The organism is Pseudomonas sp. TE24901 (assembly GCF_054058375.1).
Genome location: NZ_JBSSAF010000015.1, coordinates 1 through 55,564, shown reverse-complemented (window position 1 = coordinate 55,564; position 55,564 = coordinate 1). Strand labels below are relative to the sequence as shown.

The window sequence follows — 55,564 nt, the reverse complement described above, 5'->3', positions numbered from 1 at the left end:
CTGGCGGCCGGTACGAAACTGCCGATGTGTGCCAGCAACACGATCAACGCGGTCTGGCGCATGTAGGTGGATTTACCGCCCATGTTCGGACCGGTGATCACCAGCATGCGGGTATCGTCGTCCAGCGACAGGTCGTTGGCGACGAACGGTGTGGTCAACACCTGTTCCACCACCGGGTGGCGCCCCTGCACGATGCGCATGCACGGCTCGCTCACGAAGCGCGGGCAGTTCAGGTCAAGGTTCAGTGCACGTTCAGCCAGGTTGCTCAGTACATCCAGTTCGGCCAGGGCGGCGGCGGTGTCCTGCAGCGGGGCCAACTGGCTGATCAGGTCTTCCAGCAGGTTCTCATACAGCATCTTTTCCCGAGCCAGGGCACGACTCTTGGCCGAGAGTGCCTTGTCTTCGAACTCTTTCAGCTCCGGGGTGATAAAGCGCTCGGCACCTTTAAGCGTTTGGCGACGTTGATAGTCGATCGGCGCCGACTCGGCCTGTTTGCTTGGCAATTCGATGAAGTAGCCGTGCACGCGGTTGTAGCCGACTTTCAGGTTGGCCAGGCCGGTGCGGGCTTTTTCACGGGCTTCCAGGTCGATCAGGAACTGCCCGGCGTTTTCGCTCAGGGCTTGCAGTTCGTCCAGCTCACTGTCGTAACCGGTCTTGAGTACACCGCCGTCACGGATGATCGCCGGCGGGTTGTCGATGATGGCTTTTTCCAGCAGCGCCGCCAGTTCCGGGTAGGTGCTGGCGATCACGGCGAGTTGTTGCAGGTGCGGCGTGTCCAGTTCGGTCATCGCGGCCTGCAATTGCGGCAGGGCACCGAGGGCATCGCGCAGGCGTGCCAAGTCGCGAGGGCGAGCGTTACGCAGGCCGATTCGCGCCAGGATGCGCTCGATGTCGCCGATTTCCTTCAACTGCGGCTGCAGTTTCTCGAAGCGGTATCCGTCCAGCAGGCAGGTAATAGAAGACTGACGTGCCTGTAGCACGCTCAAATCCCGCAGTGGGCGGTTCAGCCAACGGGTCAGCAAGCGGCTGCCCATGGCGGTCTGGCAACGGTCGACCACCGATTGCAGGGTGTTATCACGACCGCCGGCCAGGTTGGTGTCCAGTTCCAGGTTGCGACGGCTCGCGCCATCCAGCACCACGGTGTCGTCGAGGCGCTCATGGCGCAGGCTGCGCAAATGCGGCAGGGCGGTGCGCTGGGTTTCCTTGGCATAGCTGAGCAGGCAACCGGCAGCGCCGATGGCCAGTGTGAGGGTTTCACAACCGAAGCCTTTAAGGTCTTGCACGGAGAATTGCTGACACAGACTTTTCAGCGCCGAATCACGCTCGAAATCCCACGGCGCACGACGCTTGGTCCCACGGCGTTTTTCTGCCGGCAAGTCCTTCGGCCAATCATCCGGGATCAACAGCTCTACCGGGTTGATGCGCTCCAGCTCCGCCAGCAAGTTCTCCCAGCCCTTGATCTCCAGCACACTGAAATTGCCACTGGTGATATCCAGCACCGACAGGCCGAACAGACGCTCATCGCCCAGTACAGCAGCGATCAGGTTGTCGCGACGCTCATCCAGCAGCGCCTCATCACTCACCGTCCCCGGCGTAATAATGCGCACCACCTGACGTTCCACCGGCCCCTTGCTCGTCGCCGGGTCACCGATCTGCTCACAAATCACCACCGACTCGCCCAGCTTCACCAGCTTGACCAGGTAACCTTCCAGCGAGTGGTAAGGAATGCCACACATCGGAATTGACTGCCCCGCCGACTGCCCGCGCGCGGTCAGGGTGATGTCCAGCAACTTGGCGGCCTTCTTCGCGTCTTCATAGAAGATCTCGTAGAAGTCGCCCATGCGATAGAACATCAACTGATCAGGGTGCTGGTTCTTGAGGCGCCAGTACTGCTGCATCATCGGGGTGTGGGAGGACAGATCTGAAGTGGCTTTACTCATTGGGTCGTAGGCAAATTCGTTGAAATGAGTGGGGCAAAGGTGGGGCATTCGGCCCTGCGATTTTGCGATGGCGGCAAGGTTAACACGCGAGGTCGTGGCTACGCAGTTCACAAACGGATAGGTATCCCGGCAGGGTAAATGCATGAAATATGCAATTTTGCATTTGCCAACCCCTAAATCCCCCGTCATCATCCCCGTTATGCAAAAACGCAACGTTTCAACCGTATTAAGAGAACTGCTGGACCGCGACCGGATCTCCCCCACGGAGCTTCACCGGCGTACCGGCGTGCCTCAATCCACGCTGTCACGGATCCTCAGCGGCAAGATCGTTGATCCGTCGGACAAGCATATTTCCCGCATCGCCGAGTACTTCCGCGTGAGCACCGATCAACTGCGCGGGCGCGTGGCGGTGGGCGTTTCGCGGGAGGAGGGGCGTGACCCGATGCATTCCGAACTCAAGGACATAAGCCTGTGGGACGACGACACACCCGTTAATGATGACGAGGTGTCGATCCCCTTTTTGCGCGAGGTTGAATTGGCTGCTGGATCAGGAAGATTCGTCATCGAGGAAAGCGAAAAAGCCAGCCTGCGGTTCGGCAAACGCAGCCTTCGCCACAACGGTGTGCAGTTCGACCAGGCCAAGTGCGTGACGGTCCGTGGCAACAGCATGTTGCCGGTGCTGCGTGACGGCGCCACCGTCGGGGTGAATGCCGGCAAGAGCGGCATCGGCGACATCGTCGATGGCGACTTGTATGCCATCAATCACAATGGCCAGTTGCGGGTGAAACAGCTCTACCGCCTGCCTTCCGGGATTCGCCTGCGCAGTTTTAATCGCGATGAGCACCCGGACGAGGACTACAGCTTCCAGGATATCCAGGATGAGCAGATCAGCATCCTCGGCCATGTATTCTGGTGGGGCATGTACGCCCGATAACTTCCTGCTGAAAGACAAAGCCCGCCCACGAGCGGGCTTTTTTTCGTCTGCAAAAAACCACCAACCCCGCTGCCTACAAGGCTGAAAATGCATTCATGCATTTCATTAGAAAAAATAAATGCATTTGTGCATTGACTGTATATGCATACATGCATATTCTTCATCTCAAGCCAGCCAACAAGGCCTGGTGGAGGCGGCAAGGATGCTGCCAAGGAAGACAAGGAAGGCACGCAACACCGGCAAGGACGCCATCGAAGCGATGGCAGGGATGCCAGGTAACACCGGCAAGGATGCCGACGCTCTTTAGTTTCACCAGCGCTTCAAGAACAGGCAGCGATGAACCGGCCTCATAACGGTTCAGAGGGTTGGCAACTGACCCGGGTGTGCAGCGTAAAGCACCAGAAGCAGTTATCCGGCAGACAGGGATCGTGGTCGGAAAAACATCGAGGAAAGGTCCGTACCGCGCCAGTAGCGCCGAAAGACCGAGGACATCATTACTGAAAAGCCCGGGCGACCGGGCTTTTTGGAATGCCTACCACTGCATGGAATTACCCAGAAACCGGCCCATTGCCGGCATTGCTCAGCCAGGAGGCGTGACATGACAAACGAGCAGCAAGCGTTAGCGGAAATGCCGATCTGGCTGGTGATCGCACTGGCCCTGATCGGCGGTGTATCTGGCGAAATGTGGCGCGCCGACAAGGAGGGCGCCCGTGGCTGGTCGCTGGTACGGCGCCTGGCCTTGCGATCCGGAGCGTGCATGGTCTGCGGGGTTTCAGCCTTGATGCTGTGCTACGCCGCCGGCATGTCGATCTGGACGGCGGGCGCCATTGGGTGCCTCACCGCCATGGCCGGCGCGGATGTCGCCATCGGCCTTTATGAACGCTGGGCGGCCAAGCGTATCGGGGTCAACGAGGCCCCGACGTCTCGCCCGGATCAGCAGTAACCCGCTGCAAGGACGCGACCCAATGACACTTATTGAAAAACCTTCCCAGCTTCCCGAGGCCATCGTGGAGGCGGTGAAGAGTGCTCTCCCACAGCTGCGCGTAGGCAACCACTTGGATGTTCAAGGCCCTGGCGTCTTGATCAGCCTCGAACGCAACGGCCCCGGCCTGCGCTCCCTGGCAGGGCGCAAGGCCCATGCGCTCACGGTTTTACTCAAGGTCAGCGTAACCACCGGCTCAGCCCCTTTCGACGCCTGCGACCTGGCCAGCCAACTGATGGACCTGGCCCTGGATAACCGCTGGGGTCTACCGCCAGACCAATGCGACTTGCCCACAAACATTGTTGCGGCGCCGTCGACTTCATCCAATTCAGAAACGGATTACGACACCTGGACCGTGTCCTTCACCCAAACCCTTTACCTCGGCCCGTCGCTGCTCGAAGACCCCACCGGCACACCGCTGTTTGCCCGCACATGGGAAGTCTCGAACATCGATGATCCAGACCAATATCGCCCCCTGCAGGAGTAGTCCATGTTCGATGCATTGCTACGCATGCAACTGGGGCCGATCGTCGAGCGCCTGGCCGAAATGGAAGCCCAGCTCGAAGACCTCTACCGTCGCGCCGAGAGCTTCTGCCGCATTGGTGTGTGCCAGGAAGTGGACGCTGCCAGTAATACCTGCAAGGTCAGCCACGGTGAGTTGCTCACCCCGGCCATTCGGTTCTTCAACCCCAGCGCGGGGGCGCAGACCGAAACCCGTATTCCGTCAGTCGGTGAACAATGCCTGTTGCTCAACTATGGTGGCGGGGAAGGGGGCTCGCAGTCCGTGGCCTTGTTCGGCCTCAACAGTAGTCTCTTTCCACCCGTCTCCAGTGTGGCCTCGCTGACACGCCGTCGCCATCAGGACGGCACTCAAAGCGATTACGACGATGCCAGCCACACCTTTAATTGGGTCAATGGCCCCACCACGTTCGGCGGCTCCCGCGAACAGGTCGAGGTCAAGGTCGGTGCCGCCAGCCTGACGATGACGGCCCAGAGCATCACCCTGCAACTCGGCGCCAGCGGTGTGTTGCTGGATGCGGCCGGCGTGCATTTGAGCGGCCCGGTAGTGGATCACCAGGGCCGCGTGATCAGCAGCGCATAAGGATTTGCCATGATCGGAATCGATAGGAACACCGGAGCAGCCGTCGATGACTGGCTGCAATTTGTGCAGCGTGCCACCCGAGCGCTGACCACCCCCGTGGGCACGCGTCAGAAGCGGCCTTTGTACGGCTCGCTCATCCCCCAACTGCTCGGCCAGAACCTGGGCGACGACTTGCTGATTCTCGCCCAGAGCCATGCCGCCCAGGCGTTCTATAACGCCCAGAACGGCATCGCCGATTTTCAACCTCAGGTCATCGTCGCCACTCGCCAGGGCGCCGGTTTGTTGCTGCGTTTTGCCGGCACCTGGAAAAACCGCCAACAGTCTTTCGAGGTCGTGACATGAGCATGCTGATCCCTGGCCAGAACCAACTGGCAGAACCGGCGATCATCGCTGTCGATGAGTTCGAACCTTTATTGGCCGAGTTCAAAGCCTTCGTCGTCGATTACGTCGCCACCCGTGCGCCGCAAAGCGCGGCCAAACTCAAGGTCAGTCTCGACAACGAAAGCGAACTGCTGACCCTGGCCCTGGAAGCGTTTTGCGTGCGCCTGCAAACCCACGAGCGCAAATACAACGCCCGCATCAAACAGATGCTGGCGTGGTGGGCTACTGGCAGCAACCTGGATGCCCGTCTGGCCGACATGGGCCTGGAGCGGCAGGTACTCGACCCCGGCGACCCGGCCGCCTTCCCGCCGGTGCCGCCGATTCTTGAAAGCGACGACGACGCCCGCCTGCGGTATTACCTGGCGCCCCATGCGCCGGCAGCGGGCTCGCGCATGCAGTATCGCCGTGAAGTCTTCACCCTCGGCGAACGGCCGTCGGTCAAGGTGCAAAGCGCCACGCCGGGTGTGGTCACCGTCAGCTATACCTTCGAACCGGATGGTTACGCGGCTCAGGTCAAGGACGGCAATGGCAGGCGCACCGCCCCCGGTGAGGTGATGGTCACTGTGCTTTCACGGGAGGGCGATGGCAGCGCTTCTGCCGATTTGCTTGACGGTGTACGGCGACATTTCGCACGGCCCGATGTGCGACCGGAGACCGATCGGGTCACCGTTCAGGGCGCGCAGATTCAACGTTACAAGATTCGCGTGGTGGCCATGATCAACGCCGGCCCCGATTCGGGATTGACCCAAGTCGCTGCGCAAAAACTGCTGCAAACCTACGCCGACTCTTGCCACCGCCTGGAGGGCCGTGTCGATCCAAGCTGGATCGACTACGCCATCCACAGCGCCGGTGCCGCCCAACTGCAGATTCTCGAACCTCTGGAACCGATCATCAGCAGCGCGTTCCAGGCCCCCTATTGCACGGGCGTCGAAGTGGAGGTGCGCACGCTATGAGTGAGCCTAAAGCGAGCCTGTTGCCTGCCAACAGCTCACCGCTGGAAAAGGCGCTGGACCTGGGCTTTGGCCAGTTGCTGGAGCGGGTGACTCCACCGTTCCCGCAATTGATGGACCCGGATCGCACACCGGCGGCGTTCCTGCCCTACCTGGCGGCAGACCGCGCGGTGAAAGAATGGAGTTCCACGGCCCCCGAGATCGAGAAACGCCTGACCGTCAAACTCGCCTGGCCCACCGCTCGCCAGGCTGGCACGCGACAGGCTTTGGAAAACGCGGCCAAAGGTCTGCAACTCACCCCAGAGGTGCGTGCCTGGTACGAACAAACACCGCCTGGCGTGCCCTACAGCTTTTCCGTACGGGCCTACACCGAATTGCCCTACAGCGAAATCATCGACGCCCGACTCGACCGCCGCCTGGCTGACGCCAAGAGCGAGCGCGACATTTTGTCGATCTCTGTAGGCCTGAGTGCTTCGGGCCGTCACTTCATCGGCGCCGCCACGTTGTGCGGCGAACTGACCACGATCTACCCCAACGTGCTGGCAGGAGTCGAGGCCACGGGCCGCGCTTTTATGGCGGCCGGGCTGTACACCGTCGAAACCACCACCCTTTATCCACAGGAGCACTAAATGGCTGACTATTACACCCTGCTCACGAATGCGGGGATCGCCTACGAAACCGACTGCAAGGCGGCGGGCGTGCCGATCAAACTGGCGCAGATCTCCGTCGGCGACGGCAACGGCGCCGTCTACAACCCGGATGCCAACGCAAAAGCGCTGAAACGCGAAGTCTGGCGCGGGCCGTTGAATGCACTGTTTCAAGACGAAAAAAACGCCAACTGGCTGATGGCTGAAGTCACCATTCCTTCGGATGTTGGCGGCTGGTATGTGCGCGAGGCTGGGCTGTGGACCGACACCGGTATTTTGTATGCCATCGTGAAATACCCGGAGTCGTACAAGCCGGTGTTGGCGACGTCGGGCTCGGGGAAAGAGTTTTACATTCGCTCGATTTTCGAAACGAGCAATGCCTCGATCGTGACGTTGTTGATCGATGACACAGTGGTGAAGGCGACTCGGGCTTGGGTGATGGATTACCTGAAGCAGGGGACGTATTCCAAGGCTGAGATTGAGACGCTGATTGCTCAATCTTCGGCGCTGCCCGTGGGTTCGATGGTGGCGTTTCCGGTAGATAAGGTGCCGGTTGGGTTCCTGGAAATTGACGGCAGTGTGAAGAGCGCTGCGGCGTACCCGGATTTGGCGAAGTTCCTGGGGACTGCGTTCAATAAGGGGGATGAGGGGGTTGGGAATTTTCGGCTGCCTGAGTCGCGTGGGGAGTTTTTGCGTGGGTGGGATCATGGGCGGGGTGTTGACCCAGGGCGAATGATCGGTACTTATCAACTTGATCAGTTTCAGGGCCATACATTTTCTGGTGCGGCTGCTGCAGGTGGAAGTACGCCCGCATTTGATACATGGGGAAATGTCGGGACTCCCGTTTCACTGAAATATCCACCCGTTACTGATGGTGTCAATGGTGCTCCAAGGGTGGGTGCCGAGACTCGTGGCCGAAATATGGCTGTGATGTGGTGCATCAAGGCTTGGAACGCTCCGATCAATCAGGGAAATATTGACGTCGCTGCACTTGTTAGTGAACTCGATGCTTTGAAATCCGCCGTTCCCGTAGGTTCGATTGTTCCATTCCCCAAAGCTGCCGTACCGCCTGGCTACCTGGAGCTTGACGGCAGCGTAAAGAGCATTGCGACCTACCCGGATCTGGCTGCATACCTGGGCACCACGTTCAACACCGGGAACGAACCTGCCGGGTACTTCCGCTTGCCTGAGTCGCGTGGAGAGTTCCTCCGAGGCTGGGATCATGGCCGAGGCGTGGATACCGGACGGGAGCTTGGAAGCGCACAGAAGGGCAGCCTTCAGACTGTGGATTCAACCATCACCACCGTCACGGTCACCGGGCTGTACAACGCAACGGTAACGCCGGAATCGAACGCTCGTGCTGCATACGGGTTGGATATCGGTAACGCAGGGGATTATCCCGGTGCCGCATATGGTGGCATTAGTGGCAGCGGCGGCACGATGGCTGCCGAAGGTAACAATTTTGGGGTTACACGGCCTCGAAACCTGGCTGTCATGTGGTGCATCAAGGCCTGGAACGCCCCTGTCAATCAAGGAGCCATCGACGTCGCGGTACTCGCCTCCCAGGCAACCGAGGTCAACCAAGGAACCGCAAGGGTTGCGACCCAGCCTCAAACTGAGGCTGGCGTTGACGACGCGACAATCGTGACCCCGAAGAAAATGCGCTTTGGCTTTGCAATGAACTTCACTGCAGCCAGCGGATACGTCCTGTTTCCAACGTGGCTCGGTGGCCTGCTCCTCCAATACGGACGCGCGTCTCTGGCGGCAGATCAGTTCACCACCCTGACCTGGCCTCTTGCCTGGCCTGATGCGTGCTATGCCATCTCTGGCGCGGTGCATTCTTCACTTGCCCGTGTCGACGACGGCATCTCCGCGCAGTACCGAAACCTCACCAAAACCACGGTGATCCTTGATCGTCAAGACATCGGTACGGCAGTTGCTAATAACCGGGATATGTTCGTGATCGGAATCGGAAAATAACCATGAGCATTTTTTATTGCGCAGAAACGGGTGGTTTTTATCTGCCCGGCATGCAGCCATCTGACATTGCCTGCCAGGAGATCACCAAGGCCCGCCACGCTGAACTTCGCGCCGAAAACGCGGCCGGGAAGATCATTGCTGCTGATGATCAAGGCTTCCCGGTCACGGTCGATCCGCCCGGACTCACCTCTGAGCAATTGGCGACCAAGGAGCGCTCATGGCGGGACCGCCAACTGGCGACCGCGACCGGACTACGAGATCGGCATCGCGATCAGTTGGAATTGGCCTCTCCAACCACGTTGGTTCCAGAGCAATTCACTGAGTTGTTGAATTACCTGCAGCAGTTACGTGACTGGCCACAGTCTGCGAATTTTCCTACGGTTGAAAACCGTCCGAAGCCACCGAGCTGGCTGGTCGAACGAACCGAGTAGATACCGACTTATTACCCAAAACCGCAGCGAGCGGTTTTTTTTCGCCTGGAGATCCTACCCATGCCCACCCGCCAAACCTACACCGTCCTCACCCCATTCCCCATCGGCGCCGGCCATTGGTCCACCGTCGGCCAGGAACTGGAGCTGCTGGACGTCGAAGCATACGCCCTGCGCACCGCTGGCCGTCTGGAATTGACCAGCGTCCTCAACGCCACCCCGGCCAAAAAGGCCACCACCCAGAAGGCTGACTAATCATGGCTGAGGTTTTGAACTTCGAGCACAACGGCATCACTGTGAATGCCACCGAATCCCCCGAGGCCATGGGTGGCCTGGGCGATAACGTGATCGGCCTGGTCGGCACCGCGCCGAAGGCCCATGCGTCGATCCCGAAGAATGCGCCGTTCCGCATCAACAGCTTCACCACTCAGGCGCTGCTGGACCCGACCGGCACTGAAGCCGGCACGTTGTTCCAGGCGGTCTACCAGATCCTCAAAGTGGTCAAGGTGCCGGTCTACGTGGTGATCGTCGAAGAGGGCACGACCCCGGCGGACACGATCAACAACGTGATCGGCGGCGACGAGCCGGTCACCGGTCGCAAGCTCGGCCTGGCGGCATTGGCCAGCGTGCCGGAAGACCTGACCATCATCGGTGCCCCGGGCTTCACCGGCACCAAGGCTGTCGCCGGTGAGTTTGCCGCCTTCGGCAAACGCATCAAGGCCCGCGTGGTGCTGGACGGCAAAGACGCCAGCGTCGCCGACCAGGTGACCTACAGCGGTGAACTGGGCGGTGCCGACCTCGGCTTCGACCGTTGCCTGCTGGTGCACAACATGCCGTCGGTGTACTCCAAGGCGGCGAAAAAGAACGTGTTCCTGTCGCCGTCGTCCCTGGCCATCGCCGCACTGGCCAAGGTCAAGCAGTGGGAAAGCCCGGGCAACCAGGTGACGTTCGCCGAGGACGTTTCCCGCGTCGTCGAGTACAACATCCTCGACACTTCCACCGAAGGCGACCTGCTCAACCGCTACGGCGTGAGCTACTACGCCCGCACCATCCTCGGCGGTTTTTCACTGCTGGGTAACCGCTCCATCACCGGCAAGTTCATCAGCTACGTCGGCCTGGAAGACGCTATCAGCCGCAAGCTGGTCAAGGCCGGCCAGAAAGCCATGGCCAAGAACCTCACCAAGTCCTTCATGGACCAGGAGGTCAAGCGCATCAACGACTGGCTGCAAACCCTGGTGGCGGACGAAACCATCCCGGGCGGCAGTGTGTACCTGCACCCGGAACTCAACAGTGTCGAGAAGTACAAGAACGGCACTTGGTACATCGTCATCGACTACGGCCGCTACGCGCCGAACGAACACATGATTTATCAACTCAATGCCCGCGATGAAATCATCGAGCAGTTCCTGGAGGACGTTCTCTAATGTTTACCAACCGTGTAAGACAGGCCATTGCGGCCACCCTGCAAGGCCTGCCGTTGTCCGCGACGGTGGATTCCTTCACGCCGCCCAAGGTCGAGTTCGAGATGGAGGCCATGACCGGTGGCCGCTTCATCGCCGAAGAAATGGCCAAGAGCGGCAAGCCCTTGACCGCCACGTTGGCGCTGCAAGGCGTTGGTCCGGAAATCATGCTGGCCCTGGGCGTGCGCCTCGGTGACGACATCCTGTTGAACGTGCGGGAAGCCGGCCAGGACCAGGACGGCAAGACCTACTTCACCTACCACACCGTCGGCGGCAAGCTCAAATCGTTGACCGAGACACCGTTGACGATGAACGCCAAACCCACCACTACGTTGGAGCTGTCCTGCCGCACCTACAACCGTCTGGAAAACGGTATCCCGGTGATCGACATCGACGTGCGCACCCAAAAGTTCGTACTCAACGGCGTTGACATTCTCGGTGACGCCCGCCGCGCCGTGCTCATGCCTTAAAGACCCCGCGATCTGAGGTGGGTACGGTCAATGTGGGAGCTGGCTTGCCTGCGATACAGGCGACTCGGTTTACCCGCTACACCGCGGTGATGCCTTCGCGGCAAGCCCGGCTCCCACATGGACCGCGCTCATCTTTTTATCTGCGTTTTCTTCAACCGTTGCTGACCAAGGAATTGCCCCATGGCCTGGATGCCACCGCTGCACCGCTTGCTCTCGCCGATCACCGCCGACACCGGTGCGATGATCGAGCAGGTCCAGCTCAAACCGCTGTACTACGCCGCGCAAAAAGACGCGCTGGCCCGGGCCGGTGATGACGAGGACGACCAGTTCTTCGAACTGGCGAAACTCGCCACCGGCCTGTCGGAAAAAGAACTCGACCAGCTCAAACGCCCGGATTACGTGAGCATCGCCCACTACGTACACGAGATGTCGACCCGCCCTGCGGCGTTCTTCCTCGGCGAACCGGAAGAGTCCTCCTCCCACGAACAGGTCAAGCTGCTGCTGCCCCTCGACGCAGCCGGCCGTACCCTCACCGAACTGCCTCTGGAAATGCCCGCCCTGCGTGCTACCAAGGTGATGAAAAAACTCACCACCAACAAAGAGCGCGCCGAGTTCATCACTGCTCACTGCACCGGCCTGATGATCCCCGATCTCGCCCACCTGACCGTACCCGACTGGACGCAATTGCAGGAGCGCATCGACGATTTTTTAAATCAACCGGCGGCCTTCTTTCGCAACGCGACATCGACGTAATCCTCGATGTGGTGCCGCTGGTTTACTCGGTAACCGAAGCGGAGATCCTGGAATGGGATGCCGCAAAAGCATTGCGCCGCTACGACATCGCGATGACTCGCCTTGGCGTTAAACAGGAGTAGAGCGGTATGCAAATCAATTATTCGCTCGCCTACGCCATGGCCAAGGATGGCCAGGGTGTTTATGGCGACACAAGCGGTACAAAGCGTGCCGAAATCGTCAATCCGGGAGCTTTGCTGTCTGGCAGTCTCGGGGATGCGGCACTGTTATCTTCGATGAGTCTGGGGTTGAACCAGGCGGGCTCGCAGCTCAATCAGCTTTCTGTGTCCCTGGGAGGATTGCGCAACAGTGTGGACGCACTGAAAACCGCGATCTCGCGGCTTAACGGCGTGGGCATTAACGCGGTCAAAATCCTTGAGCCAATGGAGCAGAAGAGCGCCACCGAGTTTGAGTCGAGCACGTCGCAAGGCCTGCGCCTGGCCCGTGAAGCCCTGGCCGTTCGTGACATGCAGCGCCTTGACCCGGTCGCTGCCTTTCAACAATCAAATGCCAGCCTCACGTTTGACGCGACAGCCACCTCTGAAACATCCATCACAGCGTTGCGCAAGGCATCCAGAGACAGTGAGCAACGCCTGTCCAAGACGCTCGAACCCGCGCCTTTGCTTTTGGAAGAAACGTGGCTGAAAACCAAGACCGGTGTGCAGGACACCGCCAATAGCTGGGCCGGTGATTCACCCCTGGCTGCGCAAGCGGTCAAGACAACTGAGGCGGTGATATCGCCGATGGTTTCGGGCCTTCTTTCGGGCTTGGGAGAGACGATTAAAACCCGGGTAGCCGGCAACCTTGTCGACGTGACGCTTGGCAAGCTGCCCGGAGTGGGCAAGCTGTTCAGGGACGGTGGATACACCAAAGACAAAGACAAGGACAAGGACAAAGCGTGCTGCTGTCCGGCGGCGGCTTCTGTAAGCGGTTTTGGTGTGTTTGACACGGTGACAGCACAGTTGCCGGAGAGCGTTGGAGAGGCGGTTCGGGAAAGAGACAAGGCACGCACACGAGGACAGCCGAAGAAACGGCGGCAGAAATTGCCAGAGCCCGGCCAGCCGGTTTCACGTGAGTCCACGGCCAATGTCCGTCGCAAGCCCGTGGAACCCCAGGCACAACAGGCTGGCCCCCCGCTCAATGCCATGGGCCAGCCGCTCGTACCTCTGGACACTCAGCGGTTAGCTCAGTCCACCTCCACACTTCCTGGCCATTCGTTTGGCGCGTCTGCAACCCCTCCAGCCGCTCGGCTGGGTGGGCGTCGCGCAACCAAAGGGCTGGCGGAGGGGTTGTCGGGTGTCCTCGCAAAGCTTGAGTCAGCAGGTGCCCGTCGTCTTGGCCCAATGAGGTATGTCGACACCGCCCTGAGTGTGGCTGACGGCGTTCGCAACGGCGATGCCAAAGCCATCGGCGCCGGCCTTAGCACCGCAGGCGGGGCCTGGGCAGGTGCCTCTGCCGGTGCTGCGCTGGGCACACTGGTTTTCCCGGGTGTCGGCACGGCTGTGGGTGGCGCCATCGGTGGTTTGCTGGGCAGCGAAGTGGGCACCTGGTTCGGTGACAAACTGTTTGGCTCCGGTGATCGCCTGCCTGCGCCCGGCGCAGTCGGCAAGGACCTCAATGCAGCCCGAACGGACAACGTCCAGGTCAGCATCGCCCCCAGTATCCAGATCACCGGGGTCAACCCTGCTGACGCCCAGCAGGTCGTCAATCAGGTCATCCAGGCCCTGCAATTCCAATGTGTGCCGATGGTCACCGACGCGTTGGGAATCCGGCGCAACACCGCGATGACTGACCCTCCAGGAGGTGATTGATGCGACAGCAAATGGTACTCGGCGACTTTATTTTTGGGTTGTCCCGCGGGTTTGCCTACAGCGGGTTGGTGCGCAACAGCGATGGCGGCTGGAGTGACCTGACGATTATCGCGAGCAAATCCCAGTCACGGCAGAACGGTCAGAAACTGGAAAAGCTCACGTTCACGGGCACGGCGATGTACGCCCTGGGTATGCAGCGGCTGGATGAATTGCGTGCGCTGCAAAACGCCCGTGCACCCTTGCCGCTGGTGGATGGCATCGGCCGAAATTGGGGCCTGTGGCGTATCAATTCGGTGGTGGAAACCCAGAGCAATGTGATCGATGACGGCACCGCCTTGGTCATGAGTTGGTCCTTGGAACTGGAGGAATTCGTCAATGCGTAGAGTACGAAGTATTGCCGGTGATTCGGTCAACCTGTTGCTCTATCGCGAGCTGGGGCGCTGCGATGACGTGGCCGAAGAAACCCTCTGGCGGGTCAACCCCGACCTGGCGGAATACGGCCCGGTGCTACCGGCCGGCGTTGGGGTGATCGTGCCCGAAATGGCCGCGCGGCCTGCAGCGCTGCGTCCCGTGTCGGCCTGGGATTAAGGAGGCAGCATGGCACAGGGATTCACTCCGATCGTGGAGTTTTACGGCGCCAATGCGGCGTTGCTCAATCAGCGCCTGATGCACTGGAGCCATACCGACACCACGGGCATAAAGACCGACCGCCTGGAGCTGACCCTCAATATCGAGGGGCTTGAAGGGCTGCCCAGCCTGAACGGAAAGATCGGCTTGCGTGTGGGTTATAAAGAGTCCGGCCTGGTGGAAAAGGGCCAGTTTGTGGTCACTCAGCGAACCCCGGTGCTGTTTCCCATGCGCCTGATGATCGTCGCCACGGCGGCGCCCTTCAGCGCGGCGGATACGACGGGCTACCGCCAACGCCGATCGGCCAGTTACGGGCCGACTACGCTGGGTGCGCTGTTTCGCCAACTGGTCAGTCGCCACGGTTATTCCCCGCGTGTGGCACCGACGCTGGACGGTATTGCGATTGCGCATATCGACCAGTCCAACGAAAGCGACATGGCGTTCATCACCCGTCTCGCCGAGCGCTACAGCGCAGTGACCAAACCGATCAACGAACTGTATGTGCTGGCTGAAGCCGGGCGGGTCAACTCGCTTTCGGGGCAACTGCTGCCGGACGTGACCTTGTCCGTGACCCAGGACAACCGCCCTGGTGATCAATCGTTCATCACCGCCAAATTCGACGAAAAATCCCGCGCGAAATACGAGGGTTGCCGCGTGACGTGGTGGGATGCTGCTGCGTGCAAACAGCGCGTGGTTCAGGTCGGTAACACTCCCTTCAAGACCCTGCGTCAACGCTGCCAGAACGAAGATGAAGCGCGTGCTGTGGCCGAAGGCGAGTTGCGGCGGGTAGGGCGTGAAGACTTGACGTTGCAGATTGACTGCCCCGGCAATCCGTTACTGGCTGCCGAGGGGTTGCTTCTGCTGGATGAAACCTGGCCCTCCTACATGCAAGGGCGATGGTCGATCAAACAGGTGGTTCATACCGGTGACCCGGCGACGGGGTATCGCAGCTCGATCACAGCGTGTGGGTTGTCGGAGTAGAGGTTTTCAAAGGTAGACCTATGGTGATTTCGCTTCCTCAACTGCTTCAAGTGATGCCTGGGGCCCGCCCGCGAGCGGGCATTTTTTTAACGGCTTTAAATGACGCTATGAATCGGTATGACATCAACCGCGCAAAACGCATCGCTGCCTTCCTCGCCCAAATCGGCCACGAATCCGGCGAGTTGCGCTATGTGCGCGAGCTGGGCAGTGATCAATACCTGAGCAAGTACGACACCGGCACCTTGGCCATACGCCTGGGCAATACCCCGCAAGCGGATGGCGATGGCCAGAAGTACCGGGGCAGGGGGCTGATACAGATTACCGGCCGTCGTAACTACCTGGCGTGCAGCCAGGCTCTGTTCGGTGATGATCGCCTGCTGCTTCAGCCCGAGCTGCTGGAGCAACCGCAATGGGCTGCTGAGTCTGCGGCCTGGTTCTGGCAAAGCAATGGCCTGAATGAACTGGCCGACAAGGACCAGTTCACCACGATCACGCGGCGGATCAATGGCGGGCTCAATGGCTTGGAGGATCGCCTGCAACGGTGGACGCGGGCGAAGGCGGTGCTATGCGTTTCCTAGTCGGTTGTCGCGTGGTCGGCGTTTGCCTGCTAATGGCCGTTGTGTGGCAAGTCCAGGCCTGGCGTTATGGCTTGCAGCTTGAACAGCAAGCGGCTGCGCAGGTGCAGGCGCTTAATCAGCAATCTGCGTCTGCCCTGCATCAGCAACAGGTACAGCAGGAACAACGGCTGGCGCTGGAGCAACAGCTCAGTGCCAGCGACCAACAACATGCCCAGGAACTGAACAATGCCCAACGTCATCAGGCGGCTCTGCGTGACCGCCTGGCCACTGCTGATGTGCGGTTGTCAGTCCTTCTCGACACCGCCGATACCTCCCGTGGTTGCGCAGTGCCAGCCGCCACCCCCACCGGCGGCGTGGTTCATGCAGCCCCGCGAGCCCAACTTGACCCGGCGCATGCTCAACGAATTATCGCCATCACCGACGACGGCGACAGTGCGCTGATCGCCCTGCGTGCGTGTCAGGCATATGTGCAGGCCGTCGCGCATTAGCGTCTTGATGCACTCTGTAACTTGCATGGCCAATGGGCTCCTGTAGGGTAGGCGAACCCCCGCCCATTCCTGGAGACGACCGTGAAGGAAATCACTCAATTGGCCGCTGAACTGGGTCGCCGCTTGCAGGTGCTCAATGCCCATGTCACCACTGCCGAGTCCTGTACCGGTGGCGGTATTGCCGAAGCCATCACGCGGATTCCAGGGAGTTCGGCGTGGTTCGAGGCGGGCTATGTCACTTATTCCAATCGTCAGAAGACCCGGCAGTTGAATGTGCCGGAAGCGTTGTTTCCAAAAGTGGGCGCCGTCAGCCAGGAAGTGGTGGAAGCGATGGTCCGTGGCGCCCAGGAAAAAAGCCTGGCGCGTTTTGCCGTGGCAGTCAGTGGTGTGGCGGGGCCGGACGGCGGTTCGCCGGACAAGCCAGTGGGCACCGTATGGCTGGCTTTTGGCGTGGGTGATGAGGTGACGGCTGAGCTTGAGCACTTCACCGGCAACCGCGACGAGGTCCGCCGACAAACGGTAAAGGCCGCCCTAGAGGGCTTGTTGCGACGAGCTGCAGCAGAAATCGAAAATCAGGGGTAGGCGATCCCGGATCTTTGTGGAACAATACTGTCTACTTATACAGGTGTTGGCCGACCAGGCCTTATTGATTACGTGAGGACTTTAATGGACGACAACAAGAAGAAAGCCTTGGCTGCGGCCCTGGGTCAGATCGAACGTCAATTCGGCAAGGGTGCCGTAATGCGTATGGGCGATCACGACCGCCAGGCGATCCCGGCCATTTCCACTGGCTCTCTGGGTCTGGACATCGCGCTCGGCATTGGCGGCCTGCCAAAAGGCCGTATCGTTGAAATCTACGGTCCTGAATCTTCCGGTAAAACGACCCTGACCCTGTCGGTGATTGCCCAGGCGCAGAAAATGGGCGCCACCTGTGCGTTCGTCGACGCCGAGCACGCCCTGGACCCAGAGTACGCCGGCAAGCTGGGCGTCAACGTTGACGACCTGCTGGTTTCCCAGCCGGACACCGGCGAGCAAGCCCTGGAAATCACCGACATGCTGGTGCGCTCCAACGCCATCGACGTGATCGTGGTCGACTCCGTGGCGGCCCTGGTACCCAAGGCTGAAATCGAAGGCGAAATGGGTGACATGCACGTGGGCCTGCAAGCCCGTCTGATGTCCCAGGCGCTGCGTAAAATCACCGGTAACATCAAGAACGCCAACTGCCTGGTGATCTTCATCAACCAGATCCGTATGAAGATCGGCGTAATGTTCGGCAGCCCGGAAACCACCACCGGTGGTAACGCGTTGAAGTTCTACGCTTCGGTCCGTCTGGATATCCGCCGTACTGGCGCGGTGAAGGAAGGTGACGAGGTTGTCGGTAGCGAAACCCGCGTTAAAGTCGTGAAGAACAAAGTGGCACCGCCTTTCCGTCAAGCCGAGTTCCAGATTCTCTACGGCAAGGGTATCTACCTGAACGGCGAAATGATCGACCTGGGCGTGCTGCACGGTTTCGTCGAGAAGTCCGGTGCCTGGTATGCCTACAACGGCAGCAAGATCGGTCAGGGCAAGGCCAACTCGGCCAAGTTCCTGGCGGACAACCCGGACATCGCAGCCACGCTTGAGAAGCAGATCCGCGACAAGCTGCTGACCGCAGCACCAGACGTGAAAGCGGCCGCCAACCGTGAGCCGGTTGACGAGATGGAAGAAGTCGACACTGACATCTGAAGCAAACGATGACTGTTGTACTGGATACACTCGTCGCCGTTCGGCGCACTGCAATGGACCTGCTCGCTCGCCGCGAGCATGGTCGAGTCGAGCTGACGCGTAAGTTGCGTCAGCGCGGCGCAGAGCCTGAGATGATCGAAAGTGCCCTCGACCGTTTGACGGAGGAGGGGCTGCTGTCGGAAGCCCGTTATCTCGAAAGTTTCGTTTCCTACCGAGCGCGCTCTGGCTACGGCCCTGCGCGAATTCGTGAAGAACTGAGCCAACGTGGCCTGCAGCGTGCCGATATCGACCTTGCCCTGCGTGAGTGCGGTATCAGCTGGCAGGCGCAGTTGGAAGACACCTGGCGTCGCAAGTTTTCCGGCCATCTGCCGATCGATGCCAAGGAACGCGCCAAACAGGGGCGTTTCCTGAGCTATCGCGGCTTCTCGATGGAAATGATCAGCCGCCTGTTGAGTGGCCGAGATCTGGACGACTGAGCGAACCAAAAAACAAAGGCCCACTATGAAAATAGTGGGCCTTTTTTTTCGTCTATCAAAAAGTCACGCCGGCTCCGGCGCCACCCGCTGCTGCGCCTTCCCCTGAGCCTGTGCCCAGTTCTCCGGCAAATTGATGTAATCCACCAACTCCCGCAGCCGCCCCTGGTCCCGCCCATTGAAGTTGAACACCAACCGAGTCAAATGGCTGAACCGCGCTTCATCATGCTCCTCGCCCGTGTACGCAAGCTGCTGGAACTCCCCACTCAACCGCAAGCTGGCAAACTCGCTTTGCAGATGAGCCAACGCCCGATCACTGAGCGGGTGATTCATGCGCACCACAAACTCACGTTTCAACCAACGAGTGGAGTGGAAGTTGGCATAAAACCGGTTGATCTCTTCCACGGCTTCTTGTGCGCTGTAAACCAACCGCACCAGCTTGAGGTCGGTAGGCAATATGTAGCGATTGGCTTCCAATTGGCCACGGATAAAGTCCAGAGCGCCTTGCCAGAAACCCCCACCCGGTGCGTCCAGCAAAACCACCGGCACCAGCGGGCTCTTGCCGGTCTGGATCAGCGTCAAAACCTCCAGCGCTTCGTCCAGGGTGCCAAAACCACCTGGGCACAGCACCAGCGCGTCGGCTTCCTTGACGAAAAACAGTTTGCGCGTGAAGAAGAAGTGGAACGACAACAGGTTGTCGGTGCCATCGATGGTTGGGTTGGCGTGTTGCTCGAACGGCAGGGTGATGTTGAACCCCAGGCTGTGTTCCAGGCCCGCACCTTCATGCGCGGCGGCCATGATGCCGCCGCCGCCGCCTGTGATCACCATCAGGTCCGATTGCGCCAGCAGGGCGCCGACTTCCCGGGCCAAGGCATACAACGGGCTTTCAACGGGCGTGCGTGCCGAGCCGAACACCGTGACCTTGCGGCGGTCCTTGAATTGTTCCAGGACGCGGAAGGCGTTATCCAGCTCGCGGATGGCTTGCAAGGTGATCTTGGCGTTCCAGCGGCTGCGGTCATCCTTGGCCATGCGTAGCACGGTGAGAATCATGTCGCGGTACAGGGGGGTATTCTGGCTGTTGGGAGCGATCAGTTGGAGTTGTGCTTCGACCTGTTGCGTGAGGTCGGCCCCGTTTTCTTCAAGTTGCCGGAGCAGGCGGTCATTCGGTTCATAAGGCATTCAACTTCTCCTTCTTGCAGGGCCCGGGTGGCCGACGAGCCATTCGCCGGAGGCGACGACACTGCATGTGTCATTGCTTGCCGCAGGGGGCAACCTTCTTTTGCCCTGAAAATGTTACAGAACAGCATGAAAAGCGCTGTGGATGAACGGTTGGGATGACTTGATCATGGGCCGGAAAACCCTTGGCTGGCAACCACTTATTGGCCGCCTGATAGGGAGTCTAGCTGCTGGAGAGGACTTGAAGCGGGGGGAGTGCGCACCACCGGACGGCAGTGCGCGCAGCTCACGTGGTTACTTTTTCTTCTTCGCCGCAGCCGGTGCCGGGCAGTCAGCCTCGATGAACTTGACCGACGCCACGGGGCGGTTGGTCTTGTTCTCGGTGATGTCGTAGCGCATCACTGCGCCCTTGGCCATCAACTCGCGGTAGCCCTTGTTCAGGCACACGCTCTGGCCCAGCTGGAAATACACAGCCTTGGGGTTGGCGCGCATCTGCTCGGCCCGATCAGGCTGCACACTGAGGTGATCGATCAGTTGCATGCCTTCGACGGTGTAGGCCACTTCCAGGGTCTTTTCATCGATTTCCCGGGGCAGGTCCTTGTTGCTTTCAGCCGCGACGCTTTGCAGCTTGCGGTTCATTTGGGCCTCCAGCAACGAGGCCGCCTGGGCGCCCATGGGCACGACCAGCGCCAGGGCGACGGATGGAACGACAAGGCGCAGCATGGAACGCAGCATGAAACTCTCCTGATTCGGTTACTGGTGCATAGACCAGCCACTGCGCTGTGCGTTCAGTGGCGCGCAATTATAGGTGACCGCTTGCCACTACAGCCAGGCGTATCGCTGGTAAACTGCGGCCACTTGAGCCCTCCACGAGTTTTCACCGTGTCGATTTACCCGTCCCAACGGCGCATCCGATGAGCCACGCCGTCTCCCGCCTGCGCACCCAGCGCCTGGCCCGTGCCGTTCGGCCGTTCCTCAATCGTGGTTCCCGCGCCGAACGCTGCCCCGGCTGTCGGGTGATCCCCGAGTATTGCCTGTGTGCCTGGCGCCCCAAGGTTCAGGCCCGGTCCGCCATGTGCCTGCTGATGCACGACGTGGAACCGATGAAACCGAGCAACACCGGCTGGCTGATCGCCGATGTGATCGACGACACCACCGCGTTCGCCTGGTCCCGCACCGAAGTCGACCCTGAGCTGCTGACCTTGCTCGCAGATCCACAGTGGCAACCTTACATCGTGTTCCCCGGCGAATTTGTTACGCCCGAACGGGTGGTCAGCGAGGTCAAGGTGGAGGCGGGCAAACGCCCGCTGTTCATCCTGCTGGACGGCACCTGGAGCGAAGCGCGCAAGATGTTTCGCAAGAGCCCGTACCTGGAGCACCTGCCGGTCCTGAGCCTGGCGTCGGAACAGCTGTCTCGCTACAAGCTGCGTCGATCAAAGCGAGATGATCATTTCTGTACCGCCGAAGTGGCGGCGCTGTGCCTGGAACTGGCCGATGATCAAACCGCCAGTGAAGTGCTGGATGCCTACCTCGATGTGTTCAGCACCCACTACCTGGCCGCCAAGTTCCAACTGCCGCTGGATCCTGCGGACATCGTCCATACTCGTCTTGCACCCTATATCCACGCGGTATAACCAGACGACGTTTGCATGATGGCACTGCAAACCGGCAACCCGCTAAAATGCCCACGGGCGTAGTGCTTGACCCCCCAGGCTACGCTGGGCATGCTGGGCGCCGATTGGGGCTTAACCGTGAATTTTCAGCGTCGTTGCAGGTGTTTTTGACGCTGAGTATGCCCTGTGGCGATGGCTGCCTGGCCATCGCCTTGTGTACTGGCGAACCCTGAACCCATCAGGGCTCCCATAAAAAACAGGATCATTTAATCAATGGCCACATACGACATCCTGATAGCCGATGACCACCCGCTGTTTCGCAGTGCACTGCATCAGGCAGTGACCTTGGGGCTCGGCCCGGACGTGCGCCTGGTCGAAGTGGCCAGTATTGCCGAGCTGGAAGCCCGCCTCACCGAAAAATCCGACTGGGACCTGGTGCTGCTCGACCTGAACATGCCCGGGGCCTACGGTTTTTCCGGGCTGGTGCTGTTGCGGGGGCAGTACCCGCAGATTCCCGTGGTGATGGTCTCGGCCCAGGAAGAGGCCGACGTGGTGGTGCGCTCCAAGGAGTTTGGTGCCAGTGGTTTCATTCCAAAGTCCAGCGCCATGGAAGATATCCAGAACGCCGTGCGCACGGTGCTCGATGGCGACGTGTCCTGGCCGCCCCAGGCGTTTGAAGAAATCAATGTGTCCGATGAAGCCAAGGCTGCGCGGGACGGGCTTGCCAGCCTTACGCCGCAGCAGTTTCGTGTATTGACCATGGTGTGCGAAGGCCTGCTGAACAAGCAGATTGCCTATGAGCTGAACGTGTCGGAAGCGACCATCAAGGCCCACGTGACCGCGATCTTCCGCAAGCTCGGCGTACGCACGCGCACCCAGGCGGCGCTGCTCTTGCAACAACTTGAGTCAATTTCGCAGCATTAAGATGTCACCGGTTCACGCTTTTTTGACTTTATGTGAACTAGTTTCCCCACTCCTTTGGTTCAGTTGCCTACATCTATGTCGCCTTTCAAGGGTCAAACCGGTATCAAACGTATCTTCAACGCAGGGGGCTACTCCCTGGACGGCCTGCGTGCGGCTTTCACCGGCGAGGCGGCATTTCGTCAGTTGGTGTTGCTGAACGTCATCCTGATCCCGCTGAGCTTTTTCCTGCACGTCAGTCGCGTCGAGCGCGCCTTGTTGATTGCGGTGTGCCTGCTGGCCCTGATCGTCGAGCTGCTCAACTCGGCGGTGGAAGCGGCGATCGACCGCATCTCCCTGGACCGTCACCCTTTGTCCAAGAACGCCAAGGACATGGGCAGCGCCGCACAATTCGTGGCCCTGACCATGATCACCCTGGTGTGGGCCGTTATCCTGATCTAAGCCTCAGGCAATGCTCGGCAGCACGATCTCGTCGCTGCGCTGAACCCCGGCGGTAAAGGCGCGGCACAGTTCCAGGAACTCGCGCATCGCCGAGGTCTGGTACTTCTGTTTATGCCAGATGAAGTAGAACTGCCGGGCCAGGTCCAGGTCCGGGGTTTCCACTGGCACCAGGCTGCCACGGCGGAATGCATCGCGCAGCGCCAGCCGGGAGATGCAGCCAATGCCCAAGCCTGATTCCACTGCCCGTTTGATCGCCTCGGTGTGTTCCAGCTCCAGGCGGATATTCAGCGCGCTGCGGTGATGACGCATGGCTTGGTCAAACGTCAGGCGCGTGCCCGAGCCCTGTTCTCGCAGGATCCAGGCTTCATGGGTCAACTCCTCCATGGTCGCCACGCCACGCTTGGCCAGGTGATGCTGCGGTGCGCAGAACACTACCAGCTCGTCCTCCACCCAGGTTTGCACCTCGATATCCGGGTGGCTGCAGTCACCTTCGATTAGACCCAGGTCAATTTCGTAGTGCGCCACCTGGTGCACGATATGCGCAGTGTTCTGCACATGCAGCTTCACCTGGCTCTCGGGGTGCTGCTGCATGAAACTGCCGATCAGCAGGGTCGCCAGGTAATTGCCGATGGTCAGCGTGGCGCCCACCGCCAGGGAACCGAAGCCTGACTTGCCGTTGAGCAGGTCCTCGATCTCCTTGGCCTGGTCCAGCAGCGCCACCGCCTGGGGTAGCAGTTGATGGCCGAGGGCGTTGAGGCTCAGGCGCTTGCCCGCGCGGTCGAATAATTGGCAGCTGGATTGACGCTCCAGTTCGGTGATCGACGTGCTGGCGGCGGATTGAGATAAGGCCAGAAGGCCAGCAGCGCGGGAGACGCTTTCCTGCTGGGCGACGGCGACGAAAACTTGCAGTTGACGGAGAGTAAATCGCATATCGATATAACCGATAACCCTTATCTTAATAATCCAGTTAACAGATATTGTCGCCGCCATTAGAATGCTGTGCAATTGCGCATCCCATCTTTGGCGCAGACCCATTTCCAGGAGTCCCCCGTACATGAGCAACATGAACCACGAGCGTGTCCTCAGTGTTCATCACTGGAACGACACTCTGTTCAGCTTCAAGTGCACCCGCGATCCGGGCCTGCGCTTCGAGAACGGTCAGTTCGTGATGATCGGCCTGCAACAGCCCAACGGCCGCCCGCTCATGCGTGCTTACTCCATTGCCAGCCCGAACTGGGAAGAGCATCTGGAGTTCTTCAGCATCAAGGTCCCGGATGGCCCGCTGACTTCCCAATTGCAGCACTTGAAGGAAGGCGACGAGATCATCATCAGCAAAAAACCGACAGGCACCCTGGTGCTTGACGATTTGAAGCCGGGCAAACACCTGTACCTGCTCAGCACCGGTACTGGCCTGGCGCCGTTCATGAGCGTGATCCAGGACCCGGAAACCTACGAGCGCTTTGAAAAAGTGATCCTGTGCCACGGCGTGCGTTACGTCAACGAAGTTGCCTACCGCGAGTTCATCACCGAGCACCTGCCGCAGAATGAATTCTTCGGCGAGGCCCTGCGTGACAAGTTGATCTACTACCCTACCGTGACCCGCGAGCCGTTCGAAAACGAAGGCCGCCTGACCGACCTGATGCGCAGCGGCAAGCTGTTCAGCGACATCGGCCTGCCGCCGATCAACCCTGAAGACGACCGCGCCATGCTGTGCGGCAGCCCGAGCATGCTGGACGAAACCAGCGAAGTGCTGAACAGCTTCGGCCTGAAGGTTTCGCCGCGCATGCGTGAGCCAGGTGACTACCTGATCGAGCGCGCATTCGTCGAAAAGTAATTACCGACCAACTGTAGGAGCCGGCTTGCCGGCGATGCCCTCCAAGACGTCGCGATTATCCAGAATAAACGCTTCATCGTTGACGACCATCGCCGGCAAGCCGGCTCCTACAGTAAAAAAAGCCCGCGTTGCCTGTGAAGGCAACGCGGGCTTTTTCGTTTCTGCGGTTTACTGGGCGGGAAGCACTTCCAACACACAAATCACCCCCGTTTCGGGATAGTGCCAACGCACATCCACATCCCAGAACTGCGCACCGTATTCCCGCTCCGGCCCCGGCGTCTGATACGCCGGCCGTGGGTCCTGTGCCAGGCATTGATCAATCAACGCCACCAAGGGTTCGCCAAGGCGCTCGGCGTGGCTTTGTGCCTGTTGCAGGGCGGTCTTCAGCCACTGCACCGGAATCAGCTGCGGCGCGGCACTGGCGATGCCGTTGGTGGCGATGTCGACCATGTCGGCATACGGCACGTACGGCTTGATATCCAGCACCGGCGTGCCATCGAGCAGGTCAATCCCGGAAATCCACAGCTTGCCGGGTTCCACCTTGTCCAGCTTCACCACCGACTGGCCGATGCCGTTGGGTCGGTGGGTGGCGCGGGTGGCGAACACGCCCATGGATGCATTGCCGCCCAGACGGGGCGGGCGCACTTTCAGGCGGGGCTTGTCTTCCAGGGTCTGGTGGAACAGGAACAACAGCCACACATGGCTGACCTGCTCCAGGCCCTGCACTGCCTCGCCGCCGTCGAACGGCGCCACCAACTCGAGTACGCCACGGGCGGCGGGCGCCAGTTGCGGTTGGCGCGGGATGGCGAACTTCTCCTTGAAGCAGGAGCGCACAAAGCCGACGGGGGAGACGTTGTAGCTCATGGCTCAGGTGCGAACCCGCAAGGTCAGACCCTTGAGGAAATTGCGCAGCAACTGGTCGCCGCACGGGCGGTAGTTGGTGTGGCCGAACTTGCGGAACAGTGCGCTCAGCTCGGGCTTGGACACCGGGAACTCGGCGGCCTTGAGGATGGCGTGCATGTCGTCTTCCTTCAGTTCGAAGGCCACGCGCAGTTTCTTGAGGATGATGTTGTTGGTCACCGGCGTCTCGATCGGCTGCGGCGGGCGGCTTTCGTCCTTGCCGCGCTTGAAGATCACCAGGCCGTCGAGGAAGTGCGCCATGACTTCATCCGGGCAGAACACGAAGCCTTCTTCCTCGTCTTTCTTGAGGTAGGTCAGCAGGTCGTCCTTGGTCACGTCCATGCCGCCGAGCTTGATGATCTCGACCATCTTGTTGTCGCTGATGTCGAGCATGTAGCGCACGCTGCGTAGTACGTCGTTGTGAATCATGGTGGGCAATCCTGGTATTCAACTGAGGACACCGCCCAAATCCGGCAGTGTCGAGAAAAAGGGTGACGGCTTAGAACTTCTCTTTGCCGGACAGGTAACGCCATTGGCCGACCGGCACCTTGCCGATGGACACGCCGCCAATACGGATACGGCGGATGGCGATGACCTTGAGGCCAACCGCTTCGCAGAACAGGGCGATCACGCCGGGCTGCGGGTTTTTCATCGCAAAGCGCAGGCGGTTTTCGTTCTGCCAGCTGGCTTTGACGGGCGGCAGCTCTTTGCCTTTGTAGGTCAGGCCGTGGTTCAGGCGATTGAGGCCGTGGGCAACCATGTCGCCTTCGACCTCGACCACGTATTCCTGCTCGATCTTGGCGGCATCGGTGGTCAACTTGCGCAGAATCTTCCAGTCCTGGGTGAACACCAGCAGGCCGCTGGCCTTGGCCTGCAGGTCGGCGCTGGCGCTCAGGCGCAGGAAGTGGCCCTTGAGCGGACGCTTGCCGAAGCGGTGTTCTTCCGAGAGGGTGTCGGCGCTGATCGAAGCCATGGCCGTTTCGGCGTCTACGCCAGCCGGCGCGTGCAGCAGGATAGTCACCGGCTCGGGCGCGGTGGCCTTGGCCTCAGGGTCCAGCTCGACCTTCTGGGTGGTGACCTTGAACTGCGGCTCGTCGATCACTTCACCGTCCACCGAGACCCAGCCGCCTTCGATGAACAGCTCAGCCTCCCGACGGGAGCAACCGACCAGTTCGATAAGGCGTTTGGAGAGGCGTATGGGGTCAGTCATGACAAGGGCCGTAACAAAAGGGGGCGGCTATTGTACCTGCCTGGCGCCGGTTAATCCCGGCTCCATTTCAGTGCTGGTGTTTTTTGTGGGGGCTCTGGCTTTGCTGGGAGCTGGCTTGTGTGGGAGCTGGCTTGCCTGCGATTGCCTCCACTCGGTACATCAGGCAGACCGAGGTGCCTGCATCGCAGGCAAGCCAGCGCCTACAGGCGTGCGCAAACGCATGTGCAGCAACGGATACGGCTGCCCCAAGCCATCATGCTCCGTACGTCCGATCACCTCGAAACCCTGCTTGAAGTAAAACCCCAACGCTTGTGGATTCTGCTCGTTCACATCCAGCTCATCGGCGTTCAAATGCTCAATCGCATACCTCAACAATTGCCGGCCCAAACCTTCCCCCCGGTGCTGTGGGTCAATAAACAGCATCTCGACCTTGCCCGCCGCCACCCCGGCAAACCCGGTTATGTTCTGGCGCGCGTCCTTGGTGCAGATCAGCATCACGGCGTCCAGGTAGCGGGTCAGCACCAGGTTTTTCAACAACAGGATGTAACTGTCCGGCAGAAAGTCATGGGTCGCCCGCACCGAGGCCTCCCAAAGGCGCGCCAACTCGGGGTAGTCGCTGGTTTTAGGTGTGTGGATAACCGAATGCTGACGCATGCCCGCTGCCCCTTGCCGATGAATGGCGCCGATGGGCAAACGATAGACCGAAAAAAGCCCCGCATCTTGTCCAGAGGCGGGGCTTTTTCAAATTATTACGCAGGCGCGATTCAGTCGCGCTTTTCAGCCCACAAGTCGTACTCGTCGGCGTCGGTCACGGTGCACCACACCTTGTCACCTGGCTTCAAACCGCTGGCATCGTCGATGAACACGTTACCGTCGATTTCCGGCGCGTCGAAGAAGCAACGGCCAACGGCGCCTTGCTCGTCGACTTCGTCGATCAGCACTTCGATTTCCTTGCCGATGCGCAGTTGCAGGCGCGCCGAGCTGATGGCCTGCTGGTGCGCCATGAAACGCTCCCAACGGTCTTGCTTGACGTCGTCCGGCACCACGGCCAGGTCCAGCAGGTTGGCGGGTGCGCCCTCTACCGGCGAGTATTGGAAGCAGCCGACGCGGTCCAGTTGGGCTTCGGTCAGCCAGTCCAGCAGGTACTGGAAGTCTTCTTCTGTTTCGCCAGGGAAGCCGACGATGAAGGTGGAGCGGATGATCAGCTCCGGGCAGATCTCGCGCCAGTTCTTGATGCGCGCCAGGGTCTTATCTTCGAAGGCCGGGCGTTTCATGGCCTTGAGCACTTTCGGGCTGGCGTGCTGGAACGGGATGTCCAGGTACGGCAGGATCTTGCCGGCGGCCATCAGTGGGATCAGCTCATCCACGTGCGGGTACGGGTAGACGTAGTGCAGGCGTACCCACACGCCCAGGCTGCTCAAGGCTTCGCACAGCTCGGTCATGCGGGTTTTCACCGGCGCGCCGTTCCAGAAACCGGTGCGGTATTTCACATCGACGCCGTAGGCGCTGGTGTCCTGGGAGATCACCAGCAGCTCTTTCACGCCGGATTTGACCAGGCGCTGGGCCTCGTCGAGCACGTCACCCACCGGGCGGCTGACCAGCTTGCCGCGCATCGACGGGATGATGCAGAAGCTGCAGCTGTGGTTGCAGCCTTCGGAAATCTTCAGGTACGCGTAGTGACGCGGGGTCAGCTTGATGCCTTGCGGCGGTACCAGGTCGATCAGCGGGTTGTGGTCCTGGCGCGGCGGCACCACTTCGTGCACGGCGTTGACCACCTGCTCGTACTGTTGCGGGCCGGTCACGGCCAGCACGCTCGGGTGTACGTTGCGGATATTGCCTTCTTCCACACCCATGCAGCCGGTCACGATGACCTTGCCGTTTTCCTTGATCGCTTCGCCGATCACTTCCAGGGACTCAGCCTTGGCCGAGTCGATGAAGCCGCAGGTGTTGACCACCACCACGTCCGCGTCCTGGTAGGTGGACACGACGTCATAGCCTTCCATGCGCAATTGCGTAAGGATGCGTTCGGAATCGACCAGGGCCTTGGGGCAGCCCAGGGATACAAAGCCGACCTTGGGATTGGCCGTCGCGGGAGTGGTGGACATGTCTAACCTCGGTATTGAATGACGCCGCCAGTCGGGCACGACAAGGCGGTAGACGGGCGCTTGGTGCGCCTCTGATCAAAAAGTGCGCAATTCTAGCGACGGGCAACGCACTTGACCAGCTTTATGCAGGGAAATACGACGAGTGCTGCGCTATGCTTCGCGCCGTTGCACACGGGTAGAACCCCGAGGTCAATAAAACGTCTGTTACGAGAAGTAAAACAGCGCATGCTAGGGTCAGCTTAGACGCGCTGTTTATAAAAGACCTCAGGTCAAAGGGCAGGAGTGGTTGATGGGTCAGGCAAGTAGTCAGGCAGCAGGTGCCGAGCATTCCAACGCAAAGCCGATTGGCATGCTGGTGGCGGCGGTCGGGGTGGTTTACGGCGATATCGGTACCAGCCCGCTCTATACCCTAAAAGAAGTGTTCACTGGCGGTTACGGGGTTCAGGTCAACCATGATGGGGTGCTGGGGATCCTGGCGCTGATCTTCTGGTCGCTGATCTGGGTCGTGTCGATCAAGTACATGCTGTTCGTGCTGCGCGCCGACAACCAGGGCGAGGGCGGCATCATGGCCCTCACGGCACTGGCGCGTCGGGCGGCAGGGGAGCGCAAGAAACTGCGCAGTTTTCTGGTGGTGTGTGGGTTGTGCGGTGCGGCGCTGTTCTACGGCGACAGCATGATCACCCCGGCCATTTCCGTGTTGTCGGCCATCGAAGGCTTGGAGTTGGCGTTCGACGGCCTGGAAAAATGGGTCGTGCCCATCGCGTTGATCGTGCTGGTGGCGCTGTTTCTGATCCAGAAACACGGCACCGACCGCATCGGCAAGCTGTTCGGGCCGGTGATGGTCACCTGGTTCCTGGTGCTGGGCGGCCTGGGGGTGTATGGCATCACGCTGCACCCTGAAGTGCTCAGCGCGTTGAACCCGCTCTGGGGCGTGCGGTTCTTCCAGGCCCACCCGGGGATTGGCGTGGCCATTCTCGGCGCCGTGGTCCTGGCATTGACCGGGGCCGAGGCACTGTACGCCGACATGGGCCACTTCGGCCGCAAGCCCATCGCCCGCGCCTGGTTCATGCTGGTGTTGCCGGCGCTGGTGCTGAACTATTTCGGCCAGGGCGCCATGCTGCTGGGCGATCCGGAAGCGGCGCGCAACCCGTTCTACCTGCTGGCGCCGAGTTGGGCGTTGATCCCGCTGGTGGTGCTGTCCACCCTGGCGACCGTGATTGCGTCCCAGGCGGTGATTTCCGGCGCGTTCTCGTTGACGCGCCAGGCGATCCAGTTGGGCTACATCCCGCGCATGCACATCCAGCACACCTCCAGCGCCGAGCAGGGCCAGATCTATATCGGGGCGGTGAATTGGTCGCTGATGGTCGGCGTGATCCTGCTGGTGCTGGGTTTCGAGTCCTCCAACGCCCTGGCCTCGGCCTACGGCGTGGCCGTGACCGGCACCATGCTGATGACCACCATCCTGGTGTCGGCGGTGATGTTGCTGCTGTGGAAATGGCCGCCGATCCTGGCGGTGCCGGTACTGGTCTGCTGCCTGTTGGTCGACGGCCTGTATTTTGCCGCCAACGTGCCGAAAATCATCCAGGGTGGTGCCTTCCCGGTATTGGCGGGGATCGTGTTGTTCGTGCTGATGACCACCTGGAAGCGCGGCAAGCAGTTGCTGGTGGACCGCCTCGACGAAGGCGGCCTGCCGCTGCCGATCTTTATCGGCAGTATCCGCGTGCAGCCGCCGCACCGCGTGCAGGGCACTGCCGTGTTCCTCACCGCGCGGCCTGACGCGGTGCCCCACGCGCTGTTGCACAACCTGCTGCATAACCAGGTGTTGCATGAGCAGGTGGTGATGCTGACGGTGGTCTACGAAGACATCCCACGGGTGCCCGCCTCGCGTCGTTTCGAAGTGGACGCCTACGGCGAAGGCTTCTTCCGGGTGATCCTGCACTTCGGTTTTGCCGACGAGCCGGACGTGCCCGAGGCCTTGAAGCTGTGTCATCTGGATGACTTGGACTTCAGTCCGATGCGCACCACCTACTTCCTCAGCCGCGAGACCGTCATTGCCTCGCGCATCAAGGGCATGGCGCGCTGGCGCGAAGCGCTGTTCGCGTTCATGTTGAAAAACGCCAACGGCAACCTGCGCTTCTTCAAGTTGCCGGTTAACCGCGTGATCGAGCTGGGCACCCAGGTCGAAATGTAGGCGGTTGCAAAACGGGAGCCGGCAATCGGCTCCCGTGTTCCATTCTGAACCCTGTGCAATCGCGCGTTGTCGACTAGGCTCTAAGCACCGTTGAGTGCCCATAGAACCCAGAAGAGGTGCGCCATGAGTCAGCTGCTCGAACCCTATACCCTCCGTCAATTGACCCTGCTCAACCGCATTGCTGTGTCGCCGATGTGCCAATACTCGGCCGAGGATGGCCTGGCCAATGACTGGCACCTGGTGCACCTGGGCAGTCGCGCCGTGGGGGGCGCCGGGCTGATTTTCACTGAAGCCACCGCCGTGACCGCTGATGGCCGCATCACCGCCCAGGACCTGGGCCTGTGGAACGACGCACAGATCGAGCCGTTGCAACGCATCACACGCTTTATTGCCGCCCAAGGCGCGGTGGCGGGGATTCAACTGGCCCACGCCGGGCGCAAGGCCAGCACCCACCGGCCCTGGATCGGCAAGCATGGCAGCGTCAAGCCCGAAGATGGCGGTTGGGTGCCGGTGGGGCCGTCACCGATTGCCTTTGACCCCAACCACACGCAACCCAAGCCGCTCGATGAAGCGCAGATCCAGCAGGTGATCGCCGACTTTGTCGCCGCCGCCAAACGCGCACTCACGGCGGGTTTCGAGGTGGTGGAGATCCATGCCGCCCACGGTTACCTGCTGCATCAATTCCTCTCGCCCATCAGCAATCAGCGTCAGGACCAGTACGGCGGTTCTTTTGAAAACCGTATTCGCCTGGTGCTGGAAGTGACGAAGGCCGTACGCGACGTCTGGCCCCAGGAGCTGCCGTTGTTCGTGCGGGTGTCGGCCACCGACTGGGTCGAAGACGGCTGGAACCCCGATGAAACGGTGGAACTGGCACGCCGGCTGAAGGACTTGGGGGTGGACCTGATCGACGTGTCCTCCGGTGGCACCGCTGCCAACGCCGAGATCCCCACCGGCCCCGGTTACCAGACCCGCTTTGCCGAGCGTGTGCGCAAGGAGTCCGGCATTGCCACGGGCACTGTCGGCATGATCACCGAACCGGCCCAGGCCGAGCACATCCTGCGCACGTGTCAAGCCGACATCATCTTCCTCGCCCGTGAACTGCTGCGCGACCCGTATTGGCCGCTGCATGCCGATGACGACCTGGGCGGGCGCAAGGCCATCTGGCCGGCGCAGTATCAACGGGCGACGCACCGCGACCAGCCGATTCACGAGTCTGATCTCAGGGACTGATCCCTCAGGCAGTTCCTGCAAACCCACCCTGGCCCGGTGGGTTTTTTCTTGCCCGTGTTCAACGCAACCCGGATGCTTGGCGCTCAAGAGCAGGAGGCCTTCATGTTGATCGAACGTGCATTAAACAAAGACGATATTGCGTTGCTGGCCACCATCGACCGCACGGAGCGGGTTCACGAATGCTACCGCGTCGAGGATGGCAAACTGGTGCTGTACCCCGATTACCACGACATGCGTGGCTGGCCCGAAGGCGAGTCTGAACAGGACGCCATTGCGCTGCTTGCCTGCCTCGAACGGGGCGGCTGGCTTTGGGGGATATTTGACGGGCCCAGCCTGGTGGCCGCGGCAGTGGTGGACAACCGCCCCCTCCACAACCAGCACTTGCTGCTGCGGCAATTGAAGTTCCTGCACGTCAGCCATGGCGCGCGTGGGCGGGGGCTGGGCGGGCGCTTGTTCGCCCTGGCCTGTGAGCACGGGGTGTTGGCAGGAGTGGACGGGTTGTATGTCTCGGCCACGGAGTCGCGCAATACCGTGGACTTTTACCTGGGCCAAGGTTGCTTGATGCTGCAATCCCCAGACCCTGAACTCTACGCACAGGAACCCCACGACATTCACCTCTACCGGCCATTTCGTGAGAAAGGGTTGTAGGTCTTTGTTACCGCAGTAATTTTTTAAGTTAATACTCTAAAAAAATCCCACGTGTGGCGAGATAGTTTCTACGCTTAGGGTAAGTCTGATTTCTGGCCCAGGGAGTCAGTCTGATGGTTCGCGCAGGCATTGCGCTTTGCGGGAGGCGGGTAATGGGCGACAGGAGTGTTTGATTGATCTCAGGAGAAACGGTCCATGACCAAGTCCTATGGTATTGCGGGTGCGGTGGCGGCTTTTCTGGGCCGCAGGTTGACCTTGCGGGGTCGAAGGTTGAGTTCCGATGAAGTGGAATTGCTGGCGCAGTACCGGGCGCTCACCGAGAACGATCAGGTGGCGATGCGCTACCTGATTGGGGCGATGAAGAGTGTTTCGCGGTTCTAAACACCTGTAGGAACTGGCTGTTGTGGCGAGCAAGCTTGCTTGCGCTGGAGTGCGAAGCGCTCCCAAGATTTTGGGGCCGCTGCGCAGCCCAGCGGGAGCAAGCTCCCTCGCCACAAGAGTCCGATCCCCTTGAATCAGGTGTACTTACGCGCCTCTGGCGCCGGCGGGAAGTACTGATACAACCAGGTCTCGCTCAAGGTGCGGTCCTGGGTACGGATGAACAGCCGAAGTTCCACCGGCTCCACGCTGTCGCTGGTCGGGTACCAGTCGAACAGGATGCGGTAGCCCTTGATGTTGTCGAGCACCAGCACGCTGAAATCCTTTACCTGGCCATGGGAGCAGGTCACCACCGGCTTGATCCCGGTGCCGGCCGGCAGGCGGTCGAGGCCGCCACCCTTGAAGTCCACGGCAAAACGACGTGCCCACACCTCAGGGTAGTGCTCGCCCGGTGCCCAACCTTCGGTAAAACCACCCATGCCGGAACGGGTCGCATCGACCTGTGCCAGCGGCGTGCTGACCGGCGGCAGGGCGCTCCAGTACAGTTTGTAGCCGTAGTTCAGCGAATCACCGGCAGCCACTGGCGTTTTCGGGGTCCAGAAGGCCACGATGTTATCCAGGGTTTCGCCAGTCGTCGGGATTTCCAGCAGGTCAATCGAGCCTTCACCCCACGCCGTCGTCGGTTCTACCCACAGGCTTGGACGCTTGCTGTACCAGTCCACGGTGTCCTGGTAGCTGGCGAACTCATGGTCGGTCTGCACCAGGCCGAAGCCTTTCGGGTCTTTGTCGGCAAAGGCGTTGAACTGCAATTTGGCCGGGTTGTTCAACGGGCGGCAGATCCACTCGCCGTTGCCGCGCCACATGGCCAGACGGTCGGAGTCGTGGATCTGCGGGTGGATGGTGTCGCACATGCGGCGCTCGTGGGTGCCACAGCTGAACATACTGGTCATCGGCGCGATGCCCAGTTGTTCGATGGCGGTACGCGCGTTGATGTGCGCGTCGATGGCCATCACCACCTGGCTGGCCTGGCAGTCGATGTCGAAGCGGTAGGCACCGGTGGCGCTTGGCGAGTCGAGCAAGGCGTAGACCACAAAACGGGTTGCGTCCTTGTCCGGGGTTTCGAACCAGAATTGCGTGAAGTCGGGGAATTCCTCGCGTTTTTTCGCGTAGGTGTCGATGGCCAGGCCACGGGCAGAAAGGCCGTATTGGCCGGTGGAATCCACGGCGCGGAAGTAGCTGGCGCCCAGAAACGACAGCACGTCATGACGGTCCAGCTCAGGCGCCTTGAACAGCTTGAAGCCGGAAAAACCCAGGTCGCCCGTCAGTTGTTTGGTGTCGACGGTGGTTTTTTCATAGTTGAACAGCGACGGGCGGAAATGCACCTCGCGGGCTTCGCGGGTCTTGGGGTCGACGCTGTGCATGCGCACCGGCGTCTTGAAGCCCATGCCGACGTGGAAAAACTGCACGTCCAGTTGGCCGTTCAATTCCTTCCACAGCGAGTGCTTGCCGTCGTAGCCGATGGCGTTGAAGTTCTGCGGGGTCATGGTCGCCAGGGTCGGCGGCAGCACCTGTTTGGTGTCTTTGTAAGGCGTGCCGGCCAGTTGCTTGGCCTGGGCCTTGAGCGATTCAAAATCGAAAGCGATGGCCTTGCCGTCGGCGGCACGGTTGCCGGCCCAGGCTTGCGCAGCGAGCAGGCCGCTGGCCGATAAACCGGTGTAAGCCGCAATGGCCATGGACGCTTTGAGCAAATTCCTGCGGTGCATAGAGACAACCTGTCGTGAGCAAATCCTGCGCCGTTCCTGGCACGTACTGGATCAGAAATTACGGTTCGGACATGCCTTCGACCAAACGCAACGAACAATAAACAGACGCCGGATAGCTTAAGCGGTTCGATGACGTAGGAAAAATGATTGATAGCGGGGTGATGGCGCTGCAAGTGCGACAAGACATTTCCAATTGTCAGGCAGCCCTGTAGTGAGTGGGCTTGCCCCGCGCTGGGCTGCGGAGCAGCCCTAACCAGATCACCGCATGCCTTCAGGTATTTCGCGGCGCCTGGATTTGGGGCCGCTTCGCCGCCCAGCGCGGGGCAAGCCCGCTCACTACACGTCCTCAGCTGACCTCACCCACAGCCCGGTAAGCCTCATCAATCGCCGCATGGGCATACGCACTCCACGCTGCATCCGAGTTGGCGATGCTTACATGCCCCAGCGGTTTTTTCGCCAGTTTCATCCACGCTTCAGTCTGATCCGCATCGTCATACAAACTGTTGGAGAAGCTCGCATAACCGTGTGACCAGCGGTTGACAGTGATCGCCAGAATATCCCGCTCATGGTTGAACCCGCCCGGGCCCAGCATGCGCTGCAACTGGTCTCGCAGCTGTGCCTCCAGTTGCTCGAACGTCTGCCCATACAACTTGCCCCGCCCGGCGCGGGCCTGGTCGCGGGCGTTCATGCCGCTGTTGGGGCTGGTGGGCACGTAAACCATGTGCAAGCCGATCGGCTGCGTCGGGTCGCGCGGGTGGTCGTAGCCGCCCATGCTCACCGGGTAATCCAGCTTGATCCGGCTGTAGGGCTGGGTCGCCGCGTAAATCTCATGCACCCCCAGTGTCTGGAATGACTGCCAATTGCGGATCACCACCTTGGTGTACACCAGCGGGTATTTCACGTTCTGGCTCAGGGCGTGGGCCTGGGGCGCCGGCAAATCCTTGAGCAGGTAGGGGATCATCATGTTGTAGCAGGCCAGGATGCAGCGTTTGCCGCGCACCTGTGCGAGTTGTCCGCCACGGCTGTAGCCGATATGCACGCCGTCGCCGACGTTGCGCACGCTGACGGCGGTGCTGTTCAAACGTAGCCGCACGGCGGCCTTGGGCTGGTCCAGCTTGGCGTAGTCAAAGGCCGCCAGCACGATATCGTCCATGGTGTGCCCCGGCGCCACGCCCGGGATCAAGTCTCGCACCAGCAGCCGCGCCACCGACGCATTGCCATCCGGGAAGTGGTAGATGTAGGGCTCTTCCATTTCCGCAGCGGCTTCTTCGCTGATCGGCGCCAGGTTCATCCCGGCAAAGCCTGGGAAGCCCACGTTATAAGCGTCAGCCGACGCCACGGCATCAATGCTCAGGGCCATGAAGTCGTTGGTACGGCTCTGGAAGTACTTCACCGCGCCCTCCGACAAACCCACGTTTTTCAGCAGGAAATCCCGGTAGCTGGTGGCGGCGAGGTAGCGGGCCTTTTCTTCGGCAGTCTTGCCCGGCAGGTAATCCTTGGGCGCCGTGTGCAGTTCGATCAAGGCTTGGCGATCAGCCTGCGGCAACGGGAAGTCATTGATGAAGTCGCCGATGGCGCGCGCGTTGAGTTGGTCCGGCGCGATATCGTCGGCCACCATCGGCGTGGGGTCGCCGGTCACCAGTTTGTCTTCGCCGAAGTTTTCCTTGTCGAAGAACACCCCGCGCGACAGCCCCAGGCCCGGGTAGAACGGGCGGTCGAAGGCGGTTTCGAAGCGCTTGATGTTCACCCCGAGTTTTTTCAGCAGGCCATTCACCTGCTTGCTGTACAGATGGTTAGGCGACTGGAACGCCTCGCTGCCGCCGTAGCCGATGATCGTGCGGCCACCGGCCTGGAATTCATTACGCTTGGCGTGGCCGCCGAAGTCGTCGTGGTTTTCCAGGATCAGGACCTTCGCCTTGGGGTGCTTCTCGCGGTAGAACCACGCCGCCGACAAACCGCTCAAGCCGCCGCCGACCACCACCAGGTCATAGTCCTCGGTGATCGGCAGTTTCTCGGTATCGAACACCTTCTTTTCCCAGCCCATCTGGTGCGCCACTTCGAATGAGCCGACATGGCTGCCGCGCAGGCCGGTGAGGGCGGGAGGGTAGTAGCGTCCATCGGGCGCGGCTTGCAAGAGCTGCAGCGGGGTCATGCCAGCGGCAACGGTAATGGCGACGCCGTTGAGGAAGTCGCGGCGGGTGATATCCATGGGGAAGAACCTGAATTTTATTGTTATGAGAAGAGACTTGTGGGAACCGGGCTTTTTGTGGGAACGGGCTTGCTCGCGAAAGCGGTCTGTCAGTCACCGTCATTATCGACTGACCCACCGCATTCGCGAGCAAGCCCGCTCCCACACAAGCCCGCCCGTAAAGGGAGTGGCGGGGTCAGTGCTTGAACATCACATGGCGAACGGTGGTGTAGTCCTCCAGCCCGTACATGGACATGTCTTTGCCATAGCCCGACAGTTTCTGACCGCCGTGAGGCATTTCGCTGACGAGCATGAAGTGGGTATTCACCCAGGTGCAGCCGTATTGCAGGCGTGCGGCCAAGCGGTGGGCGCGGCCGACATCGGCGGTCCAGACGGATGACGCCAGGCCGTAGTCCGAATCGTTGGCCCAGCCGAGCACCTGTGCTTCGTCATTGAACTTGGTCACCGACACCACTGGCCCGAACACTTCGCGACGCACGATTTCGTCGTCCTGCTGCGCATCGGCCAACACCGTGGGTTCAAAGAAGAAGCCATTGCCTTCCACCGCCTTGCCCCCGGTGACCAGGCGAATGTGCGGCTGCGCCACGGCGCGCTCGACAAAGCCGGCCACGCGGTCGCGGTGTTGCGCGGTGATCAGCGGGCCCAGTTCGGTGGCCGGGTCATCCTGCAAGCCGTACTGGATGCTGGCGACCGCCGCGCCGAGCTTCTCGACGAACGCATCATAGATATCCGCCTGGGCATAGATGCGGCACGCTGCGGTGCAATCCTGCCCCGCGTTGTAGAAACCGAAGGTGCGAATACCTTCCACGGCGGCGTCGATGTCCGCGTCGTTGAAGATGATCACCGGCGCCTTGCCGCCCAGTTCCATGTGCATGCGCTTCACGCTGTCAGCGGTGCTGGAGATGATGTTCGCACCGGTGGCGATGGAGCCGGTCAGCGACACCATGCGCACTTTCGGGTGGTTCACCAGCGGGCTGCCCACGGTTGGCCCACGGCCGAAGACCAGGTTGAGTACACCGGCCGGGAAGATATCAGCGGCCAACTCGACCATGCGCAGCGCGGTCAGCGGGGTTTGCTCCGACGGCTTGAGCACCACGGTATTACCGGCGGCGAGGGCCGGGGCGATTTTCCAGGCGACCATCATCAGTGGGTAGTTCCACGGCGCAATGGAGGCGATCACGCCCACCGGGTCGCGGCGGATCATCGAGGTATGCCCCGGCAGGTATTCGCCACCGGCCGAGCCACTCATGCAACGGCTGGCGCCGGCGAAGAAGCGGAACACGTCGGCAATGGCCGGGATCTCATCGTTCAGCGCGGCGCTGTAGGGCTTGCCGCAGTTGTCCGATTCCAGCTTGGCCAGCTCTTCGCCGTGGGCTTCGATCACGTCCGCCAGTTTCAGCAGCAGCAGCGAACGGTCCTTGGGTGCGGTTTGCGACCAGCTTTCAAACGCTGCATCGGCGGCGCGCACGGCGGCGTCGACCTGGGCTTCGCTGGCTTCGTTGATTTCCACCAGTACACGGCCGAGTGCCGGGTTGAAGACGGCTTGGGCCGGGCCTTCGCCTGCGACCAGTTGGCCGTTGATCAGTAATTTGGTTTGCATGGTTCAGCTCTCCTCTGAGCGACTGTTCTTTTCCTGGGGAAACCGGGTCAACTGTGGGAGCTGGCTTGCCTGCGATAGCGGTGGGTCAGTCGATACCGCAATCGCAGGCAAGCCAGCTCCCACATTGACCGTGTTTCAACAGTGGCTATGTGTTGTCCGTTATTTACCGCCACTCCCCGCCACGCTTTCACCGCCGCGTGTCAGGTAATAGGCACCGAGAATCGGGAACATCGTGACCAGCATCACCAGCATTGCCACCACGTTGGTCACCGGCACGTCCCGTGGGCGGCTCAGCTGGTTGAGCAGCCACAGCGGCAAGGTGCGCTCGTGGCCGGCGGTGAAGGTGGTGACGATGATTTCGTCGAACGACAGCGCAAAGGCGAGCATGCCGCCGGCCAGCAGTGCCGAGCCCAGGTTGGGCATGATGATGTAGCGGAAGGTCTGCCAGCCGTCGGCGCCCAAGTCCATCGAGGCTTCGATCAGGCTGTGGGAGGTACGGCGCAAACGCGCGATCACGTTGTTGTAGACGATCACCACGCAGAAGGTCGCGTGGCCGACGATGATGGTGAACATCCCGGGCTCGATGCCCAGCGTCTTGAACGTTGCCAGCAGCGCGATACCGGTGATGATCCCCGGCAATGCAATCGGCAGGATCAGCATCAACGACACGCCTTGCTTGCCGAAGAACTCACGGCGATACAACGCCGCCGAGGCCAGCGTGCCGAGCACCATGGCGATCAACGTGGCAATGGCCGCGATCTGCAGCGACAACTTGATCGCGTCCAGCACGTCCGGCCGGGCGAAGGCCACGCTGAACCACTTCAGGGTGAAGCCCTGGGGCGGAAAGCTGAACGCGGCTTCTTCGGTGTTGAAGGCGTAGAGGAAGATGATCAGGATCGGGAAGTGCAAAAACACCAAGCCGCCCCAGGCTGCGATCTTCAGACCCAGCGAAGATTTCTCAGAGTGCATCGAAGGCCCCCAGGCGTTTGACAATGGAGAGGTAAACCGCGATCAGCACGATGGGCACCAATGTGAACGCCGCGGCCATGGGCATGTTGCCGATGGCGCCTTGCTGGGCGTACACCATGCCGCCGACGAAGTAACCCGGTGGGCCGACCAGTTGCGGCACGATGAAGTCGCCCAACGTCAGCGAGAAGGTGAAGATCGAGCCGGCCGCAATCCCCGGCACCGACAGCGGCAGAATCACCTGCATGAAGGTCTGGCGCGGCTTGGCGCCGAGGTCCGCCGACGCTTGCAACAGTGAAGGCGGCAAACGCTCCAGCGAGGCCTGGATCGGCAGGATCATGAACGGCAGCCAGATGTAGACGAACACCATGAAGCGTCCCAGGTGCGAGGTGCTCAAGGTGCTGCCGCCCACACCGGGAATGCCCAGCACGAACTGCAACACCGGCTCCAGGCCCAGGTGCTGCACAAACCACTGCGCCACGCCGCCCTTGGCCAGCAGCAAGGTCCAGGCGTAGGCCTTGACGATGTAGCTGGCCCACATCGGCATCATCACTGCGATGTAGAAAAACGCCTTGGTCTTGCCCGTGGTGTAGCGCGCCATGTAGTAGGCAATCGGGAACGCGACGATGGCGCTGGCGATGGACACCACGATCGCCATGCTCAAGGTGCGCACGATGATGTCGAAGTTCGACGGCTGGAACAGCGCGGCGAAGTTGGCCAGGGTCAAGTCCGGCGTGACCGCCATGGTGAAGTCGTCGAAGGTGTAGAAGCCTTGCCACAGCAGGGTCAGCAACGAGCCCAGGTAGATGGCGCCGAACCAGATCAGCGGTGGCACCAGCAACATCGCCAGGTACAGGTTGGGCTTGCGGTACAGCAGGTTGGAAAACCTGCGCATCGGCGGTTGGGAAAGGGCCAGGCTCATGTCACACCTCGCCTGCGCTGTCGGTCAGGGGCGTCATCGCTTCCCGTGCCCAGCGTGCGGTGATGGGCTGGCCCACCTGGTAACCGCTGCTGGTATCGAGCCATTGGTTGTTGGCCTGGCTGATGTTCAGGGCCTGGCCGTTTTCCAGCTTGAGTTCATAGCGGGTGGCGCTGCCCTGGTACTGGATGTCATGCAGCAGGCCGCTGACCTCCACTTCACCGGTGCCCAGCGCACCTTCGGCAAAACGCACGTGTTCCGGGCGGATCGAGAACGCTTGTGCGTTGCCGCTGAGGCGTTGCGCCAATTCGCCGCGAATCACGTTAGAGGTGCCGACGAACTCGGCCACGAACGAGGTGGCGGGTTTCATGTAGAGGTTGCGCGGGGTGTCGACCTGCTCGATGCGGCCCTTGTTGAACACGGCCACGCGGTCAGACATCGACAGCGCTTCGGTCTGGTCGTGGGTCACGAAAATAAAGGTGATACCGAGCTGGCGCTGCAGCTTTTTCAGCTCGCTCTGCATCTGCTCGCGCAGCTTGAGGTCGAGGGCGCCCAGGGGCTCGTCAAGCAACAGCACCCGTGGGCGATTGACCAAGGCGCGGGCCAGGGCGACCCGTTGGCGCTGACCACCGGAAAGCTGCACCGGCTTGCGGTCACCGTAGCCGCCGAGGGCGACCATGGCGAGGGCTTCTTCGGCACGGTTCACGCGCTCGGTCTTGCCGATACCCTTGACCTTGAGGCCGTAGGCCACGTTGTCGCGCACATTCATGTGGGGGAACAGCGCGTAATCCTGGAACACGGTGTTCACGTCACGCTGGTACGGCGGCAAGCCTGCGGCTTCCTCGCCATGAATACGGATCGAGCCTGCGCTCGGCTGCTCAAAACCGGCAATCAGGCGCAGGCAAGTGGTCTTGCCGGAGCCGGAAGGGCCGAGCATGGAAAAGAACTCGCCGTCCTGGATATCGATGGAAACCCGGTCAACGGCCTTCACTTCGCCGAACTGACGGGAAACGTGGGTGAATTGGACTGCAAGCGTCATGGTGCGGTGCTCCAAAAAGGCGCGGGTCGTCGCAGCGGCCCGGCCTGGACTTCTGAAAAATAAACGCGGTACTGAATCTGACTCGGTCCAACTGTGGGAGCGGGCTTGCTCGCGAATGCGGTGGATCAGTTACAGATGTGTTGACTGACACACCGCTTTCGCGAGCAAGCCCGCTCCCACATTTTGTCCTGCGTTGTCAGGCAGGCTTAGCGGCCGCCCATGATCGCGATGTAATCCTGGGTCCAGCGGCTGTACGGCACGAACTTGCCGCCTTCAGCCTGCGGGGTTTTCCAGAAGGCGATCTTGTCGAACTGGTCGAAACCGTTGGTCTTGCAGCCTTCGGCGCCCAGCAGCTCGCTTTCCTTGCAGGCCGCCGGTACGGCTGGCAACGAGCCGAACCAGGCCGCGACGTCGCCCTGGACCTTCGGCTGCAGTGACCAGTCCATCCACTTGTAGGCGCAGTTCGGGTGCTTGGCGTCGGTGTGCAGCATGGTGGTGTCCGCCCAGCCAGTGGCGCCTTCCTTCGGAATGGTCGAGGCAATCGGCTGTTTCTCGTTGACCAGGCCGTTGACCTGATACGGCCAGGCGCTGGAGGCCACCACGCCTTCGTTCTTGAAGTCGCTCATTTGCACGGTGGTGTCGTGCCAGTAGCGATGGATCAGCGGTTGCTGGGCACGCAACAGTTCAAGCACGGCCTTGTACTGGGTTTCGGTCAGCTCATAAGGGTTCTGGATGCCCAGCTCCGGCTTGGTGCTCTTGAGGTAGAGCGCCGCATCGGCGATGTAGATCGGGCCGTCATAGGCTTGCACGCGACCTTTATTAGGCTTGCCGTCCGGCAGGTTCTGCGCGTCGAAAATCACACTCCAGCTGGTGGGCGCGGTCTTGAACACATTGGTGTTGTACATCAATACGTTCGGGCCCCACTGGTACGGGGTGCCGTAGGTCTGCTGGCCGACCACGTACCACGGCGCATCCTTGAGGCGCGGGTCGATGTTCTTCCAGTTGGGGATCAGCGACGTGTTGATCGGCTGCACACGTTTGCCACCGATCAAGCGCAGCGATGCATCGCCCGACGCGGTGACCAGGTCATAGCCGCCCTTGGCCATCAGGCTGACCATTTCGTCAGAGGTGGCGGCGGTTTTCACATTGACCTTGCAACCGGTTTCCTTCTCGAAACCGGTGACCCAGTCGTAGGCCTTGTCGCTGTCGCCGCGTTCGATGTAGCCGGGCCAGGCGACGATATCCAATTGGCCTTCGCCGGCGCCGACCGCTTTGAGCGGTTCGGCGGCCTGGAGGCTGGCGCTGGCCAGCAGCGCGGTGGTCAGGGCACTGAGCAGTGCGGTCTTGTGCGCAGACATGGGGATTCCCTCTTCTTTAATTATGGTCGGGGCAGTGTGTGAAGCCGTAACGCATGAGCTTAGTTGTTGTTTTAAAGATGCTGGCCGTGGCGGGCCATGATGTGCCGCACCACGCTGTAGTCCTGTAGCGAATCGCTGGACAGATCTTTCCCGTACCCCGAGCGCTTCAAGCCGCCGTGGGGCATTTCGCTGACCAGCATGAAATGGCTGTTGATCCAGGTGCAGCCGTATTGCAGGCGTGCGGCCACTTGCATGGCCTTGTCCAGGTTCTGGGTCCACACCGACGAGGCCAGGCCGTATTCGGAGTCGTTGGCCCAGTCCACGGCTTGTTCCAGCTCGTCGAAGCGGGTCACGGTGACCACCGGGCCGAACACTTCGCGTTGCACGATTTCATCGTGCTGCTTGCAACCGGCCAGCAGGGTCGGCTGGTAGTAGAAGCCCGCGCCGGAATGCACGGCGGCGCCGGTGATGCGTTCGATATGCGGCTGGCCGAGGGCGCGTTCGACAAAACTGGCCACGCGGTCGCGCTGGCGTGTGCTGATCAGCGGGCCCAGTTCGTTGTCGGTGTCGCGTTTGCCGGCAAAGCGCAGGCTGCTCACGGCGGCGCCGAGTTCGGCGACCAGCTTGTCGTGGATGCCGGCCTGGGCGTAGATGCGGCACGCGGCGGTGCAATCCTGGCCCGCGTTGTAATAACCGTAGGCGCGCACACCCTCGACCACGGCTTGCAGGTCGGCGTCGTTGCACACGATCACTGGGGCCTTGCCGCCCAGTTCCAGGTGCGTGCGTTTAAGGGTTTTGGACGCGGCTTGCAGGATCTTCTGCCCGGTGACGATATCGCCGGTCAGCGAGACCATGCGCACTTTGGCGTGGCTCACCAGATGGCTGCCGACGCCTTCGCCGCCGCCACACAGAATATTGATCACGCCACGCGGCAGCAGCTCTTTAAGTGCGGGGGCTAATGCCAGGATCGACAGCGGCGTATGTTCTGACGGCTTGAACACCAGGGTATTGCCGGCCGCTAGGGCAGGCGCGATCTTCCATGCGGCCATCATCAACGGGTAGTTCCATGGCGCAATCGACGCCACCACCCCGATGGGATCGCGGCGCACCATGCTGGTGTAGCCCGGCAGGTATTCGCCGCTCAGTTGCCCGGTCTGGCAGCGCACGGCGCCGGCGAAAAAACGGAACACGTCGACAGTGGCGCTCAAGTCATCCTGGCGCGCCAGGTGCAACGGCTTGCCGCAGTTCAGGGATTCCAGGCGGGCTAAATAGTCGGCTTGTTTTTCGATGGCGTCGGCAATGCCGAGCAGGATGTTCGAGCGTTGCTGGGGCGTGGTGCGTGACCAGCCGGCAAAGGCGCTGTGGGCGGCGAGGATCGCGGTTTCCACCTGTTCGGTGCTGGCTTCGGCGATCTGGGTGAGGACTTCACCGGTGGCCGGGTTGAGGATCGGCTCGGCAAAGCCCTGGCCCTGGACCAGTTCGCCGTCGATCAGCAACGCAGTGAGCAGCGGGGTGGGCGCGCCGGACATTTTTCGCGATCTCTTTTCTTGTATGGCCATGGGCGTTCTCTTACGAGCGCTTGACCTTTCTCTTATGGGATAAGTAGAGACTAGAGGTCAGGCGCGAGGTCAACAAATACTAAATACTGAATGCAGCATTCGATTAAATAGATGGCTTGCGCGGGTGCGGCTGTTCGCGGGCCACCGTCAGGAACGGGTCCACCAGCGCCGGCCGCGCAGTACCACGGCGCCAGGCCAGGCCCACGTCGAGGGTCTGGCTGAGGTCGGCAATCGGTCGGGCTTCGATGATGTCGCCCTCCAGCGACCACGGGCGGTAAGTCATGTCCGGCTGGATCGACACGCCAAGCCCTGCGGCCACCAGGCTTCGCACGGCTTCGGTGGAGGCGGTGCGCAGCGTGACGCGGGGCTGCAGGCCGGCGCCGGCCCACATGCGCTGAGCGTTGTGGCCCATCTCATCGACGTTCAACTGGATCAGTGGCTCGCGGGCGACGTCGGCCAGGTTGATGCTGTCGTGCTCCAGCAGCGGGTGCTGCGCCGGCAACCACAGGCGGTGGGGCGAATGGGTGAGCACTTCGGTCTGCAGGGCGTGGCGGTCTTCGAGGTTGGAGAGGATCAGCACGCCCACGTCGATTTCACCGCTGACCAGCAAATGCTCGATATACGGGCGTTCGTCCTCCATCACGCGGATTTCCACGTTGGGGTAGGCGCGCTGGAAGCGGGTGAGCAGATCGGCCAGGTAATAACCGGCCACCAGGCTGGTCACGCCGATGATCAACTGCCCGGCCACCTGGTCGGTGCTCTGTTGCAGGCTGCGCTTGGCGTTGTCGACGGTGGCGAGGATCAAGTGCGCCTGACGCAGGAATTGGTGACCCTGGTGGGTCAGGGTCATGCCCTTGGCGTGGCGGTTGAACAGGTTGACGCCGATTTCCTGCTCCAGTTGCTGGATCGCCAGGGTCAGGGTGGACTGGGAAATGAATGCGGTCTGCGCGGCGGCGGAGATCGAGCCGGTCTCGGCCACGGCGATAAAGTGCCGGATTTGACGCAAGGTCATCATGCTGGAATTACCAGTGGGGTATTTTTATAGATTTGTTCGAGTGTATATCGTTTTAATCGAAAGGCTGTGGCGTTACATCTGGAAGCACTCTAGATCGAGGGTTTTTGGCACTTGGTTTTACGCTGGGGGCCTATTAGTCCTACGTACCCAAGTGCCTGGAGGTTCCTTATGAATACCCGTGGATTGCTCGATCAGTTGCTCAAATCCGGTCAGGACATGCTGCAGAAAAAGGCCGGCGACTCGCGTAAGCAGGAGGATAAAGGCGCCCTTGGCGGCTTGCTCGGCGGTGGCGGGCTGGGCAGCCTGCTCGGCGGCGCCGGTGGGGGAGCCCTGGCGGCGGGTGCCATGGGCCTGTTGCTGGGCAATAAAAAAGCCCGCAAGTTTGGCGGAAAAGCCCTGACTTACGGCGGGCTGGCAGCACTGGGCGTGATTGCCTACAAGGCTTATGGCAACTGGCAGGCGCAGCAGGCGAATGCACCGAAGGGCGAGCCGCAGACGGTCGATCGCCTGCCACCGGCCCAGGTCGAGCAGCACAGCCAGGCGATCCTCAAGGCACTGGTGGCGGCAGCCAAGGCCGACGGTCATGTGGATGAGCGTGAACGTGCGCTGATCGAAGGTGAGTTCACCAAGCTGGACAACGACCGCGAGCTGCAAGGCTGGCTGCATGCCGAGCTGAACAAACCCCTGGACCCGGCCGACGTGGCGCGGGCGGCGGGCACCCCGGAAATGGCGGCCGAGATGTACATCGCCAGCGTGATGCTAGTGGATGAGGAAAACTTCATGGAAAAAGCCTACCTCGACGAGCTGGCGCGCCAGCTGAGGCTGGAGCCAGGTTTGAAGCTGGAGCTGGAAAAACAGGTGCGCCTAAACCAATAATCGCTGGCTTCACGCCGATCAAATTGTGGGAGCGGGCTTGCTCGCGAATACGGTTTATCAGTCACCTCTCTGCTGACTGATCCACCCCATTCGCGAGCAAGCCCGCTCCCACATTTGCTTTCTGTGATCGCTACATCAAAACCCATTGATAAATGAGGGCTTCTGCTCAGCTATACTCCCCGGCATTTGATCGGCCCTTCGAGGAATTACTGTGAAGAACTGGACCTTGCGCCAACGGATCTTGGCAAGCTTTGCGGTCATTATCGCCATCATGCTGTTAATGGTTGTGGTCTCCTATTCACGGTTGCTGAAGATTGAAGCCAGTGAAGTCGCGGTACGTGACGATGCCGTACCGGGCGTTTACCTGAGTTCGATGATCCGCAGCGCCTGGGTCGACAGCTACCTGCAGACCCTGGAATTGCTCGGCCTGCGTGACGACAAAGGCCTGACCGACGCGGACAAGGCCGACTTCAAGTCGTTTGAAGGTCGCATCCTGACGCAGATGGCCAACTACCAGAAAACCATCAACGGCCGCGAAGACCAGGCCGAGTTCGATAAATTCGAAACCCTGCACCAGGCCTACAACAAGAGCCTGGCTGTGGTGCTCGACAGTCTGCAGCGCAATGACCTCGCCGCTGCGCGCAAGGAGTTCAACACCACCCTGACGCCCGCCTGGACGGCAGGGCGCATGAAGCTCAATGACATCATTACGGAAAACAAGGACGTCGCCGACCGCGCGACCACTGCCATCGACGACGCCGTCGAGGCCGCCAAGGTCAGCATGTTCGTGTCGCTGGCATTCGCTGTCGTTGCTGCCGGCCTCTGCGGCCTGCTGTTGATGCGCGCGATCATGGCGCCGATGCAGCGCATCGTGTCGATCCTGGGCACCATGCGTGACGGTGACCTGAGCAAGCGCTTGAACCTGGAGCGCAAGGACGAGTTCAACGCGGTGGAAACCGGCTTCAACGACATGATGACCGAGCTGACCGCCCTGGTGTCCCAGGCCCAGCGCTCCTCGGTGCAGGTGACCACCTCGGTCACCGAGATTGCCGCCACCTCCAAGCAGCAACAGGCCACCGCCACCGAAACCGCTGCCACCACCACCGAAATCGGTGCCACGTCCCGCGAGATTGCCGCCACGTCCAAGGACCTGGTACGCACCATGACCGAAGTGTCCACCGCCGCCGACCAGGCTTCGGTGGCCGCCGGTTCCGGCCAGCAAGGCCTGGCCCGCATGGAAGAAACCATGCACTCGGTGATGGGCGCCGCCGACCTGGTGAACGCCAAGCTGGCGATCCTCAATGAGAAGGCCGGCAACATCAACCAGGTGGTGGTGACCATCGTCAAGGTGGCCGACCAGACCAACCTGCTGTCCCTCAATGCGGCCATCGAGGCCGAGAAGGCCGGTGAGTACGGTCGCGGCTTTGCCGTGGTGGCCACCGAAGTGCGGCGCCTGGCCGACCAGACCGCCGTGGCCACCTACGACATTGAACAGATGGTGCGCGAGATCCAGTCGGCGGTGTCGGCGGGCGTGATGGGCATGGACAAGTTCTCCGAAGAAGTGCGTCGCGGCATGTTCGAGGTGCAGCAAGTGGGCGAGCAGCTGTCGCAGATCATCCATCAGGTCCAGGCGCTGGCGCCGCGGGTGTTGATGGTCAACGAGGGCATGCAGGCCCAGGCCACCGGTGCCGAGCAGATCAACCACGCGCTGGTGCAGTTGGGCGATGCCAGCAGCCAGACCGTGGAGTCGCTGCGCCAGGCCAGCTTTGCCATTGATGAACTGAGCCAGGTTGCGGTCGGTCTGCGCAGCGGCGTGTCGCGTTTCAAAGTCTGATGAGCGACCTCGCGGCTAAACGCGGCGCCGTCCCGGCAGCGAAAAAGGCGTTGTACCTGGTGTTTCGGATCGGCCAGGAGCGCTATGCCCTCAAGGCCACGGAAGTGGCCGAGGTATTGCCGCGCCTGCCCCTCAAGCCCATCGCCCATGCGCCGGTGTGGGTGGCGGGGATCTTTGCCCACCGGGGCGTGCTGGTGCCGGTCATCGACCTCAGCGCCCTCACGTTCGGTGCGGCCGCCCAGGCTCGCACCAGCACGCGCCTGGTGCTGGTCAACTATCAGCCGCAACCGTGGCTCGAAGCCCGCTGGCTGGGGCTGATCCTGGAGCAAGCCACCGACACCCTGCGTTGCGACCCCGCCGAGTTCCAGCCCTATGGCCTGGATAACCCGCAGGCGCCGTACCTGGGGCCGGTGCGCGAAGATGCCCAGGGCCTGATGCAGTGGATCGGCGTGAACGACTTGTTGAACGACGATGTACGCACCCTGCTGTTTTCTGCCGAGCTGAGTCTATGAGCAGCGACCCGCGCATTTCGGCCTACCTCAAGGAGCGCATCGGCCTGGACGTGGCCTCGGTGGGCGAAGCCATCATCGACCGTGCGGTGCGCCAGCGCAGCCAGGCCCTGCAGACGCAGACGGCCGACCAGTACTGGCAACACCTGCAAAGCTCCCATGACGAGCAGCAAGCGCTGATCGAAGCGGTGATCGTCCCCGAGACCTGGTTCTTTCGTTACCCCGAATCGTTTGCCACCCTGGCCCGGCTCGCGGTGGCGCGCCTGGCCGAGATCAAGCAGATGCGCGCCTTGCGCATTTTGAGCCTGCCCTGTTCCACCGGCGAAGAACCCTATTCGATAGCCATGGCGTTGCTGGATGCCGGGATGGCGCCGCACCAATTCAAGGTGCTGGGCCTGGACGTGAGCCCGCTGTCGGTGGAACGCGCCCGTCGCGGGGTGTACGGCAAGAACTCGTTTCGCGGCGGCGATATCGGCTTTCGTGAGCGCCACTTCACCGAACAGGCCGACGGCTATCGTATCGATGATCGCGTGCGCGAGCAGGTGCGCCTGCAAGTCGGCAACCTGCTCGACCCGGCCCTGCTGGCCAATGAGCCCACCTACGACTTTGTGTTCTGCCGCAACCTGCTGATCTATTTCGACCAGCCGACCCAGAAGCAAGTGTTCGACGTGCTCAAGGGCCTGACCCATGTGGACGGCGTGCTGTTCATCGGCCCGGCCGAGGGCAGCCTGCTGGGGCGCCACGGCATGCGCTCGATTGGCGTGCCGCAGTCCTTCGCGTTCAGCCGGCATGCGGAGCCGGTCAAGGCCGAGCCGGTGTTCGTGCCGATGCCCGCGCCGGTGCCGCAGCGCAGTGCGGCGCCGATTCCGCCCAAGCCGCGACCGTTCAGCCTTGTCCCGCCCGCCGTGACGCCGATCAAAACCGCGCAAACCGATGCGGGTCACTTGCTCAGCCAGATCGCCACCCTGGCCAACGAAGGCAAAAGTGCCGAGGCCCGTGCGGCCTGCGAACAGTATTTAAGCAACCACCCGCCCGCCGCCCAGGTGTTCTACTGGCTGGGGCTGCTCAGCGATGTGGCCGGCAGCGCCCTGGAAGCCCAGGGGTATTACCGAAAAGCCTTGTACCTGGAACCCCAGCACCCGCAAGCCTTGATGCACCTGGCCGCGTTGCTTGAATCCCAGGGCGACAGTGCGGGGGCGCGCCGGCTGCAGGCGCGGGCCGCCCGTAGCGAGCGAGCTGACAGTGAGTCCAAACGATGAGTAGCCCCGACGCGCTCGATACCGCAGGCCTGGACCTGACCCTGGCCGACACCCAAGCCATCGACGACTGCTGGAACCGCATCGGCATCCACGGTGACAAGTCCTGCCCCTTGCTGGCGGAGCACATTCACTGCCGCAACTGCGCGGTGTATTCGGCGGCGGCCACGCGCCTGCTGGACCGTTATGCCCTGCAACAGGACGACCGTCGCCCCCAGGCTGAGGCCGAAGTGGCCACGGATGTGGTCACCCGTTCCCTGTTGATGTTCCGCCTCGGCGAGGAGTGGCTGGGTATCGCCACCCGCTGCCTGGTGGAAGTGGCGCCGTTGCAGCCGATTCACTCCCTGCCGCACCAACGCTCCCGTGCCTTGCTCGGCGTGGCCAACGTGCGGGGTGCGCTGGTGGCGTGCCTGTCGCTGGTGGAATTGCTTGGCCTGGACAGCACCAGCCCTGGCACCACGGGCGGGCGCGTCATGCCGCGCATGCTGATCATCGCCGCACAGGATGGCCCGGTGGTGGTGCCGGTGGACGAAGTCGACGGTATCCATGCCATCGACGAGCGCACATTAAAAGCCGCGTCGGCCTCGGGCACCCAGGCCAGTGCGCGTTACACCCAAGGTGTGTTGCAGTGGAAAGGCCGCAGCCTGCGTTGGCTGGATGAGGCGCAATTGTTGTCCGCCGTGACCCGGAGCCTCACATGACCCCCGACCAGATGCGCGATGCCTCGCTGCTGGAACTGTTCAGCCTGGAAGCCGATGCGCAGACCCAGGTGTTGAGCGCGGGCCTGCTGGCCCTGGAACGCAACCCCACCCAGGCCGACCAGCTTGAGGCCTGCATGCGTGCGGCGCACTCGCTCAAGGGCGCGGCGCGGATCGTCGGGGTGGACGCCGGGGTCAGCGTGGCCCACGTGATGGAGGATTGCCTGGTCAGTGCCCAGGAGAGCCGCCTGTACCTGCAACCCGAACATATTGATGCGTTGCTGCAAGGCACCGACCTGCTGATGCGCATCGCCACGCCCGGCAACGACGTGGGGTCGGCGGACATTGAAGCCTATGTTGCGCTGATGGAGCGCTTGCTCGATCCATCCCAGGCGCCGGTGCAAACCGTTGCACCACCGCCGCCCGAGCCCGCGCCGGTCTCGCCGCCTGTTGTTGAGGAACTGCCAGCGGAGCCAGAACCGGCGCCGCCGGTCAGCAGCGAGCCGCCGCGTCAGAACAAGCGCATGACCGAAGGCGGTGAGCGCGTGTTGCGAGTGACCGCCGAGCGCCTGAACAGCCTGTTGGATCTGTCCAGCAAGTCCCTGGTGGAAACCCAGCGGCTCAAGCCTTACCTGGCCAGCATGCAGCGCCTCAAGCGTATCCAGAGCCAGGGCGTGCGCGCCCTCGACACCCTGGATGGCCAGCTCAAGACGCTGGACCTGAACCTGGAAGCCCAGGAAGCCCTGGCCGATACCCGTCGGTTGTTGAGCGAGGCCCAGGCGTTGCTCGCGGAAAAAACCGCCGAGCTGGATGAGTTCGGCTGGCAGGCCGGGCAACGCGCCCAGGTGCTCTACGACACCGCGCTGGCCTGTCGTATGCGCCCGTTTGCCGATGTGCTGGCCGGGCAGGTACGCATGGTGCGGGACCTCGGCCGCAGCCTGGGCAAGCAAGTGCGCCTGGAGATCGAGGGCGAAAAGACCCAGGTCGACCGCGATGTGCTGGAAAAGCTCGAAGCGCCGCTGACCCATTTGCTGCGCAATGCCGTCGACCATGGCATCGAAACCCCCGAACAACGGATACTGGCGGGCAAGCCGGCGGAAGGCCTGATTCGTCTGCGCGCCTCCCACCAGGCCGGTTTGCTGGTGCTGGAGTTGAGCGACGATGGCAATGGTGTCGACCTTGAGCGCTTGCGCGGCACCATCGTCGACCGGCACCTGTCGCCGCTGGAAACGGCGCTGCGCCTGAGCGAAGAGGAACTGCTGACGTTCCTGTTCCTGCCGGGCTTCAGCCTGCGTGACAAAGTCACCGAAGTGTCCGGGCGTGGCGTGGGCCTGGATGCGGTGCAGCATATGGTCCGCCAGTTGCGCGGTGCCGTGGTGCTGGAGCAGACGGCAGGGCAGGGCAGCCGCTTCCACCTGGAGGTGCCGCTGACCTTGTCGGTGGTGCGCAGCCTGGTGGTGGAAGTCGGCGAAGAAGCCTATGCCTTCCCGCTGGCGCACATCGAACGTATGTGCGACCTGGCGCCCGATGACATTGTGCAACTGGAAGGCCGCCAGCACTTCTGGCACGAGGGCCGGCATGTCGGCCTGGTTGCCGCCAGCCAGTTGTTGCAGCGCCCGGCGGGGCAGAGCAATGAAGAAACGCTCAAGGTGGTGGTGATCCGTGAGCGCGACGCGGTGTATGGCATTGCCGTGGAGCGCTTTATCGGCGAACGCACGTTGGTGGTGTTGCCGCTGGATGATCGCCTGGGCAAGGTCCAGGATATTTCTGCCGGGGCGTTGCTGGACGACGGCTCGGTGGTGTTGATCGTCGACGTTGAAGACATGCTGCGTTCGGTGGACAAACTGCTCAACACCGGGCGCCTGGAACGCATCGCCCGGCGCAGCCAGCAGGCCACTGAGGCGCCGCGCAAACGCGTGCTGGTGGTGGATGACTCGCTGACCGTGCGTGAGCTGCAACGCAAATTGTTACTTAATCGTGGTTATGAAGTGGCCGTTGCGGTCGATGGCATGGACGGCTGGAACGCGTTGCGCTCCGAAGACTTCGACCTGCTCATCACTGACATTGATATGCCTCGTATGGACGGTATTGAATTGGTCACACTCCTGCGCCGTGACAGTCGCCTGCAATCGTTGCCGGTGATGGTGGTGTCGTACAAGGATCGCGAAGAAGACCGGCGCCGTGGACTGGATGCCGGCGCGGACTATTATCTAGCCAAGGCCAGTTTCCACGATGACGCCCTGCTGGACGCCGTGGTCGAGCTGATTGGAGGTGCCCGGGCATGAGGATTGCGATCGTCAATGACATGCCCCTGGCGGTGGAGGCGTTGCGCCGTGCCCTGAGTTTCGAGCCCGCGCATCAAGTCGTCTGGGTGGCCAGCAATGGCCTTGAAGCCGTGCAGCGTTGCGCCGAGCTGACCCCGGACCTGATCCTGATGGACCTGATCATGCCGGTGATGGATGGCGTCGAGGCCACCCGGCAGATCATGGCCGAGACACCGTGCGCGATTCTGTTGGTGACTGTCGACCGCCAGGCCAATATGAGCCGGGTATTCGAGGCCATGGGCCACGGCGCGCTGGATGTGGTGGACACCCCCGCGCTCGGCGTGGGCAACCCCAAGGATGCGGCGGCGCCGTTGCTGCGCAAAATCCTCAATATTGGCTGGCTGATCGGTCAGCGTGGCAGCCGCGTGCGCGCCGAAACTGCGCCCCAACGCACCGCCAGCAAACGCCAGAGCCTGGTGGCCATTGGTTCTTCGGCGGGCGGCCCGGCTGCCCTGGAAATCCTGCTCAAGGGTTTGCCACGGGACTTTTCGGCCGCCATTGTGCTGGTGCAGCATGTGGACCAGGTGTTCGCTGCGGGCATGGCCGAGTGGCTGGGCAGCGCCTCCGGCCTGCCGGTACGCCTGGCCCGCGAAGGCGAACCGCCGCAAAGCGGCGTGGTGTTGCTGGCCGGCACCAACCATCATATTCGCCTGTTGAAAAATGGCACGCTAGCCTATACCGCAGAGCCGGTGAACGAGATTTACCGGCCGTCCATCGACGTGTTTTTCGAGAGCGTCGCCAGCCACTGGGACGGTGACGCCGTCGGTGTACTGCTGACGGGCATGGGCCGCGACGGCGCCCAGGGCCTCAAGTTGTTGCGTGAACAAGGATATTTGACCATCGCCCAGGATCAGCAGAGCTCGGCGGTGTATGGCATGCCCAAAGCGGCGGCGGCGATTGATGCTGCTGTTGAAATTCGCCCACTGGATAGAATTGCGCCCCGACTGATGGAGGTCTTTGCAAAATGATCGCGACCTCCCGCAGTGCTGGCTTGCTGGTAGTAATTCAGGTGACTGCACATGAATGATTTACAGATCGACGACATCAAGACCGACGAAAACGCCGCCATGGTGTTGCTGGTCGATGACCAGGCCATGATCGGCGAAGCCGTGCGGCGTGGCCTGGCCCACGAAGAAAACATCGACTTCCACTTCTGCGCCGACCCGCACCAGGCGATTGCCCAGGCGATCCGCATCAAGCCGACCGTGATCCTCCAAGACCTGGTGATGCCCGGCCTGGACGGCCTGACGCTGGTGCGCGAGTACCGCAACCACCCTGCCACGGCCAATATCCCGATCATCGTGCTGTCCACCAAGGAAGACCCGCTGATCAAGAGCGCGGCGTTCTCGGCCGGGGCCAACGACTACCTGGTGAAGTTACCGGACAACATCGAGCTGGTGGCGCGCATCCGCTATCACTCGCGCTCCTACATGACCCTGTTGCAGCGCGACGCGGCCTACCGTGCGCTGCGGGTCAGCCAGCAGCAACTGCTCGACACCAACCTGGTGCTGCAACGCCTGATGAACTCCGATGGCCTGACCGGGCTGTCCAACCGTCGCCACTTCGACGAATACCTGGAGCTGGAGTGGCGCCGTGCCATGCGTGACCAGACCCAGTTGTCGCTGCTGATGATCGACGTGGACTTCTTCAAGACCTACAACGACAGTTTTGGGCATGTCGAAGGTGATGAAGCGTTGCGCAAGGTCGCGGCGACCATCCGCGAAGCCAGCAGCCGGCCTTCGGATCTGCCGGCGCGTTATGGTGGTGAAGAGTTTGCGTTGGTATTGCCGAATACCTCGCCGGGTGGTGCGCGTTTGGTGGCTGAGAAGCTGCGCATGGCGGTGGCGGCGCTGAAAATCCCGCACATTGCCCCGGCGGAAGGCTCCAGCCTGACCATCAGCATTGGCTTGTCGACGGTGACCCCGCAGCAGGGGACCGATTGCCGGCAACTGATCATGGCGGCGGACAAGGGGCTGTATACGGCCAAGCATAATGGGCGTAATCAGGTGGGGATTGAGTAGGGCTGTGTACATATCCGTTATTTAGGTAACGGCTACTTATGGTTCCGCTCTTACAGCGGGTCACTTTTGGAAAAGAGCCCCAAAAGTAACCAAAAGGGCTCTTGCCCCAACACTCGGCACCTCGCTCAGGCTCGGTGTGCCCTCACTCCGGCTTTGGAGCGTGGGCCGCCGCGATGGGCCATCCTTGGCCCAGCGCGGCTAACCCGGCGTCCTGCCGGGTTA

At 61.4% G+C, this 55,564-nt stretch carries 56 protein-coding genes (1 of these 56 cut by a window edge); 38 read left to right on the top strand and 18 right to left on the bottom strand.

Annotated features, from left to right (window positions below):
• Window positions 1-1,940: the 5' portion of a DNA mismatch repair protein MutS gene (mutS, locus tag ACVWVP_RS25580; RefSeq protein ID WP_259171845.1), read on the bottom strand. 652 nt of this gene lie to the left of the window's left edge; 1,940 of the gene's 2,592 nt are visible here — the first part of the coding sequence; it begins with the start codon at window positions 1,938-1,940; the stop codon falls past the left edge of the window.
• Window positions 1,941-2,139: 199 nt separating this feature from the next.
• Between mutS and ACVWVP_RS25575 the strand changes: the two genes are divergently transcribed.
• The 22 genes from ACVWVP_RS25575 (at window position 2,140) to recX (ending at window position 18,752) form a co-directional block, all read left to right on the top strand.
• The gene (locus ACVWVP_RS25575) at window positions 2,140-2,874 is read left to right on the top strand and encodes a LexA family transcriptional regulator (RefSeq protein ID WP_259172023.1); all 735 of its coding nucleotides are present in this window, start codon (window positions 2,140-2,142) and stop codon (window positions 2,872-2,874) included.
• 598 nt (window positions 2,875-3,472) lie between these two features.
• Window positions 3,473-3,817 (top strand): phage holin family protein, encoded by a 345-nt coding sequence (locus ACVWVP_RS25570; RefSeq protein WP_131697366.1) that lies wholly within the window; start codon window positions 3,473-3,475, stop codon window positions 3,815-3,817.
• Between the two features lie 22 nt (window positions 3,818-3,839).
• A complete protein-coding gene (locus ACVWVP_RS25565; RefSeq protein WP_178922080.1) occupies window positions 3,840-4,343 on the top strand; it encodes a hypothetical protein in 504 nt (167 codons plus the stop codon).
• A gap of 3 nt (window positions 4,344-4,346) precedes the next feature.
• Window positions 4,347-4,958, top strand: a complete 612-nt coding sequence (locus tag ACVWVP_RS25560; protein WP_457408717.1) for a phage baseplate assembly protein V — start codon at window positions 4,347-4,349, stop codon at window positions 4,956-4,958.
• A gap of 9 nt (window positions 4,959-4,967) precedes the next feature.
• Complete coding sequence (locus ACVWVP_RS25555; RefSeq protein ID WP_071492667.1) at window positions 4,968-5,300, top strand: phage baseplate protein; 333 nt, start codon at window positions 4,968-4,970, stop codon at window positions 5,298-5,300.
• Complete coding sequence (locus ACVWVP_RS25550; protein ID WP_457408714.1) at window positions 5,297-6,292, top strand: baseplate J/gp47 family protein; 996 nt, start codon at window positions 5,297-5,299, stop codon at window positions 6,290-6,292. The genes ACVWVP_RS25555 and ACVWVP_RS25550 overlap by 4 nt, the downstream gene beginning before the upstream one ends.
• On the top strand, window positions 6,289-6,918 hold the full coding sequence (locus ACVWVP_RS25545) for a phage tail protein I (RefSeq protein WP_457408713.1): 630 nt from the start codon (window positions 6,289-6,291) through the stop codon (window positions 6,916-6,918). The genes ACVWVP_RS25550 and ACVWVP_RS25545 overlap by 4 nt, the downstream gene beginning before the upstream one ends.
• Window positions 6,919-8,916 (top strand): phage tail-collar fiber domain-containing protein, encoded by a 1,998-nt coding sequence (locus tag ACVWVP_RS25540; protein ID WP_457408710.1) that lies wholly within the window; start codon window positions 6,919-6,921, stop codon window positions 8,914-8,916.
• A 2-nt stretch (window positions 8,917-8,918) separates the two neighbouring features.
• Window positions 8,919-9,347: a phage tail protein gene (locus tag ACVWVP_RS25535; protein WP_457408708.1), complete on the top strand. Its 429-nt coding sequence runs from the start codon at window positions 8,919-8,921 to the stop codon at window positions 9,345-9,347.
• 60 nt (window positions 9,348-9,407) lie between these two features.
• Window positions 9,408-9,599 carry a hypothetical protein gene (locus ACVWVP_RS25530; protein ID WP_457408706.1) on the top strand — a complete coding sequence of 64 codons (192 nt, stop codon included), beginning with the start codon at window positions 9,408-9,410 and terminating at the stop codon, window positions 9,597-9,599.
• A gap of 2 nt (window positions 9,600-9,601) precedes the next feature.
• A complete protein-coding gene (locus tag ACVWVP_RS25525; RefSeq protein ID WP_259171838.1) occupies window positions 9,602-10,768 on the top strand; it encodes a phage tail sheath protein in 1,167 nt (388 codons plus the stop codon).
• Complete coding sequence (locus tag ACVWVP_RS25520; RefSeq protein ID WP_178925787.1) at window positions 10,768-11,274, top strand: phage major tail tube protein; 507 nt, start codon at window positions 10,768-10,770, stop codon at window positions 11,272-11,274. The genes ACVWVP_RS25525 and ACVWVP_RS25520 overlap by 1 nt, the downstream gene beginning before the upstream one ends.
• Before the next feature lie 180 nt (window positions 11,275-11,454).
• Window positions 11,455-12,027 carry a phage tail assembly protein gene (locus ACVWVP_RS25515; RefSeq protein WP_457408703.1) on the top strand — a complete coding sequence of 191 codons (573 nt, stop codon included), beginning with the start codon at window positions 11,455-11,457 and terminating at the stop codon, window positions 12,025-12,027.
• A gap of 128 nt (window positions 12,028-12,155) precedes the next feature.
• Window positions 12,156-13,877, top strand: a complete 1,722-nt coding sequence (locus tag ACVWVP_RS25510; RefSeq protein WP_457408702.1) for a phage tail tape measure protein — start codon at window positions 12,156-12,158, stop codon at window positions 13,875-13,877.
• Window positions 13,877-14,260: a phage tail protein gene (locus ACVWVP_RS25505; RefSeq protein WP_178925784.1), complete on the top strand. Its 384-nt coding sequence runs from the start codon at window positions 13,877-13,879 to the stop codon at window positions 14,258-14,260. Before ACVWVP_RS25510 ends, ACVWVP_RS25505 begins: the two co-directional genes overlap by 1 nt.
• Window positions 14,253-14,465 (top strand): tail protein X, encoded by a 213-nt coding sequence (locus tag ACVWVP_RS25500; protein WP_178925783.1) that lies wholly within the window; start codon window positions 14,253-14,255, stop codon window positions 14,463-14,465. The genes ACVWVP_RS25505 and ACVWVP_RS25500 overlap by 8 nt, the downstream gene beginning before the upstream one ends.
• A gap of 9 nt (window positions 14,466-14,474) precedes the next feature.
• A complete protein-coding gene (locus ACVWVP_RS25495; RefSeq protein ID WP_178925782.1) occupies window positions 14,475-15,485 on the top strand; it encodes a contractile injection system protein, VgrG/Pvc8 family in 1,011 nt (336 codons plus the stop codon).
• A gap of 20 nt (window positions 15,486-15,505) precedes the next feature.
• Entirely contained in the window at window positions 15,506-16,063 is a 558-nt protein-coding gene (locus ACVWVP_RS25490; RefSeq protein WP_457408701.1) for a glycoside hydrolase family 19 protein, read from the top strand.
• The gene (locus ACVWVP_RS25485; RefSeq protein ID WP_457408700.1) at window positions 16,051-16,551 is read left to right on the top strand and encodes a lysis protein; all 501 of its coding nucleotides are present in this window, start codon (window positions 16,051-16,053) and stop codon (window positions 16,549-16,551) included. Before ACVWVP_RS25490 ends, ACVWVP_RS25485 begins: the two co-directional genes overlap by 13 nt.
• 81 nt (window positions 16,552-16,632) lie before the next feature.
• On the top strand, window positions 16,633-17,133 hold the full coding sequence (locus ACVWVP_RS25480) for a CinA family protein (RefSeq protein ID WP_457408698.1): 501 nt from the start codon (window positions 16,633-16,635) through the stop codon (window positions 17,131-17,133).
• Window positions 17,134-17,217: 84 nt separating this feature from the next.
• The gene (gene recA, locus ACVWVP_RS25475) at window positions 17,218-18,276 is read left to right on the top strand and encodes a recombinase RecA (protein ID WP_016970800.1); all 1,059 of its coding nucleotides are present in this window, start codon (window positions 17,218-17,220) and stop codon (window positions 18,274-18,276) included.
• 8 nt (window positions 18,277-18,284) lie between these two features.
• On the top strand, window positions 18,285-18,752 hold the full coding sequence (gene recX / locus ACVWVP_RS25470; RefSeq protein WP_178925779.1) for a recombination regulator RecX: 468 nt from the start codon (window positions 18,285-18,287) through the stop codon (window positions 18,750-18,752).
• A gap of 63 nt (window positions 18,753-18,815) precedes the next feature.
• Here recX and ACVWVP_RS25465 read toward each other — a convergent pair whose 3' ends face one another.
• Together ACVWVP_RS25465 and ACVWVP_RS25460 are read right to left on the bottom strand one after the other, a co-directional pair.
• Complete coding sequence (locus ACVWVP_RS25465) at window positions 18,816-19,928, bottom strand: LOG family protein (RefSeq protein ID WP_259171831.1); 1,113 nt, start codon at window positions 19,926-19,928, stop codon at window positions 18,816-18,818.
• Between the two features lie 291 nt (window positions 19,929-20,219).
• Window positions 20,220-20,660 (bottom strand): PA3611 family quorum-sensing-regulated virulence factor, encoded by a 441-nt coding sequence (locus ACVWVP_RS25460; protein ID WP_178925777.1) that lies wholly within the window; start codon window positions 20,658-20,660, stop codon window positions 20,220-20,222.
• 179 nt (window positions 20,661-20,839) lie between these two features.
• On the opposite strand from ACVWVP_RS25460, the gene ACVWVP_RS25455 reads away from it, so the two are divergent.
• The 3 genes from ACVWVP_RS25455 (at window position 20,840) to ACVWVP_RS25445 (ending at window position 22,900) form a co-directional block, all read left to right on the top strand.
• Window positions 20,840-21,559: a tRNA-uridine aminocarboxypropyltransferase gene (locus ACVWVP_RS25455; protein ID WP_457408697.1), complete on the top strand. Its 720-nt coding sequence runs from the start codon at window positions 20,840-20,842 to the stop codon at window positions 21,557-21,559.
• Window positions 21,560-21,811: 252 nt separating this feature from the next.
• Complete coding sequence (gene erdR / locus ACVWVP_RS25450) at window positions 21,812-22,462, top strand: response regulator transcription factor ErdR (RefSeq protein WP_176994813.1); 651 nt, start codon at window positions 21,812-21,814, stop codon at window positions 22,460-22,462.
• Between the two features lie 75 nt (window positions 22,463-22,537).
• On the top strand, window positions 22,538-22,900 hold the full coding sequence (locus ACVWVP_RS25445) for a diacylglycerol kinase (RefSeq protein ID WP_017137081.1): 363 nt from the start codon (window positions 22,538-22,540) through the stop codon (window positions 22,898-22,900).
• Window positions 22,901-22,903: 3 nt separating this feature from the next.
• On the opposite strand, the gene ACVWVP_RS25440 is transcribed toward ACVWVP_RS25445, so the two are convergent.
• Window positions 22,904-23,830, bottom strand: coding sequence for a LysR family transcriptional regulator (locus ACVWVP_RS25440; protein ID WP_169368331.1), 927 nt, complete (start codon window positions 23,828-23,830; stop codon window positions 22,904-22,906).
• A 124-nt stretch (window positions 23,831-23,954) separates the two neighbouring features.
• Here ACVWVP_RS25440 and fpr point away from each other — a divergent pair, with 124 nt between their 5' ends.
• On the top strand, window positions 23,955-24,734 hold the full coding sequence (fpr, locus tag ACVWVP_RS25435; protein ID WP_003189055.1) for a ferredoxin-NADP reductase: 780 nt from the start codon (window positions 23,955-23,957) through the stop codon (window positions 24,732-24,734).
• A gap of 168 nt (window positions 24,735-24,902) precedes the next feature.
• On the opposite strand, the gene tsaA is transcribed toward fpr, so the two are convergent.
• The 5 genes from tsaA to rimO all read right to left on the bottom strand — a co-directional run bounded on the left by tsaA (window position 24,903) and on the right by rimO (window position 28,949).
• Window positions 24,903-25,598: a tRNA (N6-threonylcarbamoyladenosine(37)-N6)-methyltransferase TrmO gene (gene tsaA / locus ACVWVP_RS25430; RefSeq protein ID WP_457408695.1), complete on the bottom strand. Its 696-nt coding sequence runs from the start codon at window positions 25,596-25,598 to the stop codon at window positions 24,903-24,905.
• 3 nt (window positions 25,599-25,601) lie between these two features.
• Window positions 25,602-26,063, bottom strand: a complete 462-nt coding sequence (locus ACVWVP_RS25425; protein ID WP_071487504.1) for a YehS family protein — start codon at window positions 26,061-26,063, stop codon at window positions 25,602-25,604.
• Window positions 26,064-26,133: 70 nt separating this feature from the next.
• A complete protein-coding gene (locus ACVWVP_RS25420) occupies window positions 26,134-26,844 on the bottom strand; it encodes an rRNA pseudouridine synthase (RefSeq protein WP_457408692.1) in 711 nt (236 codons plus the stop codon).
• Window positions 26,845-27,003: 159 nt separating this feature from the next.
• Window positions 27,004-27,498 carry a GNAT family N-acetyltransferase gene (locus tag ACVWVP_RS25415; RefSeq protein WP_178925773.1) on the bottom strand — a complete coding sequence of 165 codons (495 nt, stop codon included), beginning with the start codon at window positions 27,496-27,498 and terminating at the stop codon, window positions 27,004-27,006.
• 110 nt (window positions 27,499-27,608) lie between these two features.
• Window positions 27,609-28,949, bottom strand: coding sequence for a 30S ribosomal protein S12 methylthiotransferase RimO (gene rimO / locus ACVWVP_RS25410; RefSeq protein ID WP_017254931.1), 1,341 nt, complete (start codon window positions 28,947-28,949; stop codon window positions 27,609-27,611).
• A 289-nt stretch (window positions 28,950-29,238) separates the two neighbouring features.
• Here rimO and ACVWVP_RS25405 point away from each other — a divergent pair, with 289 nt between their 5' ends.
• The 4 genes from ACVWVP_RS25405 to ACVWVP_RS25390 all read left to right on the top strand — a co-directional run bounded on the left by ACVWVP_RS25405 (window position 29,239) and on the right by ACVWVP_RS25390 (window position 33,399).
• Entirely contained in the window at window positions 29,239-31,140 is a 1,902-nt protein-coding gene (locus ACVWVP_RS25405; RefSeq protein WP_178925772.1) for a potassium transporter Kup, read from the top strand.
• A 123-nt stretch (window positions 31,141-31,263) separates the two neighbouring features.
• Window positions 31,264-32,370 carry an NADH:flavin oxidoreductase/NADH oxidase gene (locus ACVWVP_RS25400; RefSeq protein ID WP_457408690.1) on the top strand — a complete coding sequence of 369 codons (1,107 nt, stop codon included), beginning with the start codon at window positions 31,264-31,266 and terminating at the stop codon, window positions 32,368-32,370.
• A gap of 102 nt (window positions 32,371-32,472) precedes the next feature.
• The gene (locus ACVWVP_RS25395; protein WP_457408688.1) at window positions 32,473-33,018 is read left to right on the top strand and encodes a GNAT family N-acetyltransferase; all 546 of its coding nucleotides are present in this window, start codon (window positions 32,473-32,475) and stop codon (window positions 33,016-33,018) included.
• Between the two features lie 195 nt (window positions 33,019-33,213).
• On the top strand, window positions 33,214-33,399 hold the full coding sequence (locus ACVWVP_RS25390; RefSeq protein WP_178921242.1) for a hypothetical protein: 186 nt from the start codon (window positions 33,214-33,216) through the stop codon (window positions 33,397-33,399).
• Between the two features lie 134 nt (window positions 33,400-33,533).
• Here the strand turns inward: ACVWVP_RS25390 and ACVWVP_RS25385 are convergent, their stop codons facing one another.
• The 9 genes from ACVWVP_RS25385 to ACVWVP_RS25345 all read right to left on the bottom strand — a co-directional run bounded on the left by ACVWVP_RS25385 (window position 33,534) and on the right by ACVWVP_RS25345 (window position 45,824).
• Window positions 33,534-35,159, bottom strand: coding sequence for a glucan biosynthesis protein D (locus ACVWVP_RS25385; protein ID WP_457408686.1), 1,626 nt, complete (start codon window positions 35,157-35,159; stop codon window positions 33,534-33,536).
• Between the two features lie 346 nt (window positions 35,160-35,505).
• Entirely contained in the window at window positions 35,506-37,368 is a 1,863-nt protein-coding gene (locus ACVWVP_RS25380; RefSeq protein WP_259171825.1) for a flavin monoamine oxidase family protein, read from the bottom strand.
• Between the two features lie 175 nt (window positions 37,369-37,543).
• On the bottom strand, window positions 37,544-38,968 hold the full coding sequence (locus ACVWVP_RS25375; RefSeq protein ID WP_178925762.1) for a gamma-aminobutyraldehyde dehydrogenase: 1,425 nt from the start codon (window positions 38,966-38,968) through the stop codon (window positions 37,544-37,546).
• Between the two features lie 159 nt (window positions 38,969-39,127).
• Window positions 39,128-39,937 (bottom strand): ABC transporter permease, encoded by an 810-nt coding sequence (locus ACVWVP_RS25370; RefSeq protein WP_176994802.1) that lies wholly within the window; start codon window positions 39,935-39,937, stop codon window positions 39,128-39,130.
• Entirely contained in the window at window positions 39,927-40,856 is a 930-nt protein-coding gene (locus ACVWVP_RS25365; RefSeq protein WP_178925761.1) for an ABC transporter permease, read from the bottom strand. Before ACVWVP_RS25365 ends, ACVWVP_RS25370 begins: the two co-directional genes overlap by 11 nt.
• Window position 40,857: 1 nt before the next feature.
• Entirely contained in the window at window positions 40,858-41,892 is a 1,035-nt protein-coding gene (locus ACVWVP_RS25360) for an ABC transporter ATP-binding protein (protein ID WP_457408683.1), read from the bottom strand.
• A 206-nt stretch (window positions 41,893-42,098) separates the two neighbouring features.
• A complete protein-coding gene (ydcS, locus tag ACVWVP_RS25355; RefSeq protein WP_457408681.1) occupies window positions 42,099-43,250 on the bottom strand; it encodes a putative ABC transporter substrate-binding protein YdcS in 1,152 nt (383 codons plus the stop codon).
• 71 nt (window positions 43,251-43,321) lie between these two features.
• Window positions 43,322-44,779, bottom strand: a complete 1,458-nt coding sequence (locus ACVWVP_RS25350; protein ID WP_457408678.1) for a gamma-aminobutyraldehyde dehydrogenase — start codon at window positions 44,777-44,779, stop codon at window positions 43,322-43,324.
• 133 nt (window positions 44,780-44,912) lie between these two features.
• Entirely contained in the window at window positions 44,913-45,824 is a 912-nt protein-coding gene (locus ACVWVP_RS25345; protein WP_101267138.1) for a LysR family transcriptional regulator, read from the bottom strand.
• 168 nt (window positions 45,825-45,992) lie between these two features.
• Here ACVWVP_RS25345 and ACVWVP_RS25340 point away from each other — a divergent pair, with 168 nt between their 5' ends.
• The 8 genes from ACVWVP_RS25340 to ACVWVP_RS25305 all read left to right on the top strand — a co-directional run bounded on the left by ACVWVP_RS25340 (window position 45,993) and on the right by ACVWVP_RS25305 (window position 55,342).
• Window positions 45,993-46,700, top strand: coding sequence for a tellurite resistance TerB family protein (locus tag ACVWVP_RS25340; RefSeq protein ID WP_178925757.1), 708 nt, complete (start codon window positions 45,993-45,995; stop codon window positions 46,698-46,700).
• Between the two features lie 211 nt (window positions 46,701-46,911).
• Window positions 46,912-48,534, top strand: coding sequence for a methyl-accepting chemotaxis protein (locus ACVWVP_RS25335; RefSeq protein WP_178925756.1), 1,623 nt, complete (start codon window positions 46,912-46,914; stop codon window positions 48,532-48,534).
• On the top strand, window positions 48,534-49,046 hold the full coding sequence (locus tag ACVWVP_RS25330; RefSeq protein WP_176994795.1) for a chemotaxis protein CheW: 513 nt from the start codon (window positions 48,534-48,536) through the stop codon (window positions 49,044-49,046). Before ACVWVP_RS25335 ends, ACVWVP_RS25330 begins: the two co-directional genes overlap by 1 nt.
• Entirely contained in the window at window positions 49,043-50,302 is a 1,260-nt protein-coding gene (locus ACVWVP_RS25325; protein ID WP_457408674.1) for a CheR family methyltransferase, read from the top strand. Before ACVWVP_RS25330 ends, ACVWVP_RS25325 begins: the two co-directional genes overlap by 4 nt.
• Window positions 50,299-51,000, top strand: a complete 702-nt coding sequence (locus tag ACVWVP_RS25320; RefSeq protein WP_176994793.1) for a chemotaxis protein CheW — start codon at window positions 50,299-50,301, stop codon at window positions 50,998-51,000. The genes ACVWVP_RS25325 and ACVWVP_RS25320 overlap by 4 nt, the downstream gene beginning before the upstream one ends.
• Complete coding sequence (locus ACVWVP_RS25315; RefSeq protein WP_178925752.1) at window positions 50,997-53,282, top strand: hybrid sensor histidine kinase/response regulator; 2,286 nt, start codon at window positions 50,997-50,999, stop codon at window positions 53,280-53,282. Before ACVWVP_RS25320 ends, ACVWVP_RS25315 begins: the two co-directional genes overlap by 4 nt.
• A complete protein-coding gene (cheB, locus tag ACVWVP_RS25310) occupies window positions 53,279-54,289 on the top strand; it encodes a chemotaxis-specific protein-glutamate methyltransferase CheB (protein ID WP_457408672.1) in 1,011 nt (336 codons plus the stop codon). The genes ACVWVP_RS25315 and cheB overlap by 4 nt, the downstream gene beginning before the upstream one ends.
• Window positions 54,290-54,340: 51 nt before the next feature.
• Window positions 54,341-55,342, top strand: coding sequence for a response regulator (locus ACVWVP_RS25305; RefSeq protein WP_176994790.1), 1,002 nt, complete (start codon window positions 54,341-54,343; stop codon window positions 55,340-55,342).
• Window positions 55,343-55,564 lie beyond the last annotated feature (222 nt).

What these genes read in the sequence shown, in the direction of transcription:
- ACVWVP_RS25575 (WP_259172023.1), top strand. Translation starts at nt 2,140, where the DNA reads ATGCAAAAACGCAACGTTTCAACCGTATTAAGAGAACTGCTGGACCGC.
- ACVWVP_RS25570 (WP_131697366.1), top strand. Translation starts at nt 3,473, where the DNA reads ATGACAAACGAGCAGCAAGCGTTAGCGGAAATGCCGATCTGGCTGGTG.
- ACVWVP_RS25565 (WP_178922080.1), top strand. Translation starts at nt 3,840, where the DNA reads ATGACACTTATTGAAAAACCTTCCCAGCTTCCCGAGGCCATCGTGGAG.
- ACVWVP_RS25560 (WP_457408717.1), top strand. Translation starts at nt 4,347, where the DNA reads ATGTTCGATGCATTGCTACGCATGCAACTGGGGCCGATCGTCGAGCGC.
- ACVWVP_RS25555 (WP_071492667.1), top strand. Translation starts at nt 4,968, where the DNA reads ATGATCGGAATCGATAGGAACACCGGAGCAGCCGTCGATGACTGGCTG.
- ACVWVP_RS25550 (WP_457408714.1), top strand. Translation starts at nt 5,297, where the DNA reads ATGAGCATGCTGATCCCTGGCCAGAACCAACTGGCAGAACCGGCGATC.
- ACVWVP_RS25545 (WP_457408713.1), top strand. Translation starts at nt 6,289, where the DNA reads ATGAGTGAGCCTAAAGCGAGCCTGTTGCCTGCCAACAGCTCACCGCTG.
- ACVWVP_RS25540 (WP_457408710.1), top strand. Translation starts at nt 6,919, where the DNA reads ATGGCTGACTATTACACCCTGCTCACGAATGCGGGGATCGCCTACGAA.
- ACVWVP_RS25535 (WP_457408708.1), top strand. Translation starts at nt 8,919, where the DNA reads ATGAGCATTTTTTATTGCGCAGAAACGGGTGGTTTTTATCTGCCCGGC.
- ACVWVP_RS25530 (WP_457408706.1), top strand. Translation starts at nt 9,408, where the DNA reads ATGCCCACCCGCCAAACCTACACCGTCCTCACCCCATTCCCCATCGGC.
- ACVWVP_RS25525 (WP_259171838.1), top strand. Translation starts at nt 9,602, where the DNA reads ATGGCTGAGGTTTTGAACTTCGAGCACAACGGCATCACTGTGAATGCC.
- ACVWVP_RS25520 (WP_178925787.1), top strand. Translation starts at nt 10,768, where the DNA reads ATGTTTACCAACCGTGTAAGACAGGCCATTGCGGCCACCCTGCAAGGC.
- ACVWVP_RS25515 (WP_457408703.1), top strand. Translation starts at nt 11,455, where the DNA reads ATGGCCTGGATGCCACCGCTGCACCGCTTGCTCTCGCCGATCACCGCC.
- ACVWVP_RS25510 (WP_457408702.1), top strand. Translation starts at nt 12,156, where the DNA reads ATGCAAATCAATTATTCGCTCGCCTACGCCATGGCCAAGGATGGCCAG.
- ACVWVP_RS25505 (WP_178925784.1), top strand. Translation starts at nt 13,877, where the DNA reads ATGCGACAGCAAATGGTACTCGGCGACTTTATTTTTGGGTTGTCCCGC.
- ACVWVP_RS25500 (WP_178925783.1), top strand. Translation starts at nt 14,253, where the DNA reads ATGCGTAGAGTACGAAGTATTGCCGGTGATTCGGTCAACCTGTTGCTC.
- ACVWVP_RS25495 (WP_178925782.1), top strand. Translation starts at nt 14,475, where the DNA reads ATGGCACAGGGATTCACTCCGATCGTGGAGTTTTACGGCGCCAATGCG.
- ACVWVP_RS25490 (WP_457408701.1), top strand. Translation starts at nt 15,506, where the DNA reads ATGGTGATTTCGCTTCCTCAACTGCTTCAAGTGATGCCTGGGGCCCGC.
- ACVWVP_RS25485 (WP_457408700.1), top strand. Translation starts at nt 16,051, where the DNA reads ATGCGTTTCCTAGTCGGTTGTCGCGTGGTCGGCGTTTGCCTGCTAATG.
- recA (WP_016970800.1), top strand. Translation starts at nt 17,218, where the DNA reads ATGGACGACAACAAGAAGAAAGCCTTGGCTGCGGCCCTGGGTCAGATC.
- recX (WP_178925779.1), top strand. Translation starts at nt 18,285, where the DNA reads ATGACTGTTGTACTGGATACACTCGTCGCCGTTCGGCGCACTGCAATG.
- ACVWVP_RS25465 (WP_259171831.1), bottom strand. Translation starts at nt 19,928, where the DNA reads ATGCCTTATGAACCGAATGACCGCCTGCTCCGGCAACTTGAAGAAAAC.
- ACVWVP_RS25460 (WP_178925777.1), bottom strand. Translation starts at nt 20,660, where the DNA reads ATGCTGCGTTCCATGCTGCGCCTTGTCGTTCCATCCGTCGCCCTGGCG.
- ACVWVP_RS25455 (WP_457408697.1), top strand. Translation starts at nt 20,840, where the DNA reads ATGAGCCACGCCGTCTCCCGCCTGCGCACCCAGCGCCTGGCCCGTGCC.
- erdR (WP_176994813.1), top strand. Translation starts at nt 21,812, where the DNA reads ATGGCCACATACGACATCCTGATAGCCGATGACCACCCGCTGTTTCGC.
- ACVWVP_RS25445 (WP_017137081.1), top strand. Translation starts at nt 22,538, where the DNA reads ATGTCGCCTTTCAAGGGTCAAACCGGTATCAAACGTATCTTCAACGCA.
- ACVWVP_RS25440 (WP_169368331.1), bottom strand. Translation starts at nt 23,830, where the DNA reads ATGCGATTTACTCTCCGTCAACTGCAAGTTTTCGTCGCCGTCGCCCAG.
- fpr (WP_003189055.1), top strand. Translation starts at nt 23,955, where the DNA reads ATGAGCAACATGAACCACGAGCGTGTCCTCAGTGTTCATCACTGGAAC.
- tsaA (WP_457408695.1), bottom strand. Translation starts at nt 25,598, where the DNA reads ATGAGCTACAACGTCTCCCCCGTCGGCTTTGTGCGCTCCTGCTTCAAG.
- ACVWVP_RS25425 (WP_071487504.1), bottom strand. Translation starts at nt 26,063, where the DNA reads ATGATTCACAACGACGTACTACGCAGCGTGCGCTACATGCTCGACATC.
- ACVWVP_RS25420 (WP_457408692.1), bottom strand. Translation starts at nt 26,844, where the DNA reads ATGACTGACCCCATACGCCTCTCCAAACGCCTTATCGAACTGGTCGGT.
- ACVWVP_RS25415 (WP_178925773.1), bottom strand. Translation starts at nt 27,498, where the DNA reads ATGCGTCAGCATTCGGTTATCCACACACCTAAAACCAGCGACTACCCC.
- rimO (WP_017254931.1), bottom strand. Translation starts at nt 28,949, where the DNA reads ATGTCCACCACTCCCGCGACGGCCAATCCCAAGGTCGGCTTTGTATCC.
- ACVWVP_RS25405 (WP_178925772.1), top strand. Translation starts at nt 29,239, where the DNA reads ATGGGTCAGGCAAGTAGTCAGGCAGCAGGTGCCGAGCATTCCAACGCA.
- ACVWVP_RS25400 (WP_457408690.1), top strand. Translation starts at nt 31,264, where the DNA reads ATGAGTCAGCTGCTCGAACCCTATACCCTCCGTCAATTGACCCTGCTC.
- ACVWVP_RS25395 (WP_457408688.1), top strand. Translation starts at nt 32,473, where the DNA reads ATGTTGATCGAACGTGCATTAAACAAAGACGATATTGCGTTGCTGGCC.
- ACVWVP_RS25390 (WP_178921242.1), top strand. Translation starts at nt 33,214, where the DNA reads ATGACCAAGTCCTATGGTATTGCGGGTGCGGTGGCGGCTTTTCTGGGC.
- ACVWVP_RS25385 (WP_457408686.1), bottom strand. Translation starts at nt 35,159, where the DNA reads ATGCACCGCAGGAATTTGCTCAAAGCGTCCATGGCCATTGCGGCTTAC.
- ACVWVP_RS25380 (WP_259171825.1), bottom strand. Translation starts at nt 37,368, where the DNA reads ATGGATATCACCCGCCGCGACTTCCTCAACGGCGTCGCCATTACCGTT.
- ACVWVP_RS25375 (WP_178925762.1), bottom strand. Translation starts at nt 38,968, where the DNA reads ATGCAAACCAAATTACTGATCAACGGCCAACTGGTCGCAGGCGAAGGC.
- ACVWVP_RS25370 (WP_176994802.1), bottom strand. Translation starts at nt 39,937, where the DNA reads ATGCACTCTGAGAAATCTTCGCTGGGTCTGAAGATCGCAGCCTGGGGC.
- ACVWVP_RS25365 (WP_178925761.1), bottom strand. Translation starts at nt 40,856, where the DNA reads ATGAGCCTGGCCCTTTCCCAACCGCCGATGCGCAGGTTTTCCAACCTG.
- ACVWVP_RS25360 (WP_457408683.1), bottom strand. Translation starts at nt 41,892, where the DNA reads ATGACGCTTGCAGTCCAATTCACCCACGTTTCCCGTCAGTTCGGCGAA.
- ydcS (WP_457408681.1), bottom strand. Translation starts at nt 43,250, where the DNA reads ATGTCTGCGCACAAGACCGCACTGCTCAGTGCCCTGACCACCGCGCTG.
- ACVWVP_RS25350 (WP_457408678.1), bottom strand. Translation starts at nt 44,779, where the DNA reads ATGTCCGGCGCGCCCACCCCGCTGCTCACTGCGTTGCTGATCGACGGC.
- ACVWVP_RS25345 (WP_101267138.1), bottom strand. Translation starts at nt 45,824, where the DNA reads ATGATGACCTTGCGTCAAATCCGGCACTTTATCGCCGTGGCCGAGACC.
- ACVWVP_RS25340 (WP_178925757.1), top strand. Translation starts at nt 45,993, where the DNA reads ATGAATACCCGTGGATTGCTCGATCAGTTGCTCAAATCCGGTCAGGAC.
- ACVWVP_RS25330 (WP_176994795.1), top strand. Translation starts at nt 48,534, where the DNA reads ATGAGCGACCTCGCGGCTAAACGCGGCGCCGTCCCGGCAGCGAAAAAG.
- ACVWVP_RS25325 (WP_457408674.1), top strand. Translation starts at nt 49,043, where the DNA reads ATGAGCAGCGACCCGCGCATTTCGGCCTACCTCAAGGAGCGCATCGGC.
- ACVWVP_RS25320 (WP_176994793.1), top strand. Translation starts at nt 50,299, where the DNA reads ATGAGTAGCCCCGACGCGCTCGATACCGCAGGCCTGGACCTGACCCTG.
- ACVWVP_RS25315 (WP_178925752.1), top strand. Translation starts at nt 50,997, where the DNA reads ATGACCCCCGACCAGATGCGCGATGCCTCGCTGCTGGAACTGTTCAGC.
- cheB (WP_457408672.1), top strand. Translation starts at nt 53,279, where the DNA reads ATGAGGATTGCGATCGTCAATGACATGCCCCTGGCGGTGGAGGCGTTG.
- ACVWVP_RS25305 (WP_176994790.1), top strand. Translation starts at nt 54,341, where the DNA reads ATGAATGATTTACAGATCGACGACATCAAGACCGACGAAAACGCCGCC.